Origin of the sequence: Pantoea allii, from assembly GCF_002307475.1 — a bacterium.
GTDB classification, from domain to species: Bacteria; Pseudomonadota; Gammaproteobacteria; order Enterobacterales; family Enterobacteriaceae; genus Pantoea; species Pantoea allii.
In genome coordinates, this window is the sequence record NZ_NTMH01000003.1 from 230,208 (window position 1) to 287,878 (window position 57,671).

At 52.8% G+C, this 57,671-nt stretch carries 49 protein-coding genes and 1 pseudogene (1 of these 50 only partly in view); 28 read left to right on the forward strand and 22 right to left on the reverse strand.

Annotated elements, in window-relative coordinates; all coding sequences use genetic code 11:
* Nucleotides 1-94: the 5' end (the start) of a low affinity potassium transporter Kup gene (gene kup / locus CMR03_RS01875; protein WP_096010583.1), read on the reverse strand. It extends 1,775 nt beyond the left edge of the window; the window shows 94 of its 1,869 coding nt (coding positions 1-94); the start codon lies at nt 92-94; the stop codon falls past the left edge of the window.
* Between the two features lie 886 nt (nt 95-980).
* Between kup and CMR03_RS01880 the strand changes: the two genes are divergently transcribed.
* Nucleotides 981-2,621 (forward strand): methyl-accepting chemotaxis protein, encoded by a 1,641-nt coding sequence (locus CMR03_RS01880; protein ID WP_096010710.1) that lies wholly within the window; start codon nt 981-983, stop codon nt 2,619-2,621.
* 124 nt (nt 2,622-2,745) lie between these two features.
* Here CMR03_RS01880 and CMR03_RS01885 read toward each other — a convergent pair whose 3' ends face one another.
* The 3 genes from CMR03_RS01885 to CMR03_RS01895 are packed head-to-tail and all read right to left on the reverse strand — an operon-like array spanning nt 2,746 to nt 4,548.
* The gene (locus tag CMR03_RS01885; RefSeq protein ID WP_063879669.1) at nt 2,746-3,393 is read right to left on the reverse strand and encodes an anti-sigma factor; all 648 of its coding nucleotides are present in this window, start codon (nt 3,391-3,393) and stop codon (nt 2,746-2,748) included.
* Nucleotides 3,390-3,944: an RNA polymerase sigma factor gene (locus tag CMR03_RS01890; protein ID WP_063879668.1), complete on the reverse strand. Its 555-nt coding sequence runs from the start codon at nt 3,942-3,944 to the stop codon at nt 3,390-3,392. Before CMR03_RS01890 ends, CMR03_RS01885 begins: the two co-directional genes overlap by 4 nt.
* A gap of 40 nt (nt 3,945-3,984) precedes the next feature.
* Nucleotides 3,985-4,548 (reverse strand): fasciclin domain-containing protein, encoded by a 564-nt coding sequence (locus CMR03_RS01895; protein WP_063879667.1) that lies wholly within the window; start codon nt 4,546-4,548, stop codon nt 3,985-3,987.
* A 429-nt stretch (nt 4,549-4,977) separates the two neighbouring features.
* On the opposite strand from CMR03_RS01895, the gene CMR03_RS01900 reads away from it, so the two are divergent.
* A complete protein-coding gene (locus CMR03_RS01900; protein WP_096010584.1) occupies nt 4,978-5,373 on the forward strand; it encodes a (R)-mandelonitrile lyase in 396 nt (131 codons plus the stop codon).
* Nucleotides 5,374-5,406: 33 nt separating this feature from the next.
* Here the strand turns inward: CMR03_RS01900 and CMR03_RS01905 are convergent, their stop codons facing one another.
* On the reverse strand, nt 5,407-6,315 hold the full coding sequence (locus CMR03_RS01905; RefSeq protein WP_096010585.1) for a LysR family transcriptional regulator: 909 nt from the start codon (nt 6,313-6,315) through the stop codon (nt 5,407-5,409).
* A 94-nt stretch (nt 6,316-6,409) separates the two neighbouring features.
* On the opposite strand from CMR03_RS01905, the gene CMR03_RS01910 reads away from it, so the two are divergent.
* The 4 genes from CMR03_RS01910 to CMR03_RS01925 are packed head-to-tail and all read left to right on the forward strand — an operon-like array spanning nt 6,410 to nt 10,810.
* Nucleotides 6,410-7,540 (forward strand): alanine racemase, encoded by a 1,131-nt coding sequence (locus CMR03_RS01910; protein ID WP_096010586.1) that lies wholly within the window; start codon nt 6,410-6,412, stop codon nt 7,538-7,540.
* Between the two features lie 34 nt (nt 7,541-7,574).
* Entirely contained in the window at nt 7,575-9,047 is a 1,473-nt protein-coding gene (locus tag CMR03_RS01915; protein WP_063879663.1) for an aldehyde dehydrogenase family protein, read from the forward strand.
* Between the two features lie 32 nt (nt 9,048-9,079).
* A complete protein-coding gene (locus CMR03_RS01920; protein ID WP_096010587.1) occupies nt 9,080-10,411 on the forward strand; it encodes an NAD(P)/FAD-dependent oxidoreductase in 1,332 nt (443 codons plus the stop codon).
* 9 nt (nt 10,412-10,420) lie between these two features.
* Nucleotides 10,421-10,810: a RidA family protein gene (locus CMR03_RS01925; RefSeq protein WP_096010588.1), complete on the forward strand. Its 390-nt coding sequence runs from the start codon at nt 10,421-10,423 to the stop codon at nt 10,808-10,810.
* 83 nt (nt 10,811-10,893) lie between these two features.
* On the opposite strand, the gene CMR03_RS01930 is transcribed toward CMR03_RS01925, so the two are convergent.
* A complete protein-coding gene (locus tag CMR03_RS01930) occupies nt 10,894-12,756 on the reverse strand; it encodes a M48 family metallopeptidase (protein ID WP_244181281.1) in 1,863 nt (620 codons plus the stop codon).
* 410 nt (nt 12,757-13,166) lie between these two features.
* A complete protein-coding gene (locus CMR03_RS01935; RefSeq protein WP_096010590.1) occupies nt 13,167-14,213 on the reverse strand; it encodes a GntR family transcriptional regulator in 1,047 nt (348 codons plus the stop codon).
* Nucleotides 14,214-14,508: 295 nt separating this feature from the next.
* Between CMR03_RS01935 and CMR03_RS01940 the strand changes: the two genes are divergently transcribed.
* The 11 genes from CMR03_RS01940 (at nt 14,509) to CMR03_RS01990 (ending at nt 24,007) form a co-directional block, all read left to right on the forward strand.
* A complete protein-coding gene (locus tag CMR03_RS01940; RefSeq protein ID WP_096010591.1) occupies nt 14,509-15,885 on the forward strand; it encodes an amidase family protein in 1,377 nt (458 codons plus the stop codon).
* Between the two features lie 20 nt (nt 15,886-15,905).
* Entirely contained in the window at nt 15,906-16,781 is an 876-nt protein-coding gene (locus CMR03_RS01945) for a polysaccharide deacetylase family protein (protein ID WP_063879658.1), read from the forward strand.
* 34 nt (nt 16,782-16,815) lie between these two features.
* The gene (locus CMR03_RS01950) at nt 16,816-18,186 is read left to right on the forward strand and encodes an MFS transporter (RefSeq protein ID WP_063879657.1); all 1,371 of its coding nucleotides are present in this window, start codon (nt 16,816-16,818) and stop codon (nt 18,184-18,186) included.
* 9 nt (nt 18,187-18,195) lie between these two features.
* Nucleotides 18,196-18,969: an SDR family NAD(P)-dependent oxidoreductase gene (locus CMR03_RS01955; protein WP_096010592.1), complete on the forward strand. Its 774-nt coding sequence runs from the start codon at nt 18,196-18,198 to the stop codon at nt 18,967-18,969.
* Between the two features lie 9 nt (nt 18,970-18,978).
* Nucleotides 18,979-19,725: an SDR family NAD(P)-dependent oxidoreductase gene (locus CMR03_RS01960; protein WP_063879655.1), complete on the forward strand. Its 747-nt coding sequence runs from the start codon at nt 18,979-18,981 to the stop codon at nt 19,723-19,725.
* A 10-nt stretch (nt 19,726-19,735) separates the two neighbouring features.
* The gene (locus CMR03_RS01965) at nt 19,736-20,020 is read left to right on the forward strand and encodes a hypothetical protein (protein ID WP_063879654.1); all 285 of its coding nucleotides are present in this window, start codon (nt 19,736-19,738) and stop codon (nt 20,018-20,020) included.
* A gap of 20 nt (nt 20,021-20,040) precedes the next feature.
* Entirely contained in the window at nt 20,041-21,057 is a 1,017-nt protein-coding gene (locus CMR03_RS01970) for a CobW family GTP-binding protein (RefSeq protein ID WP_096010593.1), read from the forward strand.
* Between the two features lie 4 nt (nt 21,058-21,061).
* Entirely contained in the window at nt 21,062-22,258 is a 1,197-nt protein-coding gene (locus CMR03_RS01975; protein ID WP_063879652.1) for an ABC transporter substrate-binding protein, read from the forward strand.
* Nucleotides 22,259-22,319: 61 nt separating this feature from the next.
* Entirely contained in the window at nt 22,320-22,760 is a 441-nt protein-coding gene (locus tag CMR03_RS01980) for an NUDIX hydrolase (protein ID WP_096010594.1), read from the forward strand.
* A gap of 265 nt (nt 22,761-23,025) precedes the next feature.
* Complete coding sequence (locus tag CMR03_RS01985) at nt 23,026-23,346, forward strand: hypothetical protein (protein ID WP_096010595.1); 321 nt, start codon at nt 23,026-23,028, stop codon at nt 23,344-23,346.
* 250 nt (nt 23,347-23,596) lie between these two features.
* A complete protein-coding gene (locus CMR03_RS01990) occupies nt 23,597-24,007 on the forward strand; it encodes a VOC family protein (protein WP_096010596.1) in 411 nt (136 codons plus the stop codon).
* Nucleotides 24,008-25,161: 1,154 nt separating this feature from the next.
* On the opposite strand, the gene CMR03_RS01995 is transcribed toward CMR03_RS01990, so the two are convergent.
* A complete protein-coding gene (locus tag CMR03_RS01995; RefSeq protein WP_063879649.1) occupies nt 25,162-25,902 on the reverse strand; it encodes a GntR family transcriptional regulator in 741 nt (246 codons plus the stop codon).
* Between the two features lie 98 nt (nt 25,903-26,000).
* Complete coding sequence (locus CMR03_RS02000; protein WP_096010597.1) at nt 26,001-27,104, reverse strand: sugar phosphate isomerase/epimerase family protein; 1,104 nt, start codon at nt 27,102-27,104, stop codon at nt 26,001-26,003.
* Nucleotides 27,105-27,613: 509 nt separating this feature from the next.
* Here CMR03_RS02000 and CMR03_RS02005 point away from each other — a divergent pair.
* From CMR03_RS02005 to CMR03_RS02030, 6 genes are read left to right on the forward strand one after another with little or no spacing between them, the layout of a single operon-like run.
* Complete coding sequence (locus CMR03_RS02005) at nt 27,614-28,720, forward strand: ABC transporter ATP-binding protein (RefSeq protein ID WP_096010598.1); 1,107 nt, start codon at nt 27,614-27,616, stop codon at nt 28,718-28,720.
* A gap of 20 nt (nt 28,721-28,740) precedes the next feature.
* A complete protein-coding gene (locus CMR03_RS02010) occupies nt 28,741-29,790 on the forward strand; it encodes an ABC transporter substrate-binding protein (RefSeq protein ID WP_096010599.1) in 1,050 nt (349 codons plus the stop codon).
* Nucleotides 29,791-29,799: 9 nt separating this feature from the next.
* Nucleotides 29,800-30,627, forward strand: a complete 828-nt coding sequence (locus CMR03_RS02015; RefSeq protein ID WP_096010600.1) for an ABC transporter permease — start codon at nt 29,800-29,802, stop codon at nt 30,625-30,627.
* Entirely contained in the window at nt 30,620-31,444 is an 825-nt protein-coding gene (locus CMR03_RS02020; RefSeq protein ID WP_063879644.1) for an ABC transporter permease, read from the forward strand. The genes CMR03_RS02015 and CMR03_RS02020 overlap by 8 nt, the downstream gene beginning before the upstream one ends.
* A gap of 16 nt (nt 31,445-31,460) precedes the next feature.
* Nucleotides 31,461-32,885: a M24 family metallopeptidase gene (locus CMR03_RS02025; protein ID WP_096010601.1), complete on the forward strand. Its 1,425-nt coding sequence runs from the start codon at nt 31,461-31,463 to the stop codon at nt 32,883-32,885.
* 1 nt (nt 32,886) lies between these two features.
* Nucleotides 32,887-33,534, forward strand: coding sequence for a flavin reductase family protein (locus CMR03_RS02030; protein WP_063879642.1), 648 nt, complete (start codon nt 32,887-32,889; stop codon nt 33,532-33,534).
* A gap of 232 nt (nt 33,535-33,766) precedes the next feature.
* On the opposite strand, the gene CMR03_RS02035 is transcribed toward CMR03_RS02030, so the two are convergent.
* The 4 genes from CMR03_RS02035 to CMR03_RS02050 form a co-directional block, all read right to left on the reverse strand.
* On the reverse strand, nt 33,767-34,303 hold the full coding sequence (locus CMR03_RS02035; protein ID WP_063879641.1) for a C40 family peptidase: 537 nt from the start codon (nt 34,301-34,303) through the stop codon (nt 33,767-33,769).
* A 254-nt stretch (nt 34,304-34,557) separates the two neighbouring features.
* The gene (locus CMR03_RS02040; protein ID WP_063879640.1) at nt 34,558-35,271 is read right to left on the reverse strand and encodes an MgtC/SapB family protein; all 714 of its coding nucleotides are present in this window, start codon (nt 35,269-35,271) and stop codon (nt 34,558-34,560) included.
* Between the two features lie 311 nt (nt 35,272-35,582).
* Entirely contained in the window at nt 35,583-37,910 is a 2,328-nt protein-coding gene (locus CMR03_RS02045; RefSeq protein ID WP_096010602.1) for an FdhF/YdeP family oxidoreductase, read from the reverse strand.
* 153 nt (nt 37,911-38,063) lie between these two features.
* Nucleotides 38,064-38,228, reverse strand: a complete 165-nt coding sequence (locus tag CMR03_RS02050) for a DUF2256 domain-containing protein (protein ID WP_096010603.1) — start codon at nt 38,226-38,228, stop codon at nt 38,064-38,066.
* Between the two features lie 190 nt (nt 38,229-38,418).
* Between CMR03_RS02050 and CMR03_RS02055 the strand changes: the two genes are divergently transcribed.
* From CMR03_RS02055 to CMR03_RS02065, 3 genes are all read left to right on the forward strand, one after another.
* Complete coding sequence (locus tag CMR03_RS02055; protein WP_096010604.1) at nt 38,419-39,720, forward strand: glycoside hydrolase family 10-like protein; 1,302 nt, start codon at nt 38,419-38,421, stop codon at nt 39,718-39,720.
* Nucleotides 39,717-40,154, forward strand: a complete 438-nt coding sequence (locus tag CMR03_RS02060) for a GNAT family N-acetyltransferase (RefSeq protein ID WP_096010605.1) — start codon at nt 39,717-39,719, stop codon at nt 40,152-40,154. The genes CMR03_RS02055 and CMR03_RS02060 overlap by 4 nt, the downstream gene beginning before the upstream one ends.
* Nucleotides 40,155-40,267: 113 nt before the next feature.
* Nucleotides 40,268-41,497: an MFS transporter gene (locus CMR03_RS02065; protein ID WP_096010606.1), complete on the forward strand. Its 1,230-nt coding sequence runs from the start codon at nt 40,268-40,270 to the stop codon at nt 41,495-41,497.
* 39 nt (nt 41,498-41,536) lie between these two features.
* On the opposite strand, the gene malT is transcribed toward CMR03_RS02065, so the two are convergent.
* The gene (gene malT, locus CMR03_RS02070) at nt 41,537-44,239 is read right to left on the reverse strand and encodes an HTH-type transcriptional regulator MalT (RefSeq protein ID WP_096010711.1); all 2,703 of its coding nucleotides are present in this window, start codon (nt 44,237-44,239) and stop codon (nt 41,537-41,539) included.
* 281 nt (nt 44,240-44,520) lie between these two features.
* On the opposite strand from malT, the gene malP reads away from it, so the two are divergent.
* Both malP and malQ read left to right on the forward strand, forming a co-directional pair.
* On the forward strand, nt 44,521-46,923 hold the full coding sequence (gene malP, locus CMR03_RS02075; RefSeq protein ID WP_096010607.1) for a maltodextrin phosphorylase: 2,403 nt from the start codon (nt 44,521-44,523) through the stop codon (nt 46,921-46,923).
* 8 nt (nt 46,924-46,931) lie between these two features.
* A pseudogene (gene malQ / locus CMR03_RS02080) lies at nt 46,932-49,012 on the forward strand (4-alpha-glucanotransferase).
* Between the two features lie 246 nt (nt 49,013-49,258).
* Here malQ and CMR03_RS02085 read toward each other — a convergent pair.
* The 8 genes from CMR03_RS02085 to CMR03_RS02120 all read right to left on the reverse strand — a co-directional run bounded on the left by CMR03_RS02085 (nt 49,259) and on the right by CMR03_RS02120 (nt 57,587).
* A complete protein-coding gene (locus CMR03_RS02085; protein WP_063879635.1) occupies nt 49,259-49,462 on the reverse strand; it encodes a hypothetical protein in 204 nt (67 codons plus the stop codon).
* A gap of 271 nt (nt 49,463-49,733) precedes the next feature.
* Entirely contained in the window at nt 49,734-51,269 is a 1,536-nt protein-coding gene (locus CMR03_RS02090; RefSeq protein WP_082875197.1) for a sensor domain-containing diguanylate cyclase, read from the reverse strand.
* A gap of 289 nt (nt 51,270-51,558) precedes the next feature.
* Nucleotides 51,559-52,293 (reverse strand): EAL domain-containing protein, encoded by a 735-nt coding sequence (locus tag CMR03_RS02095; protein WP_063879633.1) that lies wholly within the window; start codon nt 52,291-52,293, stop codon nt 51,559-51,561.
* Nucleotides 52,294-52,711: 418 nt separating this feature from the next.
* Entirely contained in the window at nt 52,712-53,032 is a 321-nt protein-coding gene (locus tag CMR03_RS02100) for a winged helix-turn-helix domain-containing protein (protein ID WP_063879632.1), read from the reverse strand.
* An 88-nt stretch (nt 53,033-53,120) separates the two neighbouring features.
* The gene (locus tag CMR03_RS02105; protein ID WP_096010608.1) at nt 53,121-54,062 is read right to left on the reverse strand and encodes a Csu type fimbrial protein; all 942 of its coding nucleotides are present in this window, start codon (nt 54,060-54,062) and stop codon (nt 53,121-53,123) included.
* On the reverse strand, nt 54,053-56,410 hold the full coding sequence (locus CMR03_RS02110; RefSeq protein ID WP_096010609.1) for a fimbria/pilus outer membrane usher protein: 2,358 nt from the start codon (nt 56,408-56,410) through the stop codon (nt 54,053-54,055). The genes CMR03_RS02105 and CMR03_RS02110 overlap by 10 nt, the downstream gene beginning before the upstream one ends.
* Entirely contained in the window at nt 56,370-57,077 is a 708-nt protein-coding gene (locus CMR03_RS02115) for a fimbrial biogenesis chaperone (RefSeq protein WP_096010610.1), read from the reverse strand. The genes CMR03_RS02110 and CMR03_RS02115 overlap by 41 nt, the downstream gene beginning before the upstream one ends.
* Nucleotides 57,078-57,095: 18 nt before the next feature.
* Nucleotides 57,096-57,587 carry a Csu type fimbrial protein gene (locus CMR03_RS02120; RefSeq protein WP_096010611.1) on the reverse strand — a complete coding sequence of 164 codons (492 nt, stop codon included), beginning with the start codon at nt 57,585-57,587 and terminating at the stop codon, nt 57,096-57,098.
* Nucleotides 57,588-57,671 lie beyond the last annotated feature (84 nt).

Consider the following 57,671-nt stretch of genomic DNA (forward strand, 5'->3'; position numbering starts at 1 on the left):
AGGTATAGAGCGGGCTGGTACCGATATCACCAAATACGATCCCCGCTGCCGCCAACATACCTGCAGGCAGGGACTGCTTTTCAGACTGCGCCATTTAATATCCTGTTTTGCTTCGCGTAATCACCAACGTCCGCCGGGTCATTATCCCGGTCAGAGGTGAGGATGAGATTACGCGGTTTAGCGTGCGTTAGGGAGTAGGTGGTGAAGTTATGAACTACATTTTTACAGGTTTGTGCCTTTTTTTTACGGCATTTTTACACGGTTGTCGATTAACTCATCACTTCTTTTGCGCCCTTGACCGGGTTATTCCGTCACAGCCTAAAACGGCCTGTAAAATAATGATGCACTAAGGCAAATTCCCGACGGCTTCACCACATCAGGGCCGCGCAATGCGCGAGATGAAGCAAGCCAGATAAGTTGCCAAACGGCACTACCAGGCTGACGCAGAACAGCGTCATCCTGACTGACACCCACTGTCTGCACGTAAACAACATCACAGGAGCAGATAACCGTTTTTTTGGAAGACGTGACACAAAAAATGAAAATATTTTAAAAATAGTCCTTACTAATGATTAATTCGCTCGTCATTTTATGCGGTTAATTTATTTCAAAGATGTTGGCAAAGATATCGTCCTTCTGCACGCCGTCAGGAACGATATTTAACTACCCTTAACCGAACTTTCATGCATTAACGTCACATGCTTTTTTTAAAAAGCGTATTCCGCCATCATCAATGATAAATTCCACTTTGCTCTATCCATTAATTATTTTTATTGTTTTTAGATAAGATAAGGTTGTCAATTTCTTTATGCATTCAACGCACTAATACTTTTTATCCCGATTATACCCGATATCTCCGTTATTCCCCGCAATGATCATTTGGCGCATTAATGCTTATTCTCGCGCTGTCGATACCTGAATAGCGAATGTCATTCAGTACGGTGTACAGACTGGCGAACCTATTATTCGGGGAAATTTACATGACTATTACTCAGCGGCTTTTCCTGACGTTTTCATTACTCTCAGCATCAATGATTGCTATGGTTGTGATCGTCATCATGGTATTAGGCGGCTTTCAGTCGCGCTTCCAGTACGTGCAAACCAACACACTGCCCTCGATTGTTGACCTGGATAAAATGGTTAACGGCAGTAACCGACTTAACGTAGCGCTCTATCGGCATCAAAGTGCAAAAGCCCTTGATAAACAGGCTGAATTTGAAAAGGAAATTTCCACGCGTATTGAAGCGCTTAAAGCACTGACTGAATTTTATCTCAAGAACGAAACCACTAACGATCAGGATACGAAGCTCAGTGAAAATGCCTTAGCGCTGATTAAACAAATGGAAGTGCGCCTGCCGGCTTTTCTGACAAATTCGCGGACACATAATGATACCGCCCTGGTGGATTTGCAGGGAAATAGCGGCGTCGGTCAGACTATTCGTGATTTAATTGAAAGTTATCAGAAACAACTCCAGCTCAATGTAGAGGTCGGCGCGGCATTTGAAAAAGAGAATAACCGGGTTTACCGGCAAACACTCTGGTCGTTAATTGCCGGTTCAGTCGCGATTATCCTGTTGCTCGGGGCTTTTTCCATCAGGACGATTCTGGGCATCCGTAAAAACCTTAACGGTATGCGAGCGGCTATGGAACGCGCCAGTGAGCGACTTGATCTTACGCTGCGTGCCGATGATTCGCGCAAGGATGAAATTGGTCTGACGGCTAAAGCCTTTAATCATCTTATCGGGAATGTCGCGAACTCGCTTTCATCGGTTGAACGGTCGGCCCATTCGGTCAGTTCAGCCTCCTCGCAAATTTCCGCGGGCAATGAAGATCTCTCTTCCCGCACCGAGCAGCAGGCGGCTTCGCTGGAACAAACGGCCGCCAGCATGTCAGAGCTGAGTGAAACCGTCCGTCAGACGGCAGAAAACACCCGACTTGCCAGTCAACTGTCGAAAAACGCCCGTGAAATTTCCGATGACAGCTCCACGAAAGTCCATACGATGCTCGGCACCATGACTGACATTAAACACAGCTCTGAAAAGATCACCGCCATAATCACCCTGATAGAAGGCGTGGCTTTCCAGACCAATATTCTGGCGCTCAATGCCGCCGTCGAAGCGGCGCGGGCAGGTGAGCAGGGTCGGGGATTCGCGGTCGTAGCCGGAGAAGTTCGCAATCTGGCGCAGCGATCTTCGGCTTCGGCGCGCGAAATTAAAGAGCTTATCGAATCCTCCATGCGTTATGTGCAAACCGGAGTGAATCAGGCGGAGCAGGTGGGTGAGAACATGGGGCGCATGAATGAGGCGATCCGTCAGGTGACCGATCTTGTGGATGAAATTGCCGTCGCGTCTCAGGAGCAGTCGCTCGGTATTGGTCAGGTGCATCAGGCGGTCAATCAGATGGATGATGTGACACAGCAGAATGCGGCGCTGGTGGAGGAAGCCTCGTCGGCCTCTCGTTCACTGATGGATCAGGCTACGGCCCTGAACGAACTTGTCGCAGCATTTGTGCTGGCGGAGCACGCGCCGGTTGTCCAGGCCAGCCCTGCCGCCATTTCTCCGGCCTTTGTTCAGGCTCGTGCGGCCTATGCTAAGCAGGAAGATAACTGGCAACGTTTTTAGTGGATGTCGCCCAGGGCGGTCGCACTGATAGTGACCACCCTGGGCGCGCTATAACGTTCGAAAGGGGCTTTTTTCACTCGAATATGCCCGGGGTCTGCATCACGAGTCGTATCGCATTTCGATATTATATTTTGCCACTGTAGAGCACCGGACCGGTGGGCTGACCTGTTGGTGAACCGCCCTCCGGTTCAAGGCTAATCGCGATAACCCCGTTTTTTACCGCATCACGTCCTGCGAGTTTAAGCTCGGTGGTGTCCCGCGCGTGGAGCAGTCCCAGAGAAACCGGCTGATGACCGGCAGGAATCAGCCACAGTTGCAGGCTGTTGTTGGCGGCTACCGTCGCGGGCTGCAACGGCGTGACGCGCAATTGTGTGAGCGTCTTGTCTGCACTGACGACCCATTGCCCCTGGTGCTGGGCGTCATTCATCACGGTAAGCGGCGTAAATTCCGGGGCCTTGATGGCCTGATAAGACACCAGCGTCAGGGCGGCAAGGGCGGCGGCAACCATCCAGCCAATATAGGCGCGAGCAGCGCGGGGCCTTTTCCTGGCCGGCAGACTTAACGCAATTTTCTTCCAGACATACGCTGGTGGCACCTGCGGCATGACGTGAAGATCCAGCCCGGACAGCAGGTTTTGCCAGTTGGCGACCTGTTCAGCGAGTCCAGGCTCGGTCTGCAGGCGCTTCTGAAAACGTAATCGCGCGCCACCGCGTAGCGTACCAAGCGCATATTCAGCAGAGAGTGCATCGTCACGTTGGTGTTGTTTATTCATAGTCCGACACACTCCCGAAGGTGCGCCATCGCCCGGCGGATCCAGCTTTTTACCGATCCGACCGGCTGCTGGAGCCAGTGAGCAATATCGCTGTGAGACATGCCCTGATAGTAGGCAAGCGTAATGCTCTGACGCTGCTCACTGCTGAGGTTTCCCAGACAGCGCTGTAAACGAGCGGCTTGTGCATCATCCTGTCTGTTATGCAGTTCGTCATGTTCAGCAACCAGAAGCGCATCATTATGCGCCTCTTCCGAACTGGCCATACGCGCCTGTCCGCTACGTAGCCAGTCAATACAGCGATTACGGACAATATGGGTCATCCAGGTCAACGGGGAGCTCAGCTCGGCATTATAGGTTTCCGCCTTGCTCCAGATGGTGATATAGCAATCATGCAGCACCTCCTCTGCCCAGGGGCGGTGCTGCAACATGCGCAACGCGATGGCAAACAGGTGTGGCGATGTCAGCCGGTAAAGGTGTTCAAATGCCCGGCGATCGCCGTCGACGACTGCCTTCATTAGTTTTACCTGCTCCACTGCCTGCACCTTGTCCATAAGCGTCCCGGATGATCTGTTTCCGTTCGAGTATAAATAATTACTTCGGCATTAATACGGTATCAATCACATCTATCACGCCATTTTTTTGGTTGACGTCATAGGTGCTGATATTGGCTACGTTGCCCTGACCGTCTTTCAGCTGGATGTTATGGGGCCCATTATTCATGATCCACAACGGCTGACCGTTAACGGTTTTCAACTCAGCATGACCGCCGCCTTGTTTAATTTTGGCTTCCAGCGCCTTCATATCATACTTACCTGCAACCACGTGATAGGTCAGTACGCTGGTCAGCATGGCCTTATTTTCTGGCTTCAACAGATTGTCCACGGTGCCAGCTGGCAGCTTAGCAAACGCCGCGTTAGTGGGGGCAAACACGGTAAAAGGGCCTTTACCTTCTAAGGTATCAACCAAACCGGCCGCTTTAACCGCCGCCACTAAGGTGGTGTGATCTTTGGAATTGACCGCGTTCTCAACAATATTTTTCTGAGGGAACATAGCCGCGCCGCCCACCATAACAGAATCCGAGGTCATAGCGGCCATGGATGCGGTGGTAAACAGCAATGCACTTGATACAACGGTAACAGCAATTAGCTTTTTCATCGTAAATCCTCATTAGAGCGTGGAGTAAGTGGCTTTCAATGAGATATACGAGAGCGGGATACAAACTGGATGCAGAAAAAAAATAATTTTTTTCAACGTGGCGCGTTGTTATCACACTCAGTCGCAAAGCCTGGCCTTTTCAACCGGCGTTCTCCTGCCCGTATGGGCGCGACAGGTCGGATGGTGGGCGACAGAAGACCTGCTCCCATCCGTTCTTCACGTTCCCGTATATGGCTCAGCGCCGAGGGGGAAAGACGCAGTATTGCAGCGGTACACATGAAACTTTTTTGCTACCGCCACGCAAAAAGCAATCAGCGCGTTAACCTTCTCTTTCAGCACCTGAGGTTTCGTCTGTGAAAAAGCGAGAAGGGTATTCCTGTTTTTCACGCATAAACTGTATCGATCCCATTCATCAGAGGTAAAGCCATCATGAAAATCATCAAAAATGCATCCGTTCCCTCAGCCAAAGGGCCTGAGGCGTATTTCACCGGTCAGGTCCGCATTGACGCCCCGTTCAGCACAACCTCACCAGCCCGGGTCGGGGGCGCTACCGTCACCTTTGAGCCAGGTGCCCGGACGGCATGGCACACGCATCCCCTGGGCCAGACGTTGATAGTCACCGCCGGTCAGGGCTGGATTCAGTGTGAAGGCGAAGAGAAGCACACAATCAATCAGGGCGATATGGTGTGGATACCGGAAGACGTCCGTCACTGGCACGGGGCAACTGCCAACACCGCTATGACACATATTGCGATTGCCGAATCCCTTAACGGCAGCCCAGTGACCTGGCTTGAGAAAGTCACAGAGGCAGAATTTTTATCCTGAGCCACCGCTGGCGGCAGGCGGATGAGAGAAAACCTACCAGGCTTCCCACTGCGGCGAGCTGAAGGTTTTTTTCATTAATTCGATAAAGCCCTGGGTGCGGGGAAGCCGTTTTTTCTCCTGCAGGCTGGTCAGGGCGACGATATCCGCCGCCGGCAGGGTGAACGCGGGCAGCAGGGGGATAAGTAACCCCTGGCGAAGCTCACTGCGGATATCCCAGGCCGAACGCACCATGATCCCTTTCCCGCCCAGCGCCCATTTTTTGATGATGCGGCCATCGTTGCTGGCCAGGCGCGGCGTAATTCTGACGATGGTTTCGTCACCGTTATGGGTAAATATCCAGCGCGTGACATCCTCGGCATTCTCCCTGATCACCAGACAGTGATGGCGATGAAGCGCATCAGGATGTGTCGGTGTGCCATAGTGTTGCAGGTAAGCGGGCGAGGCGCAGAGAATACGCGGATTGGCGGCGAGCCACGTGCTGTAAAGCGTTGAGTCACGCAGATGACCAATATAGATCACCACATCCCACTTATCGGCCTGCATCCAGTCGGGGTTATCGGAGAGCGTCAGATCGATACTGAGATCTTCGTGGCTGTCCGCGTAATCGGCCAGCAAGGGCGCAATATATTCAGAGCCAAAGCCCAGCGGAGCCAGCACTCTCAGCGTACCGCTGATACGGTTTCGCGTCTGGTCAATCACGTCCTGCAACTGGTCTATCTCATGCAAAATCACGCGCGCCCGCTCAAGCAAGGCTTCGCCTTCATCGGTCAGGATGATGCGTTTTGCCGGGCGCAGAATCAGCTTAACCCCAATTTTATTTTCAATGCTTTGCAGGCGCTGCGTCACCGAGGGCGGGGTGATATCCAGATAGCGCGCGGCAGCGGCAAGGGTTGGATGTGAGGCGATGACCTGAAAAAAACGTAAATCTTCACTGTTGATCATTAGGTTCAAACCTAATCATTAATTGGGCATGACCGCATTTTAAACAGATTTAAACGATGAGAGCATCAACTAAACCTCTACAGGAATGCCGACGATGCTCAATCACTTAACCCTGACGACACCTTATCTCCTGTTAGATAAAGTTAAGTTCGAACGCAATATCAATCGGTTATACCAGCGGATTGAAGGACAGCACTGTCAGATTCGCCCGCATCTCAAAACACTTCGTACCCTCCAGGCGGCACCCTGTTTGCTGCAGGATCTGTCTTCGCCTGCCACCGTTTCTACCCTGGCCGAAGCCGAGGCCTTTACCGCCGCCGGCTATAGCAATGTGCTTTACGCGGTGGGCATTGCGCCCGGTAAGTTACCCCGCGTTGCCGCCCTGCGCCGCAACGGGAAACAGGTGCATGTGTTGCTGGACAGCATGGCGCAGGCACAGGCCGTCAGCGACTACGGCTTACAACATCAGGTGATCTTTTCCGTGTTTATCGAGATTGACTGCGACGGCCATCGCGGGGGAATTCAACCTGCCGACGCGGCGCTGACGGCGATTGCCCGTCATTTGCACCAGGCCGGGATGGTGGTGGAAGGTGTGATGACGCACGCCGGTGAGTCTTACCACTGCCGGTCGCAGGAGGAGATTATCCTTGCCGCACAGGAAGAGTGTCAGGCTGCTGTCACGGCAGCAAATCATATTCGTGCCGCCGGGATTCCGTGTCCGGTGGTCAGCGTAGGCTCCACACCGACGGCGCATGCGGCCCATGATCTGCAGGGCGTGACTGAAGTCAGAGCCGGGGTGTTTTCCACCTTTGATCTCTTTATGCACAACCTGGGCGTTTGCACCCGCGACGATATCGCGCTTTCCGTCGTCACCACGGTGATCGGGCACAATCACGACAAAGGCTGGATCTTCGTCGATGCAGGCTGGATGGCCATGTCACGCGATCGCGGCACCGCCGCTCAGCACACCGATTACGGTTATGGGCTGGTGTGCGACGACGAAGGTTGCCCGTTGGGGCTGCTCCTGACGACCACGAATCAGGAACACGGGATTATTGCGCTGCCACATTACGGTGATTATTCGACGGCAGACTTCCCGCTCGGCACCGTGCTGCGCGTGCTGCCCAATCATGCCTGTGCGACCGCCGCGATGCATACGCATTACCAGGTGATCGACACCCGGAACGGCGAACATGAAGTCTGGCAACGGGTTGTGGGCTGGTAGCCGGGCGTTTTTTCATTCATTGTGCGAGGACATCATGTCAGATTTTGATCCAGATAAGGTCCGTCTTTCTACCGGCCACTTTATCAACGGCCAGTTCGTTTCTGCATCCGGTCGCACGCTGGGCATCAAACGTCCCTCTGATGGTCAGCATTATGCCGACATTAACGAGGCGGACGCCGCTACAGTAGCTGATGCGGTGACTATTGCGGACGAAAAGCGCATCAGCAGCGGCTGGTCGAGCTGTTCACCACGGGAACGGGGAGCGGCGATTTCCCGCTGGGCAGATTTAATCGACGGCGACAGAGATTACCTGGCGCAACTCGAAGCGGTCGGTTCCACGCGTCCGATCACGGACACCCGCAATATTGAAGTGCCGTTTACTGCGGCGGCCCTGCGCTTTTATGCAGAATGCGCAGATAAATACAGTGGCGATGTTTTTCCCACCCAGAGCAGCAGCCTGGGAATGCTGGTGCCGGAACCCTATGGGGTGATCGGTGCGATTACGCCATGGAATTTCCCGCTGTCGATGGCCTCATGGAAGTGCGGGCCGGCCCTGGCGGCAGGCAATGCGGTGGTGCTGAAACCTTCTGAGCTGACGCCGTTTTCTACCGCGCGCCTGGCTGAACTGGCGGTGCAGGCGGGCATTCCGGCAGGCGTGCTCAACGTGATTCAGGGCGGCGGGCAGGTCACGGGCAATGCGCTGGTCACGCATCCGCAGGTAAGAAAAGTGTCTTTTACGGGGTCCACTGCGACCGGCGCCGCAATCATGAGCCAGGCCGCGCTGCACGGCACCAAACCGGTGACGCTGGAGCTGGGTGGAAAAAGTCCCCAACTGGTGTTTGATGATGCAGGCGATGCCAACGAGATAGCCGAGCGTCTGTTTCTGGGTTTCACCGTGAATGCTGGCCAGGCCTGCGTCTCAGGCACGCGCCTGATCATCCAGAAAGGCATAGCAGAAGCGGTGATCGAAAAACTGATTGCCTTGTGCAAGAAACCTGTGCCCGGTATGACCTGGCAGGCTTCCACCCGTTACTGTCCGCTTATCGACCAGCGTCAGGGCGAAAAAGTGGCGGCAATTATCGCGCAGTCCGTCGCACAGGGGGCGAGCATTCTGGCGGGCGGTCAACGCTACGAAAACACCGCGCAGGGCTGGTTCTGGCAACCGACGCTCTTATCCGGTGTCAGTCAGGATAACGTCGCGAATCAGCAGGAGATCTTCGGACCAGTGCTGACCATTCAGACGTTTAGCGATGAAGAAGAAGCCCTTGCACTGGCGCAGCACAATGTCTTTGGCCTGTGTGCTGGCGTGCATACTCTGAACATGCCGCGTGCAATGCGGCTGATGAAAGCGCTGGATAGCGGCACGGTCTGGATTAATCGTTATCGTCGGACCTGGGACTTTATCATCCCGACCGGGGGCTTCCAGGGGTCCGGTTTTGGCAAGGATCTTGGCAGGCAGGCCTTTGAGTCCTGCCAGCGCTACAAAAGTGTATTAATCGATTTTTAATCAGCTAACACCTTCGCTGGAGAGCACAGACTATGCCCGCACCGCTCAGACTTGTTCAGGACAGTATCCATTTCCCCGATTCGGTGGATGTGGTGATTATCGGTGCAGGAATTGCAGGGGCAGCCACCTGCTGGGAACTGACGCAAAAAGGCTATCGGGTTGCCGTGATCGAAAAGGGCCTGGTCGGGGCAGAGCAGTCAAGCCGTAACTGGGGCTGGTGCCGTCAGCTTAACCGCGACGAACGGGAAATTCCGCTCATTATGCATGCCCTGCAACGCTGGCATGCGCTGAGTGACGAAACTGGCATGGACGTGGGGTTTCGTGCCAGCGGGCTGGTCTATGCCACGCGGACGGAAAAAGATATCCGCAACTGGGATAACTGGGGAAAAATGGCGAAGCAGTACGGTATTCGCAGTCGGATGCTCAGTGCCGCCGAGGCCAAAGCCATGACGCCGGGCAGTACCACCGCCTGGAATGGCGGGGTACATTCACCTGATGATGGTCACGCCGATCCGGCGTTAGCCGCGCCGGGGTTGATGGAAGCCGCCGTGAAAAAGGGCGCACTCCTGTTTCAGCGCTGTGCGGTGCGCGGTCTGGATATTTCGGCAGGGCGCGTCAGTGGGGTGATCACAGAACGCGGGCTGATAAAAACCGCCAGCGTAGTGTGCGCCGCCGGTGCCTGGACATCGCTGTTTTGTCGCCGTCACGGCATCGATCTACCGGCCGGTAACGTGATTGGGAGTGCGTTTCGTACCTGTCCCGTAGAGCAACTCATCACCATGCCTTTTTACACGGATGCTTTTGCCTGTCGTCCACGACTGGACGGCGGATATACCATTGCGCTGTCGGGAACCGGACGACTGGAACCGGGCTTTCAGGGATTACGCTATGCCCGCGAGTTTTTCCCGCTATACAAAGCTCGCCGCTTAAATCTTCAAACCAAAATCCGGCTGGCGTCCTTCTTAACAGGCCCAGAGTCGCGGGCGAGCTGGTCCATGGAGGGCATTTCACCCTTCGAGAAAACCCGTGTACTGGACCCGCAGGTCTCTGACGGCGTCGTCGAAAAGGGGCTGGCAGCCATCGGCAACGAGTTTCCGGCGCTGGCATCGCTTCGTGTCAGCCAGGCCTGGGGCGGCGTGATTGACTGTATGCCGGACGACATTCCGGTCATCTCAACCGTGCCGCAGCTTCCGGGACTTATCCTCTCGTCCGGCTACAGCGGTCATGGATTTGGCATTGGCCCCGGTGCGGGACGTTTGACGGCGGACCTGGTGACCGGAGACGCACCGATTGTCGATCCTGCCGCGTTCCGCTATTCCCGTTTCCGTGACGGGAGCAGCATGAAAAAGCCTGGTATGATGTAAGGAGGAAAGATGCAACCAGTGATACACGCGCACGATATCCACGACAAACCGCATCCGGGCCACTATTCACATTATGCTCTGGCGTCGGGGATGATGTTTATCTCCGGCCTGTTGCCGGTTACGTCAGCGGGCGAAATGCTCAGCACCGCGTCGTTTGCCGAGCAGGCTTTGCAGGTAATGGCTAACCTGGAGGCCTGCCTGCAGCAGGAAAGCCTGGACAAGCATCATCTGGTGATGGTGAGAGTCTATCTGGTCGATGTCGAACGTTGGGCGGAATTTAATACGTTGTATGCACAATGGCTTGGCGCGTGGAAACCCGCCAGAGCCATCGTGCCCGTTCCTGAACTTCACTACGGTGTGTTACTGGAGGTCGAAGCAACCGCGGCGACAGGCCGATAACGGGTTCGTGCTGAACCTGACCGGCAACCGCTGTTTGCAGGCGGGAAATAAAACCGTCGCCAGCACGCCAGCGACGGGTGAGGTTACGCCGTGCCCTGGCTGTTTTCGGCGAGTTCCTGTGCCTTCAGCGCCTGCACGGTCTGGTGACGATGCCAGTAATAGTTGAGTGAGTGCTTAACGTTCTCAATCTCTTTTTTCAGACCCGATAAGCGGATTTTGCTGCGCTTTTTGCCCTGCGCATTGGGCTGGACATGCTGCACATACAAAATATCTCTGCCGAACTGGCGGAGGACGTTGATGTTTTTGACATTATCCCATTCCAGCAGCCCGGCGGACTGTGGCTGCACAATGCCCTGCCAGGTAATGGTCAACTGCGAGCCATCCTTGAGCGTAAAGGGCACATCCGGGAAGTACTTTAAGACCAGCGCCGTTTCTTCTTCACCGGTTGGCTGATAGCGCCAGGCCAGGCTCTCTTCATGTTGCGACGTAAAGTCACGCTCATATTTCTGCCAGAGCTGTTGTTCAATCTGATCGGCTACGGGGATCAGATCGACCCAACTGTCTGCCGGTGAGGTCGCGGCGATAGCGGCATAATCTGCATCTTCCACAGAATAGTTAACGTTGCGCATCCTTTCAGACAGCGGGGGATGCGAATCAAACGGATGCGGTATGTTTTGTTCGCGCATCGCGCTGACAAAATCGGAAGAACTAACATGGTGAGGCAGACCGGCTGCGATCGCCTGACTGATGCCAGGTTCATTCTCATACAGCGTTTTATTCTCAAAAAGCTTACGCTCCACCTCATAGCGATAGCTGGCATAGGCTGAGATTTTGATCAGCGATTCGATAATCGCCGACGAGGAAACCAGCGTTGCCGCATTTCGGTCCGCGACAAATTCGCGTTCACGACTGTTGCGCTGCCAGGCCAGTTCAAAAAACAGCCGGTACAGATAGAGCGGATAGAAAACGATAAGCGTTGCCAGATTCTCACTCATCAAATGCGTGTACATATCAAACCGGTGCAGCTTCGGCCCCAGTAGTGCACCCGACGCGGTATCGCCTTCATGCAGGTGCGTCAGTTCATGCACCATGACGCCATCCGCTTGTGCGGTACTGAGCTGACGCAGCAGGGGAATACTCACATACAGTTTTCGGCCCTGCAGCGGCTGATCATTCACGCTCAGCGGGGCTTCTGTCACGTAGAAGTTGGTATCGATCCCGGCAATGATGTGATCCGGTGACGGGGTGCCGACCTTCGCGGCCAGCGCATCAACGCGCGCCCAGAGCGCAGGGGCGGCTTCACGGGTCACCACGTCGCCTTCAATGCTGTCCTCCGGCGGCAGCTTTTTAAAGATGCCTTTGATCATGTAATACATACCGGCTAAAACCAGCAGTGCGACCAGCAGCACCAGCTTTGGATAGTATTTTTGCGTGAAAAAGGCGGTGCCCCAGAACGACAGCCATACCAGCATCCCGCCCTGTACCAGCACCTGCAACGAGCACGCCAGCATCAGAAAAGGACGTGCGAGCCTGAGACTGAGTAACTGTCCTTGTCTGCTTTTAAAGGCCAGGGCGCTAAACACTAAAATCATCAGCAAAATGACGCCGCTGAAAACCATTGTCCACAAGGCGACTTTGCCGATGAGATAAAATTGCGACAGCTCAGAACCCGGGCCGCAGACGGCATTTTTATAGTCGAGCAGATCGTCGGCGACAGGGCCACAAACAGTGGATGGGGGATTAGCTTGCAGGAAACGCGTTAATTTCCCCACATTCTGATTTTGCGCACGCGCATCATCGATAAAGATTTGCGTATATTCTTTGTCGAGTTCGTTGCTGCCGTATTTGGCAAACGTCAACGTAATAGCAGGGGTTAAAAACAGCGTGAGCAAAAGCCATAAAAAGACCTTTGCATATCCTTTTTTCAATGCCGTTAATTTATTCACAATAATAAGCTCGCTAACTGTCGGTGGGAGGGACAAGCTGTTTATTATCTGGCGATACTGAAAAGGGTTCCCGACATATAAGGAAAATGGCGTGAGATCCGTCTCAGCAGGCTGCAGCTTTGTTAGTGTTATTGAAAAGCGAAGTTATTATAAGCTAACAATTACATTAAGTCTTCTTAACACAAGCGCTGTCAGGTGAAAGACGGACAGGTTACGCGCGGTGTATTCACGTGAAGGGCTTGCCGCAGGATTCATCGCTATATCGATAATGCGGCGCTACAGCCGCATTTTTACAGGCAACGCGATTTTGGGCTGATAATTTACGATTACACCCGACAATTGCGCAGATTATTTAACGCGGCAGCCGGAGCCAGGCCGGCCTGATGTTTATCTGGCTCTCAGTTTCATTTTTACTGGCGCTCCATAAATACCGGCAATTCAGGCACCGGTAATACCGACAACACTTTCAGACGCTGCAACGTCCTGACCTGCGCCCGCTCAAGATGGTCTCGCATACAGGCCGCCGCCAGCGCCCAGTTTCGTTTCAGCAAAAACTCATAAACCAGACCGTGTTCATCAAGCATTGCGCTGTCGACGGGAATTTTGAGCAGATCATAAAAAATGCGGGTGACAATAAACGGCGACTGATTTTGCCGCAAAATTTGCATCATCAGCTTATTTCCGGCGGGTTCAAGGCAGCGTATATGCAGATCTTCTTCCAACGTTTCGAGTTCAGCGGGGTTCAGCTGTTTGCCTCGGTACTTTTGGACGTTATCGAGTCGTTCATTAAGCCAGGCCACACTGAGCCGGTCGCCCGCTTTGCATAATGCCGCAGGTTCCAGGTTCGCTCTGATCTCAAAATGGTCGGCCAGCTCACGCGCAGTTAGCGGCCCTGTCAGCCATTGAGAATAGGGCTCTTTTTCCACCAGTCCTTTATCACGCAGGCGCATCAGGCTTTCACGTATTACCGCGCGGCTGGTGTTGTAATGTTTCGCGGCGCCCAGCTCATCAACCTGATAGCAGCCAAAGACCATGGCGGTAGAAAGAATACCTTGCAGGTTCTCCAGCACTTTTTCGCCCGTGCTGCGGGTATCAACCAGTTCATCGCGCTGTTCAAGGCCGAACAACTCCCGCGTCAGCGCAATGCGGAGAGGCTCCACTTCCTGATTATCACGTGCAACAATAAAGCCTCGCCCTTCAAAGCGGGCAATCCAGCCTTCTTCGTGCAGCATGCTTAACGCGCGCCGGACGGGAACACGACTGGTGCCAAACAGCTGCGCCAGGGGACCTTCCAGTAATACCAGCCCCTCAGGCACGCCATCCTGCTGAAAAACCTTCAGTAAAACCTGCCGGATACTCTCGTAACGCGCAGAACCTGCCTCGTCCATGTCAGTCCCATTTACCTTGTTTTGCATTGTGTCATCTTCAGTTCCCCGTCCTGCCAGCCACATTAGCATACCTGACACGACTCCCGATGCCTGCGCAGCGCAGCACTGATGCAGCACTGATACAGTGCACTGCGCCCAATAATGGATCATTTATAAATTAATACATTTAATGTTGGCGCGCCATTTATTCTGCTATGCCGTAATAAAAATTAAACAACGATAATTAAGTAGTTGAATAAACTCATTTTTTATTTTTAATGATCGACACGATCACAATTATGCAACTTAACAGTGCTTTTTTTGGCACCGTTATTGCTATCTTCAAATGTACATTGAAACGTAATATACATTTAAAGGTGATCGCGTGCAGGCCGAAAACGTTCGTCAGTTATTTATGGCTGGTCAGATTGATGCACTGGGCATCAGTGCACTCTATGCACAACAGCGTCTGTCACCGCTGGCGTTTACCGAGGCCTGCCTGAAGGCGGCAGAAAACGCCAACTCTGTCTTTATCGCCATAACCGCCGCGCGTGCCCGCGACGAGGCTGAAGCCTCAACTCTGCGCTGGCAGCAGTGCCGCCCACTGAGTCCGCTGGATGGCATTCCGGTGGCCTGGAAAGATCTGTTCGATATTCAGTCGAGCCAGACCACCGCCGGATCGGCCACGCGAAAAAATGTCCCTGTCGCACAGCAGGACGCGGCGCTGGTGGCCCAGTGCTCGGCTGCAGGCCTGGTGACGCTGGGTAAAACCAATCTCAGTGAGTTTGCCTTCTCCGGCCTGGGATTAAATCCCTATTTTGGCACGCCGGGCATCCGTACAAACACGCCGCACCTTTATGCGCCGGGCGGCTCCTCCAGCGGTGCCGGACGGGCAATCGCCGAAGGGCTGGCCTGCATTGCCTTTGGCACCGACACCGGCGGCTCAATACGCATTCCCGCCGCATTCAGCGGCACCATTGGCTATCGCGCCAGCCGCCACCGTTACGCGATGGACGGCGTATATCCTCTGGCGCAGTCGCTGGACACGGTCGGACCGCTTTGCCGAAGCGTGCGTGATGCCATCGCCCTGGATGACATCCTGTGCGGACGGGAAAAGATGCGTTTTCCCGCACCGCATTTTCGTTTCGATGACGCCTTACTGGCCGCATGCCAACCCGCGGTACGCGACAACGGTTATCGCCGGTTAGAGCAGCTGACGGCTGCCGGATTTGACATCGAGCGCGCGCCTCTGGCGGCCTTTAACCAGGCGCTGGCGTGGATTGAAGACAACGGCTGGCCGGGCGGACGTGAGGCCTGGCTGCTGCATCGCGAGCTGTTAGCCTCGCCTGACGCGGAGGTAATGGACCCGCGCGTACGCGACCGACTGCTTGCCGCCAGCCATCAGGACCCGGCGGTTCTCACGACCTTTCTTACCCAGCGTAAACAGTGGCAACAGGCGCTCGCCGCAGAGCTGGATGGCGCGGTGCTGATTACGCCCACCGTCGCCCATACCGCACCGGAACTTGCGCCGTTGATGCGTGACAGCACCTTGTTTGCCGACACTAATCTGGCCACGTTGCGGTTAACCATGCCGGGCAGCCTGTTGGACATGCCGGGTATCGCTTTTCCGACCGGAACCGATTCGGACGGGCTGCCTACCAGCCTGCTTTTTTCCCTTCCTGCTGGCGAAGATCGCCGGCTTCTTCATGCTGCCAGCACGGTAGCAGGCACGTTCACAGCAGACACGTCTGTCTGCGCTTAACTCCTCCAGAGGAATGAATCATGGCTAAAGAAATTTTGTGTGCATTTGGTGTGGATGTCGATGCGGTGGCGGGCTGGCTGGGCTCGTACGGGGGTGAAGACTCCCCGGACGATATCTCACGCGGCCTGTTTGCCGGCGAAGTAGGCGCACCGCGTTTGCTGAAAATGTTTGCCGAGCACCAGTTACGTACCACCTGGTTTATTCCCGGTCACTCGATTGAAACCTTTCCCGAGCAGATGAAAGCGGTGGTAGATGCGGGTCATGAAATTGGCGTGCACGGTTACAGCCATGAAAACCCCATCGCCATGACGCCTGCGCAGGAAGAAGCCGTGCTGGACCGCAGTATTGAGCTGGTCACCCAGCTGGCTGGCAAACGCCCGACAGGCTACGTTGCGCCCTGGTGGGAGTTCAGCAATGTAACCAATGAACTGCTGCTGAAAAAAGGCATTAAGTACGACCACAGCCTGATGCACAACGACTTTCATCCTTACTACGTTCGCGTTGGCGACAGCTGGACCAAAATTGATTACAGCCAGCATCCCGACAGCTGGATGAAACCGCTGGCGCGCGGTGAAGAGACCGATCTGGTGGAAATTCCCGCCAACTGGTATCTCGACGATCTGCCGCCAATGATGTTTATCAAAAAGTCGCCAAACAGCCACGGCTTCGTTAATCCTCGTCATCTGGAAGAGATCTGGCGCGACCAGTTTGACTGGGTCTACCGCGAAAATGACTACGCCGTGTTTACCATGACTATCCATCCCGACGTTTCAGGCCGCCCGCAGGTTCTGCTGATGCTGGAACGTTTGATCAAGTACATCCAAAGCCACCAGGGTGTGCGATTTGTCACTTTTGACGAAATCGCAGACGACTTCTTAGCGCGCAAACCGCGTTAAGTCTTTTTCCTTTATCTAGCAGAGCGATCGCGACATGAGCATCTACAAAAAAAAATCTGTAAATGGCTGGCAGCCGCAGCAGTTAACCATCAGGGATGTGAAGTTCGCCACATGGATTGCCTTCTTCGCCTGGATTTTTGCCGTCTACGACTTCATCCTTTTCGGCACGCTGCTGCCGGAAATCGGCGGACATTTTGGCTGGAGTGAAGTTGAGCAGTCAGAGATTGCCACCTGGGTGGCCTTTGGCGGGGCGGTAATCGCCCTGGCCATCGGCCCACTGGTTGACAGGCTGGGACGGCGCATGGGGATTGTGATCACGGTCGGAGGCGCCGCGCTGTGCTCGCTGCTGACCGCGATAGGCGGCTTATGGGGCAAGGGCGCGCTAACCGCCATCCGTTCCGTGGCCGGTCTGGGTTACGCAGAGCAGACGGTAAACGCGACCTATCTGTCCGAGCTGTACAGCGCACTGGACGATCCCAAGCTCAATAAACGCAAGGGCTTCGTTTACAGCCTGGTGCAGGGCGGCTGGCCCGTGGGTGCGCTGGTCGCGTCAGCGCTGACCGCCATCCTGTTGCCGATCATCGGCTGGCAGGGCAGCTTTATCTTTGCCGCCTGTCCTTCGTTAGTCATCGCATTGCTGGCACTCCGGCTCAAAGAAACGCCACAGTTTGAAGTGCAGAAAAAAATCAAAACGTTGCGCGAGCAGGGTAATGATAAGGATGCGCGTCAGGTGGCCGCGGATTATTTAGTGCCTTATGAAGATCAGCCTAAGTCAGGTTTTGCCTCGGCGTTTCGGGGAACGGCGCTGCGTTCTACGCTCGTGCTGGGCATTGCTATCCTGCTGAACTGGTTCGCGATTCAGATCTTCAGCGTTCTGGGCACCACGGTGATTACCAAAACCCATGCCGTGTCATTTAATAACTCGCTGCTGATCCTGATTCTCTCGAACCTGGTGGGCTACTGCGGTTATTTAGCACACGGCTGGCTCGGTGATCGCATTGGTCGCCGCAACACCATCGCCGGAGGCTGGATGCTGGGCGGTATTGCCTTTGCCGCCATGCTGTTCTGTCCGGACAACTTTGCCATCATCGTGGCCCTGTACAGCGTAGGGTTGTTCTTCCTGATCGGCCCCTATGCGGCGGCCCTGTTTTTTATCAGTGAAAGCTTCCCGACGGCCATCCGCGCCACCGCTGGCGCACTGATCATGGCGATGGGTCCCGTGGGCGCTATCGTGGCCGGTGTCGGTACCACCTCGGTGCTGAGCCAGGGCGGACACTGGCAGGAAGCCGCGCTGTGGTTCGGCGCAGTGCCGTGTTTTGTCTCGGGCATTATCATTCTGTTTGCCCGCCCGGTGACGCAACGGGATAGCCAGGTCGCTACCGCTTCTACCCAGCCTCAGGCTTAAGGACAGCACATGCAGAATGATAAGGGAACACCGGTTGCCGCCATCAGCGGCGCGGCCAGCGGCATTGGTCTGGCGCTGGCAACGCTGTATGCGCAACGCGGCGTGCGGGTGATTGCGGGTTACTACCCGCAGGACCCTCACGATCCGGCGCTGGCGTCCGCGCAGGTTGAAGCGGCGGGCGGCGATGCGCTCTGGTTGCCGCTCAATGTCGCTTCAACCGCCTCAGTCGATGCGTTTATCACCCAGGGTGTGCAGCACTTTGGTCGGCTTGACTACGTGGTCGCCAACGCCGGTATTCTGCGCCGCGCAGGGATTGATGAGATGAGCGATGCGCACTGGGATGAGATGCTGAATGTCGATCTGACAGGCGTGATGCGGCTGTTCCGCGCCGCCGCCGCGCATCTTCAGACCGGGGCCAGCCTGGTTGCCGTGTCATCGATTGCGGGCGGGGTTTATGGCTGGCAGGAACATGCGCACTACGCCGCCGCCAAAGCTGCCGTGCCGGGCATTTGCCGGTCACTGGCCGTCGAACTGGCAACGCGCGGCGTGCGCTGTAATGCGATTATCCCCGGCCTGATCGAAACGCCGCAGTCGCTGGACAAACAAAATTCGCTTGGCCCGGAAGGGCTGGCGAAGGCGGCTCGCGCGATTCCGCTGGGACGGGTTGGTCGGGCCGAGGAGGTGGCAAAGACGATTGCGTTTCTGACCAGCGAAGAAAGCAGTTATCTCACCGGGCAAAGCCTGATTGTCGATGGCGGCCTGACCGTTCGCTGGCCTGATTAAGGAGAGAGTATGCAGTTAGCAAACAAACGCTGTGTGATCAGTGGCGCGGCCAGCGGAATCGGGGCCGCCATTGCCACGCTGTTTGCCAGGGAGGGCGCGCAGCTGATACTGACTGACCGCGACGGCGACAAACTGGAGGCGATGGTCGCGCGCTGTGGCGCGCTGAACGCGCCGTGCTTTGGCGTGGTGGCCGATGTCGGTGAGGTGGACGGGGCGACGGCGGGCGTGGATGCCTGCCTCGAACGCTTCGGCGGGATTGATATTCTGGTTAATAATGCCGGGATGCTGACGCAGGCCCGCTGCACCGACATCACGCTGGCGATGTGGGAGCAGATGATGGCGGTCGATCTGCGCAGCGTCTTTCTGGCAACCCAGCGGGCGCTGCCTTCGATGCTGGCACAGCGTTGGGGAAGGGTAATCAACATTGCGTCACAGTTGGGCATCAAAGGCGGTGCCGAACTGAGCCATTACGCCGCCGCGAAGGCGGGCGTAATCGGCTTTACCAAATCGCTGGCGCTGGAGGTCTCTTCAGACAATGTGCTGGTGAACGCGATTGCGCCGGGACCGATCGAAACCCCGCTGATTGATGGCATCAATCAGGCATGGAAAACCGCCAAGGCCGCTGAGCTGCCGCTGGGGCGTTTTGGACGGGCAGAAGAGGTGGCACCGGTCGCGCTGCTACTCGCCAGCGAGCCGGGCGGCAATCTGTTTGTCGGTCAGACGCTGGGGCCTAATTCCGGCGATGTTATGCCCTAAGGAGCTGGTTATGTGTGGAATGTGTGGATTACTGGATAACGGCCCGCAGTGGAGCGACGCGCTGGAAAACGACTTGCCCCAGCGCCAGCTGCGTCTGAAGCAACTGGCGTTGCTTAACCGGGCACTCAAACCCTGGCGCCTGAGCTTAACGGGATTTCACACCAGTTGGGTGCTGTCCAGCCCGACCGGACAGCAGGTCATGGTCAGCTCGCTGGACCTGCTGTGGAAAGAAGCGGAGAAGATGACAAAACGCACCCTCGATCCGCTGGATGAAACCTGGCTGGCGGCGCTCTGATGGCCCAAAAAGGAGCGGCTATGAAACATGAAAAACTGCCGCTGCATATCCTGAGCGGTTTCCTGGGCAGTGGGAAAACCACGTTGCTGAAAGGCTGGCTGACGCATCAAAATCTCAACGATGTGGCGCTGCTGGTTAATGAGTTTGGTGAAGTTGGCATCGATCACCATCTGTTAAATGAAGTGGCACCGGATACGGTGCTGTTACCCAGCGGCTGCGTGTGTTGCCAGATTCGCGGTGAACTGAAAACGGCCCTGCTGGATCTGTATGAACGCCGTACCCGCGGCGAACTGCCGCCGTTTAGCCAGGTGATTCTCGAAACCACCGGTCTGGCCGATCCCGCGCCCATTCTGTCGACGTTACTGCACGATGCGCAACTCAAGCACCATTTCAGTCAGGGAACGCTGGTCACGTTGGTGGATGCCGAACACGCTCGCCTGCAGTCGGCCCATCAGCCGGAATGGTTAGCCCAGGTCAGTGCGGCCGATAAACTGTTGCTCAGCAAACGCGATCGTATTGATCACCACGAGATGATGGCGCTGCAGAGCTGGCTTGCCGGTTTAAACCCCATGGCGGAACTGAGTGACACAGCGCAGGCGCTAGCCGAACCTGAGGCGTTATTTGCGCTGCGCCTGGCAAAAGGCACGCACGCGCAGCGGTTTCGCTGGCTCGGTGCCGTGGGCAGCGCCGCGTACAGTCTGACCGGACAGGAGACGCATCATCACCCTTTGACACAAACCTGCGTGATCACGCTGGAAGACGAACTGAACTGGCCGGCGTTTGCTATCTGGCTGTCAATGCTGTTACATAGCCATGGACAATCGGTACTAAGAATGAAGGGCATTTTACGCTTCAGCGGCAGCAGTGCGCCGGTGGTGATCCACGGGGTTCAGCATACGTTACATCCGCCGGTACACATGAATGACTGGCCGGGGGATTTAGAAACATCGAAGCTGGTTTTTATTCTGCGCGGACTCGACGCAGAACGGCTGAAACAAGGGTTTAACCGCTTCCAGCAGGCGTTAAAGGATAAGTAAAACGATGAACTCTGCAGCCAAAGTCAACGATCAACTGACATTACGCGTACTCGGCACCTCCGTCACGCTGCTGGAAATGCTGCGCGTCAGGGCCGAAAAAGATCTGGGCATTCGTATCGAATACCTGCTGCACAGCGTGGAAGATGCGCAACGCATTGCCGTCATGCAGCCGGAGAGTTATGACCTGTACGATCAGTGGTTTCACAACATCGATTTTGTCTGGCCTGCCCGGGCCATCCAGCCGCTGGAAATCAAACGTCTCAAATACTGGGATGAAATTACCCCGCTGGCGAAAACCGGCAGGTTACGTCCGGATCTGCCGCTGGCCGATGGCAGCGTGCCTTCTGAACGGCTGTATGTGCAGCGCGATATGCATCTGGGCAGCCATGCCAGCGATCACATCAGTATGCTGCCGCTCACGCACAATGCAGACAGCTTTGCTTATCACGCCGACCGACTGCCCGCGGCGTTGCAGCAGCAGGAGGAGAGCTGGGGCTGGCTCCTGCATCCTTCGCTGACGGGGCAGGTGGCTTTACAGGAAGATGCGGCAATGGGCGGCATTGATGCCGCGCTTGCCATGCAGGGCGCTGGCCTGGCGCGTTTTGCCAACCCAGGTAATCTTACGCTTGAAGAGATTGATCTGCTGACTCAGCAACTGGCTCGCCTTAATCGCAATGGGCATTTCGCGGCATTCTGGGCCTCGCAGGACGAGGCATGCGACCTTATCGCCAACCAGCAGGTGGAAGTGCAGAGCCTCTGGGCGCCCATCTATTTCCGTCATCATTTTCATCAGCGCGGCTATAAAATGGCACGCCCGCGAGAAGGTTATCGCGCCTGGTATGGCGGCATGTCGCTTTCGCGCTGCGCGACCGGCAAAATCAAAGACGCGGCCTATGACTATTTAAACTGGTGGCAATCCGGCTGGCCGGGCGCTGTCATGGCGCGACAGGGTTACTATATTTCCAACGCGCAGCGCAGCCGGGCGCATCTGTCTGCGGCAGAATGGGACTTCTGGTATGGCGGTCAGCCGGCAAGCGAGGTGCTGCTGGATGCCTGGGGCGCACCGTTGATTCCGCAAGGTGAAGTGCGTGACGGAGGAAGCTACGAACAGCGCATGAGCCATATTGCCGTGTGGAACGCCGTGATGGATGAACACAACTATCTGACGCGTCGCTGGCAGGATTTTTTGCGCGCCAGTTGATGGACAAGGGCAGGCCAGAACGCACAAATGCGCTTCTGGCCCAATCAAAAAGGAAGATGACATGCGGACTCGTCGTTCGGCCCGATTACTGATCCTCAATGCTTCCCATGCCGTTTTGCTGTTTCGTTTCGTGCATAAACAGGAACAGGATGCGCTGGCAGGCAATGCCTACTGGGCGACGCCCGGCGGTGGCGTAGAGGAGGGTGAATCCTTCGAGCAGGCAGCGGTCAGAGAGCTTTATGAAGAAACCGGTATACGTCAGGAGAAGGTTGGTCCGTCCGTGGGTGAGCGCAGGTTTGAGATGACGCTGCCCTCAGGTGAATGTGTTCTGGCACACGAGCGTTTTTATGTTGTCACTGTCTCGGGTGACGAGATTAACACGCAGGGCTGGAGTGAAAATGAGAAGTCAGTTATTGCCAGCGCACGTTGGTGGACCATCAAGGCACTCAGTGAAACAGCCGACACGATTTATCCTGCCAATATCCTGCGTCTGCTACCCTGAAACAGACCTGAATAAAATGAGAACGGTTGTATAAAATATATTCAAAATAACCGTCATCGCCGCGCGGTTTGTATCAGGAAGAGCAGGGCGTGGTGATGGCAGCATCGAATTAACTTCGTTGAATACATAAATTATATTTCATATTTAATTAAAGCTTCCTGTCTACTCGCCGATAGTCATTCCACATACAATAATAGATTGATTGAGAATGATGATAAAAGGGAATTATTCACTGTTGGCAATGGCGCTGTTATTAAGTGGATAAATGGATAAACATCCTGCCAAAAAATACCCGGACGCAGTGAAAATTAGCCCATATACATGGAAGCTGATTTATAAAAACCTTGCCGGTGGCGATGATAACTATGAGCTTATCATGACGACAGCCTTATCCCGCGCAACGCAAGATAAAGATGGCAAGTCACTTTATACCAGTATTGTGTGCGGCAGTACGGCCAGCACGCCGCAATATACGTTGCCGCAATGGCGGGCGCATAGTTATGCCAAAGTGACTGAAGTCACGCAGCAAATATTAGATGACTGTATAACGCAGTTCACCAACAAATCGCCTTCCTACCTGCTTTAAATTAGTTAATTGGGTCTGCCTGAATTACCGTATTGTCAGGCTGCGGGGGAAACCGTCGCCGACGTTCATTAAGCAGATCCTTATTCTAAAATAATTGCGCTCTGTTATCGCTACATTAAAACTATAACGGGGCGTTAAAGCATTGCGTCTTAATTATGTTAAATTAAGTGCTATTTGATGCGCGATTTTTTGCATTAACAAATAATCTGTTTAATGCTGGTTCTCTCTACGCCTGCCCATTGAGGTGAAAGTGAACTTACTCAAGATCGACCACGTGCACATTTATGTACATGACCTGGATAAGGCAGAACACTGGTATCAGCAGGTACTGGGGTTTTCGCGCGATGAAACATTACTGTTCTGGTTTTCGCAAGGCGGTCCGCTGGTCCTGAAAAATAACGATGCCGCAATTTCGCTGTTTTTAAGAACGCATCAGTCGCCAGGTCATACCGTGGCATTTAGCCTGGATGCATCGTCTTTCAGTCAGTTACTGCACGTCCTGGTCACGCAATCAATACCTTACAGCGTCAGCGATCATTGGGTGTCGATGTCCGTCTATTTTTCCGATCCCGATGGAAATCAGATTGAGCTGACGTCTTATCAGTACAAGGAAGCGCGGGAAAATCTGGCGATGTTCGAGCAGAGCCTGCGGCAGGCTTAAACAAAACAGAGATAAAGTCGTTAACCGGGTCTGGTCAAAACGGCTTAATCAGGATAAAGAAGAAAAGGGCAGCGCTGTTCTTCATTGCACGCCCTGGCGGTGTAAGCTGCCAACGCATCACATCTCAACCTCAGGCACGACTGAAGATGAATGACGAAATTGTGATTACCGACGGGCTGATTTTTTCCTGATAATGATCTGTATGTCGACACCAGACAGCCAAAATTTCGTGATCGATTTGGGTGGATTCTGTGGGGAATGCGGCACCTGAGTACGCTAACTTTCACGTAGCAGCGTCAGTTTTTTACAGGCGTCAGTTTGCAGCTGAGCAGGCTTCAGCAACTGAGCCTGACAACATATCACGACGCGGCATGACGGAACTGAGCGTGAGTTCTGCCATGAGACGTTTTCGAAAAGCGAAGTGAGACGTGGATGACCGTCTTTATGGAAAGCACTGTGAGTTCTCGATGAAGACGTTTTCTAAAAACGAAATTGATGCGCGTTTGGGGTGATGAAAATAAGTCGCAGCACAAGAGATGTGGTCGTTGATCATCATTCAAATTGGGTTGTCTGATTAAATAGAAATGCAGCATAGCAGCACAGGTCTTTATGATGGTGGCCTGAAGACGGCATGAGAGAGGAACGTCATCAGACAAAAGCAGTGAGATGCAAAACGGGCTCAGATCCTGAAAAGCCGTAGCAGACATAAAAGACGTAAGATGAACCTGTCAAAGCCCACCATATTAAAGTGCGCATAATGTATATTATGTTAAATAAGATATCTAATTACGTACTCAGATGACTCCCCGGCATCACTGGCTCCTCACCTGCGCACTTTTATGTCTTGAAGCGCATTCCAAATCGATCGCGCTACGCGAAAACTGGCGCATAATCCCCCTGCGAGTTATTCAGAATTCACGTAGCGTTGCCAGTTTGAGTCTGGCCATTGCTACGTTTTTTCACAGTAACCTCGCCACGTTTACCCGACATGCGTTTTGTTGGTTCTGTCCGATCTGTTTTCACTGCCGCGCGTTACCGTGAAAAATCAGCCTGTTGCCAGGCCATGCTCAGTTCCAGCCCGGATAACGTCATTCTCGATTAAGCCCCAAACCAACATCAGACTGAGTGCGGTTGCCTCGGCGTCGACAAGTTTGTCAGGAAAAATTCTCCAGCACCGACATAAATGAGTGACGGTCGCCCTGACCTGCCGTTAAGCGGACGCGGCTTTCAATGTCCGACAGATGATGTTCCATCAAATGCTGAGCTTGTTTAAGGTCGTTATCCTTCAGTGCCTGAACAATCATGCGGTGATGGTCAGCACCACAATCGTCACTGTGCTTTTCTTCATATAACGCCATCACCAACGATAACCGTGCCACAACTTTCGACAACATCTCGGTTAGTACGGGATTGCCGGCCAACTCCGCCAAAACAAGATGGAACTTACCGGATAAAACGGTTTTGGATTTCTCATCGCCATGCTGATGGATGTGCTCTTCTTCGTCGGTTAACGCCGTCAGCGCATCCAGTTGGGCTGGCGTGGCTCGCCGTAAAACCATTTCGAGCAGCAGCCCTTCGATTTTACGCCGCGCTTCAAAAAGACTTTTTGCTTCTTCAATGCCCGGCTCAGCAACAAAGGTGCCACGGTTGCGCTTACGCTCCAGAAGGTGATCGCTTTCTAAAACGCCTAAAGCACCGCGAACCACAGTGCGGCTGACGCCAAAATGTTCGGCTATGGCTTCTTCCAGAATTTTGCTTCCCGGTTTGAGTGCACCTTCGCCAATGGCCGCCGCCAGGGTGGCACGGATGCGCTCAGAAACATCGTCATGACCTTCCCCACCTGTCAACGCTGTGCCAGAAACTGCCGCACCTGCCCGACTGCGCGTTTTTTTCATCTCTTGTTCCTTGTCAGGCAATAGCAGGCATCAAGCCGCTATCGCACTTGTTGAAAACCGGATTGTACTATCTCTGTAATAATTTCGCTGCGCAAACCTCAGCCAAGCACAATATTCAGTCGGGCACATACCGCACGGATATGCTCAGAGGATTGTTGAATAAAGCCAATCGCCTGTTCAAAACCGTAGGACTGATACTGATAGCTGGGATAGCCGTAGTTCGCTGTTTCATAAAACTCAAAGTCAGCCACTTCACCTGCCATTACCCGTTTTTCATACGCATTGAGCATCGCGAAGTACGCCTCAAGTTCTTCTGGCGTCAGGTCCGGATGACCTGCCCGCCAGACAGGATCGTCAATCTGGATGCATTGCCGTGGGTTTGCATCACGACGCTGATCGTCTGACGATCGGGCTATTTCCAGCGAGAGGTTTAGCTGAGGATTCACTTCCGCCAGTAAGGTAAGAATGGCGGTGAAATCCACTATCCCCGTGCCGCATGGCCGCGGCTGGAAATCAAGCCCGCCTTCCGCCCGACCAATATAGGCATCTTTAATGTGCGTCTGACGAATCCAGGGCGCAAGGCGGCGCGTTGCCCAGACCGGATGTTCCCCACGCTGCAACATGTTGGCGGTATCAAGCACCACGCCCAGACAATCTTCCCCGACCGCTTCAATCAGACGTAGAATCTCAAATGAGGTGATCTCATCATGGGTTTCTATGTTCATGTGTACGCCATTAGCGCGTGCCACCGGCGCCAGTTTGCGCAGCACTTTTTCTGTGGCGCTAAGCTGCTCATCCCAGGTGACATCTGTACGAAAGCGATCGACCGCCAGCCGACCGCGATAAGCCGGTTTGAAATTGCCAGGTGACACCCAAAGCTCTCGGCAGCCAATTTCTGCCCCCGATTCAATCATCCGCGTTAACCCTGCGATGATATCGCCGTCGCCAATGTCACGTAATTCGGGTGATTCAGCGCTGCAATAGGGATTAATTTTGCCTAATCCACTTTCGAGGTAAAGGCCTAAATCATCAGCCTTTTGCCGGATGTCTCGCAGTTCAGCGATATCGAGCTGTGGGCTCATATCCAGCAGCGTGCTGAAAAAAATGCCACTCAGCCCCAGATCCTTCACATGATCCAGGCTGGCGAGCGGACCTCGTTTTTTTGCCTCCGGCAGCTTTAACCCATCAATTCCCAATCTCATAGACGAACCCTTTAGATGTCATTGTAGGCTGTTGCGTGCAAGCCTCATGCCACTCAAGGTACAGCTATGGCTAACCCCCTGATGCAAATAACTAAAAAGTAAATTAAAAACATTCGCATATTTTTGCGAATTATTTTCCGATTAATTCTGTACGGAATTTTTTTCGTTACTCTTCTCTCAATCCCTTGCACAGCCTGCATTCTCGCGCGATTACCGCCTTTGCCGTTAACAAGCCCTGCTGCGGCGGTGGCATAAAATGACATCAGGCTGCACCAAATTAAGGAAGTTTCGCACTATAAAAGTGAATGCTGATCGATTATGTATGAATAAAAATTGAATAAAAGATATTCGCAAATATATACGAATAAGTTAATGAAAATAATTTACATTAATAATCAACGTATTGTGCTTTTTCGCCTCCCCCTGTATTTCAGGCTGGCACGCCACTTGCAAAATTCCTCACATCGACTTGATCGTTCCATTAAACGATGCCGTACCAGGGAAGCACTATGTCAACTATGCCTAAAACATCAGAACGTAAACGTCTTAGCGTTCATGGACTTACCCACAGTTACGGCAGCAGTAATGCTATCAGTGATATTTCGTTCACCATTGAGCCGGGTGAAATTGTGGCGCTGCTTGGGCCGAGCGGGTGCGGTAAATCGACCGTCTTGCGCGCCATTGCCGGACTGATTCAACCCAAAGCAGGCAAAATCGTGTTAGGTCATCAGGACCTTGCGCAAATGTCAGCGCGCTCCCGTGGTATTGGCATGGTGTTTCAGAACTACGCCTTATTCCCGCATCTGACCGTGGCTGAGAACATCGCCTATCCCTTGTCCTGTCAGCAGATGTCGCGCGCTGAGCGCAAAGCGCGCGTGAAAGAGATGCTGACGCTGGTGCGGCTGGAAGAGTACGGCAATCGCCTGCCGCGCGAATTATCGGGCGGACAGCAGCAGCGTGTTGCTGTTGCCCGCGCCATTGCCGGCCGCCCTTCTTTATTATTGCTTGATGAACCCTTTGGTGCGCTCGACCGCGCCCTGCGGTTTGATCTCCAGGTTGAGTTGCTGCACCTGCAAAAAACGTTGGGTATCACCACGCTGATCGTCACGCATGATCAAGAGGAAGCCCAGAGCCTGGCGAACCGGTTGGTGCTCATGAACAAGGGGAACGTCGAGCAGATTGATACGCCGATGGCGGTCTATGACCAGCCCAGCACGCTGTTTGTTAACACCTTTATCGGTCAAACCAACCAATTGCCGGGCACGGTGTTGCGCTTTGACAACGATACCACCTTAATTGGCCTGCCTGACGACATGACGCTGCGGCTGCCCAGGCGACTCAACTTTATTCTGGGCGCTAAGGTCATCATCACCTGCCGACCAGAAGACATCACCCTGATGCCGCACCCCAACGAAAACACGCAGCCGGTCACGCTGAGCGTGTCAGTTCCTTTGGGCCCGACGTTGCTCCACGAGATGACGCTTCCCTGTGGTGGCAGCCTGCGCGCGTCTGAAGTGCGTGGTACCGGTACCCCGCTTCTTCGCCCCGGCGCGCAGTTGTTCGCCGAGATCAATACCACACGCTGCCATGCCTTTCCGGCAGAACCGCAATCCTAAGCGCATAAGAAGGAAAAACTATGAAAGACGTTAACATCAGTCGTCGTCGGTTCGGTCAACTGATTGCCGGGGCGACGGCAGCCTCACTGCTGCCGCTTTCGTTACGGGCATTGGCAGCCAATACGCAATCAGCCGTGGTAGCCACCTTCCCTGGCAACTGGGAGGACGCTTATCGCACGGTATTAACACCGATGCTGCAGAAAGAAGGCATTGGCCTGACGATTGCGCCAGCGATGGCCCAGGACCAGCTCGCGAAAGTGATGGCCAGCCCTGGCAATCCGCCCTATGACGCACTGCTGATGTCTCCGGGGCAAACTGACGTTGCCCTGCAAAATAATTTGATTGAAAAAATCGATCCTTCACGACTGAAAAACTGGCACCTGCTCGATAAAAGTTTTCAGGGAGAATACGGGCCGACGGTGACCGTGGAAGTCAACGGCATTGCCTACAATCCCGATATGGTACCGAGGCCGGACGGCTATGCCGATCTGTTTGAGAATCCCAGGTTTAAAGGGCTGGTCTCCTGGACAGGGTTTGGCTCAAACACCGCCGTCATGGCCTATACCGAAATTGCCAAAATATACGGCAAAGGGCCAGATGATATGGATGCCGTGTTTCAACTGTTCCAGAAACACCCTGAGCAGCTAAAGAGCATCGTCGACAGCACCAATCACCAGATGACGCTGTTCCAGCAAGGTGAAATTGCGGTATTCATGTGCAGCACCAGTAACGTCGCGCGGCTGAAGAGCCTGGGCATGAATGCCGAATTTGTGCATCCTAAAACTGGCACACCGGCGGCACCGGTCAACATTCACCTGACCAAAGGCAGTAAAAACGCAGAGGCAGTTTATGCCTATATGGATGCCGCTATCTCACAAGCCGCTCAGGATCAGTTCAAGCTACCGCCAGCAGAAATGTTTCCCACCAACAACAATGTGGCGCTGACGCCTGCCATCTCGGCATACGTTACTCGCCAGGACCTGCCTTCGCTGGTTTATCCCGACTGGGCCGCGATCAACAAAAATCGCGATGCCTGGATACGCAAATTCGATACGATTGTTGCAGGATAAGGTGGCGTGATGAAACAGAGCGGCTTTCCGTATGTGGTGCCCATGTTGCTGCTGTCCGTGGTGTTTTTCGCAACGCCGCTCGCTGTTTTAGTCGGATTCAGCTTTATCACCAAAAGCGGTATCACGCTTGAGCATTACGCTCGCTTTTTTGGCGATGCGTTTAACTTCCGCGTGCTGCTTAATACCGCAAGACTGGGCATTGAAACCGTTATTGGGACGACTTTGCTGGGGATTCCCATCGCTCTGCTGTATTGGCACAGCGGTCGCACAGTGCGTCAGGCGATCATTTTCCTGACGCTGATACCGATGCTGACCAGCAACGTGGTGCGAACCTTTGCCTGGATTGTCATTCTGGGACGCCAGGGCCCTGTCAGTGATGCCCTTATGGCGCTGGGCATCACCGGCATGCCAACCAGCCTGATGTTTACCGAGCTGGGTCTGGTCCTGGCAATGTGCCAGATCGATCTGCCGTTAATTATCCTGCCGTTGATTGCGATTCTGACGCGGACTCCCTACGCACTCATGGAAGCCGCGCAGGTTTCAGGTGCAGGTCCGTGGCGAATTTTCGTCACCGTACTGCTGCCCTTAATGCTCCCGGGCTTACTGGCCGGCTGGATTCTGGTGTTCGCCAGCACCAGTAGTTCGTTTGTCACCCAGTCCGTGATCGGTGGCGCGCGCAATGTGTATGTTCCACAGCTGATTTATCGCGAAGTCGGCACGCTGTTTGACTGGCCATTGGCCTCTGCCATCGCCGTGGTGCTGCTGCTTTCTACTGGCTGCCTGCTGGTTGCCCTGACCATGATTTCACGCCACCGGAGACTGAGCGGCCATGCGTAATCATCGAGAAAACCCGGTGCCTGCTGCACTGTATAACCTGTTCGTCTATGGCTTTGGCACGCTTTGCGTTATCTATCTGGTTGCGCCCATTGTTATTGCCATCATGATGTCGTTTACCGCCGGTCAAACACTGAAGTATCCGCCCGAGGGATTTTCCCTGCGCTGGTACGAGGCCTTACTGGACCCCGTTCGTTCCGGAACGGAGCAGATCGCGGCCTGGAACTCCCTGAAAATTGCCGGGTTGGCGGTGTTGGGATCGCTGCTGTTCGCCGTGCCCGCCACCATTGGCATGACGCGAATGAAACGTAAAAGCGTCAATGCCATTGAGCCATTACTGCTGGCACCGCTGGTGCTGCCCAGCCTGGTCTACGGCCTGGCGGCCTTAATCGTTGCCAACTTTTTTGGCGTGACACCGTCACTTTGGTTAACGGTTACGGGCCACATCGTGGTGTTCGGCCCGCTGATGTATCGGGCAGCATCTGTGGTTGCGCAGGGAATGAATCCCTCTCTGGCTGAAGCCTCGACGGTAATGGGAGCGAGCTGGTTTATGACCCTACGCCGCGTCACCTTGCCGCTGCTGATGCCGGGCATCACCGCCGGGGCATTTCTGGTGTTTATCCAGTCTCTGGATAACGTCACGGTCACGTTGTTTCTTGCTGACGCTCGCACCACAGTCCTTCCCCTGCGCATGTTTGCACTGATTGAAGAGTCGCTGGATGTTCGCGTTGCGGCCATCTCCGGCATTCTGATTGCGATAACCCTGATGGGCATGTTGGTCGCGCGCCGTGTACTGGCACCGCGTCCGCAAAACCCGTAAATAAAAAGGATTCACTATGACTACTCATGCGACTGCCGCCGCAGGATATCGCATCGGCGCGTTATTGGCTGATTTCCAGCCTGACTTCACGTTTTCCGCCCCGCCGCCCTTGCCGCTGGAGGAGTTTGAAGAGCGGCTGCGTAAAATCCGTCGTCAGGCCGTAGAGGCCGGACACGATGCGCTGATCGTTCACGCAGGCAGCGTGGGCTGGTTTCATGCGTCAAATCCCTATCTTCGCTATATCTGCGACTGGATGCGCGAAGGTGTGCTGATCATCCCCACAGATAACAATAAGCCCTTGACGCTGCTGTCGTTTTTCACCCAGTCAGTGCTGCTTCCGCCAGCCGGTGAGCCCCTGTTGGTCGAGGACATCTGGCAGATTGGGCCAATAGGTCGTGAATATGCTGACCGTCCCGGCGACGCGGTGGTGAAAACGGCCGAAAAATGTGCCGCGATACTGCGTCAGTTGGGATTAGCGCGCGCGCAGATTGGCAAAATTGGCGATCGTACCAGCCTGACTTTCTGGGCGTCGCTGGAAATCCAGTTACCCGGCAGTCAATGGATTGCAGACAACGCCATTCTGGACCGACTGCAAAAAGTGCGCTCCGCGCGTGAAATCGAGATGTTCAGGGCGGCGGCACAGTTGATTAGCATCGGTACGCAAGCGGCTTACCATGTGGCGAAACCGGGTATCACCGATTATGAAATCTTTGCGGCCTTTACCGCCGCGCAAATGGCATTCGGTGGTGAGACCGGCGATGGCTATCAAATTGGTATCAATGCGTTTGGCACGCACTGCGGTAAACCTTACGGACATATTGTTCGCCCCGGTGACCTGATCAATTTGTATATCTCAAATGTCACCTGGCGCGGCTATACCGCCCAGACGGCGCGCATGATTGCCGTGGGCGATATCACCGCCCGCCAGGAGCTGGTGTTAAACGCCTGTACTGAAGGCGTTAAACGTGCGGAGCAACGCATTAAGCCGGGCGCGTTAATGCGCGATATCAACAATGCAGCCTTTGCGCCCATGATCGCGCAAGGACTGTTGACCTCACCCGAAGCCCGCAGCATGCCGTATAACTGGTCACCCATGCCGGACGGCGAAGCACGTTTAATTCCGCAACAGTATGTCCCGGATGCAGACTGGGAAGCACAGGGACGCAAACTCATGCATGTTTACCCTGCCACTCATGGCCCACATAACCCGAACCTGGGCCATTCAGTCGGCATGGCGGGCGGGCAAAACAGCTTCAACATTTCGTCTCACAATTACGATCGTCTGGAGGAAGGTATGGTGTTTGTGTTGCACACCCAATGGCTTGAGCCGTTATCGGCCGGTTGCAACATTGGGGATTGTTATGTGGTGACCCAGGACGGCTTCGAAAACCTTAGCCGCCATACGCCGCTTGAAACCCACCGTATTGCAGCCGGAGTTTGATATGAATTCGCACACCTGGTTTGATTTCGCGTCATTAGGCGAACGGGAACGCTACAAAATACTGATTGGTACGGTGATACCGCGCCCCGTAGCCCTGGTGACTACCGTTGATAAAAACGGGCACGCGAATGCCGGGCCGTTTAGCTTCTTCAACGTGTTAACTCACGATCCGGCCATTGTTGCTATCGGTGTCGAAAATTATGCCGATATGCGCTTTAAAGACACAGCCCGGAACATCCGTGAAACGGGCGAATTTACCGTGCATATTGTGGACCAGGCGCTGGTCGAACAAATGGAAGTTTGCGCGATTAAATTTGCGCCAGAGGTTGATGAACTGCGTGAAGCTGGCCTGGCTACCGTTCCGGGCAACAAGGTATGCAGCCCGCGCATTCTTGCCGCGCCAGCCGCGCTGGAATGCCGCCGACATACCACTTTGCAGGTCGGCCCCGCGCGCGAAATTATTCTTGGTGAAGTGGTCGGCGTCTATGTGCGTAGCGATGCGGTTAACCCGGAAAACCTGCACATCGATCAGCACCTTATGGACGCGATTGGTCGTATGGGTGGGAATACTTATTGCCGAACGCGCGATCAGTTTGATGTAAAAACGTTGACGCCCGAGCAATGGGCATCACGACAAACCATTAAATAACGCGTTGCAAACGAAGGCATCTGTGGAGCCGCAGGCGTAACGCGCGCCTTTACAGTAACCAATAGAAACTCCAACCTGCTACATAACGGCTGCGTCGCCCCGTTAAGCGTGGCTGCAACACATGGCACATTGAGGTTGGAGTGAGCGGAGATAAGCCACCATTCTGTCGTGAGACGCGTGGCTGATTTCCCCACTCATGCTTTGCTCGGGCAGAATGCCTGTGTTCAGCCCGTTAACTTGCCCGATTCAGCGTCACCTGTGCGCCATATTCACGTGTCAGACGGCGAGACTGATAGTAAACGGATTTCCAGTACGGATTATCGAGTGAAGAACGAATCACGCCTTTGCTGGCAGAGGCATGAATAAACTGATGGTCAGTATCGTAGAACCCAACATGCATACCACCGCCTATGCGGAAAAAGACCAAATCGCCCGGCTGCAAATGTTCCGGCGTGACGCGAACACCCATATGCAGGAGATCGGCGGTAGTCACGCGATCCATCGGCAGATTAAAGCGGTCATGCAAGGTGCGCCAGACGTAGCCCGAACAGTCGACGCCCGACAGTTGCGTTCCGCCCCATTGGTACGGTGTGTCATGCCAGGTATGCATTTGGTCATGCAGTGCAGCAACAATCGGGATTAAGTCAGGGTTTTGCGTTGAATCCGATGCGGAAGTGTCCTCGGGAGCGTCTGAGCGAGGATGATGACTGCAGCCGGACATCAGCAATATAAGGCCGGAAAGTAAAAAGAAAGATGTTCTACGCTTCATCGAGTGATCCGCACAGTAAAGATAAGAGGCCAGCAAAGTTAATAGCTTTATAACCTATTCATTCGCCTATAGAAATATCAAAGCTCCGCTTTACCTAACCTTACACTTTGAGCATCAGGTCATAGTTATATAGCGTAAAACCCCCCTTCTGAAAACAGATTTTATTGAACCCAAATAATAACGCTACGTTTAATCTGACTGGGTCGCTCTCCTGCTCATCGTTCAGAATTCACGTAGCGCTGCTTGTTTTTTCCCTACCCGTTTTCACCGGGATCAAGCCCGCACACCTGCCAGCGCACTGAACTGACACCTTTCTCCAGGCTGATACGGCTTACCAGACTTTCCAGCTGCCCGGTCATGCTGGGCTGCCCCATCACTTCGGCATTCACTTCCATGCGGTGCGGCGGGTCCAGATCTTCACTGTGAAGCGACTGCAGCCGCAAGCCGCTGTTGCCCAGGCTGTGCAGCATCAGGCTGCGCACCTGAACTTCATCCTGAGCCAGACAAACGATTTGCACTTTATAATGCTGTACCGCCTCGTCAGCCGACACGATCGACTGACGATTGATGCCCAGCGCCAGCTCGCGCAGCAGGATATTGGCGCACAGAATCACCATGCAGCCAATCGCCGCTTCGAGCAATAACCCCATGCTGCACAATACGCCCACGGCCGCTGTACACCATAAAGTGGCGGCGGTATTCAGGCCGCGCACATTTAACCCGTCGCGCATAATCACGCCACCGCCGAGAAAGCCGATGCCAGAAACCACATAGGCGGCTACGCGCGTGGCATCGGTGGCAATGCCCGGTACACATTGGGTCATCAGCACAAACAAACAGGCGCCGGTGCTGACCAGCGCGTTGGTGCGTAAGCCGGTCATGCGTTGACGCAGTTGACGTTCGCTGCCGATGAGCGCACCCAGAATCAGCGCAGCCGACACGCGCAGTAAAAAGATTTTCCAGTCCATGATAAACCTCTCTCCGCCACGCAGTATGCGCAGGACGGAAAAGTAAAGATGAATAAAATGGATTACAGCAGGCGCTGATGCACAGAGCGCATCACGTTGTGGAGGGATGATTGTAAAACCGCCATCTTAACGCGCAGTTAAGACAGCCAGAAGACTATCTTACTGCAGAAGCCAGGTGTAATCGTTCGGGACTTTTGTCCAAGGTTGATTGCCTCATGAGTAAAATTCGCGGCGATTATATAGCCATCTGAGCAGAGATTTCCACTCAGATGGCTGTTCGTTAAGGTTTGGTTTATGCCAGCAGAAAGCGATTAGCGCAGGGTCGCCGCGTCCGCTGGTACTTCTGACCGGGCGGGTTCCATCATCACCGGGGTGCTTTTATAGGAGGGAATACCGCTCTTTGTGTCGTAACTGTCCAGTGGGATCAGCACATTGGCCTCGGGATAATAGGCTGCGACAGAGCCGTCGGCCATGTCATGGACCGCGATGGTCAGATTATCGAGTCGACGATGGGTAGGTTTACCGTCCGGGTCCAGCGCAATGATGTTGACCTGATCGCCCATGCGAACCCCGTTTTTCTCCGCCTCATTTTCACTGATAAACAACACATCCCGGCGTCCTTTGATACCGCGATAGCGGTCGTCCAGGCCGTAAAGCGTGGTGTTGTACTGGTCGTGACTGCGTAACGTGGTCAGCACCAAATCATGGCATTTGAACGATCGCGGATCTTCGTTGATGCCGTCCATGAGCAGGAATTGTGCTTTACCTGACGGCGTATGCCAGACGCGTTCCGACGCGCCATTAGGTAAACGAAAACCGCCCGGCTGCTGGAGACGCTCATTAAAGTTGTCGAAGCCTGGCACCACCTTCTCAATGGCGTTACGGATGGTGCTGTAGTCAGCGATCATGCTGTCCCAGTCCACTACAGTGCCCGGCAGCGTGGCTTTTGCCAGACCCGCTACCAGCGCTGGCTCGGATTTCAGATGCGGTGAGGCGGGTTCAAGCGTACCGCGAGAGGCGTGAACCATCGACATGGAATCTTCAACGGTTACGCTCTGCGCACCGGATTGCTGCTGGTCAATCTCTGTGCGTCCCAACACCGGGAACAGATAGCTGTGTTTTGCCAGCAACAAATGAGAACGATTCAGTTTGGTGGCCATATGCACCACTAAATCCAGCTTGCGCATGGCAGGGAACGTCTCCTGCGGGTCGGACATGGCTTCGGCCAGGTTACCGCCCAGGCAAAGCAGGGCATTGATTTTTCCATCGCGAATCGCCTGCACGGCCTGAACTGCGCCGTGGCCGTGTTTGGCTGGGGGTTTAAAACCAAACACTTTTTCAATGCTGTTCAGCAGGCTTTCTGTGGGAATCTCAGTGATACCCACGGTACGATCGCCCTGCACGTTTGAGTGACCGCGCAAAGGGCAGATCCCCGCGCCCTTCTTGCCCATATTGCCGCGCAACAGCAGCAGATTGGCTATCTGCTGAACATTTTGCGTGCCGTATTGATGCTGGGTAATCCCCATGCCATAGCAAATGATTGTGCGTTCAGCATTGGCATAAAGATGGGCAATGTGCTGAATTTGCTCACGCTCCATACCCGAGATTTTGAGGATGTGCTCCCAGTCTGTCGCCGCCAAATCGGCTTTCAACGCGTCAATGCCCTGGGTATGTTCTTCAATAAAGGCGAGATCGAAGATGCCCGGATCGCCTTTCGCTCTGGCGTCCTCATCCATCGCTAACAGACATTTCATCACGCCTTTCAGCATCGCGGCATCGCCGCCTACCCGAATTTTGTAGTAGGTCGAGGCCAGTTCTGTTGAGCTCAGCGTCAGCATCTGGACCGGGCTTTGTGGTGCGGTAAAACGTTCCAGCCCGCGTTCGCGTAACGGGTTGATCGCCACAATTCTGGCTCCGCGCTTTGCCACTTCCTGTAAGGTTGCCAGCATACGTGGATGGTTGGTGCCGGGGTTATGGCCAATGCAGATCACCAAATCACAGTGGTCAAAATCATCCAGTTCCACCGTGCCTTTGCCTATGCCAATCGATTCAGGCAAGCCAACGCTGGTCGGCTCGTGGCACATGTTGGAACAGTCAGGAAAGTTGTTGGTTCCGAATTCACGGGCAAACAGCTGCCAGAGAAACGCGGCTTCATTGGAGGCGCGACCCGAGGTGTAAAACTCCACGCTGTCCGGATCGTTATAGCTGCGCAGCCGCTCGCCAATTTCGTTAAAGGCCGTTTCCCATTCAATGGGCTGATAGGTATCGCTGGCGGGATCGTACTTCATCGGATGCGTCAGCCTGCCCTCGCCTTCAAGCTCATGGGCGTTGCGCTGCCAAAGTTCGCTGACGGTATTCGCAGCAAAGAATTCAGGTGTGGTGCGTTTGCTGGTGGCTTCCCATGAAACCGCTTTTGCGCCGTTTTCACAGAATTCAAACGAGGAGGTGTGCTTGGGATCGGGCCAGGCGCAGCCCGGACAGTCAAACCCTTCGGGCTGGTTGACCTTGAACAACGCGATGACGTCCTGCTTGACCGCCATCTGTCCACGAATGGCGCCAGCCACCGCTTTCAGGGCACCCCAGCCGCCTGCGGCACCCTCATAGGAATGAATGCCCGATGTATTCTCTTGCTCTTTCATATTGCTCCACAATCACTGTTATTCGCTTTTCATTAAGCCTGGTACAGTAATTGCGATGGTGCGTGGGAACAGTGATGTAAATGTCAGGATAACCTTTGCTAAATGTTACATCGTTGCGTTTAGGCTGACTCATGGGCCGATTATGTGTCCTGATCAGGCTTGCAGCGTATTCCCGCGCCGTTGTCTTCGGCAGCGCTCGGAGCAATATTGCACCTCTTCCCAGCATTTCTCCCACTTTTTGCGCCAGGTCATCGGTTTCTGGCACTGTTTGCAATAGCGAACCGGCAATGACTGTTTATTGCCTTTACATGTTTTCATTTATCGCTCCTTTGCTCAGGTTACGCATTAGCATAAAAAGTATAGCCGCCGGGTAAGGCAAACTGCGTGACCTGATGCTGGTAGGGCTGATTGACTTTGCGGCAAATAGGATCAGAATAGCCTGCATCAAGGACTGCGCTACACGGAGTTTATCATCATCACCTTTCGCGACCTGTTCCGCTTCAACGCGGTGGTAAAAACTGGCCTGTTAGCCGCATCGGCCTTGCTGCTGGTCAGTTGTGCCTCTGAACCGCCTAAATCGCTGGTTACGCCCTTCCCGCCCGTCAGTAAACCGTCGCTGCCTTCACAACCGGTGCAACATCATGAACCGGTGCGCGGCGTCTGGCTGACGACGGTTTCACGGCTTGACTGGCCACCGATCGCCTCCGTGAATATCAGCAATGACAACGTGCGCGTCAGTCAGCAAAAAAAAGCGCTGACCGATAAGCTGGATAAGCTGAAAAGTCTGGGCATCAATACCGTGTTTTTTCAGGTTAAACCAGACGGCACGGCCCTGTGGAGATCAAAAATCCTGCCCTGGTCAGACATGATGACCGGAAAGATTGGTCAGGACCCGGGCTTCGATCCGCTGCAGTTTATGCTCGATGAGGCGCACAGGCGCGGTATGCGGGTACATGCCTGGTTTAATCCTTATCGCGTCTCGGTGAATACCAAACCTTCAACGGTGGGTGAGCTTAACCGCACGCTGTCACAGCAGCCAGCCAGCGTGTTTGTGCTGCATCGCGACTGGATTCGTACCTCGGGGGATCGCTATGTGCTCGACCCCGGCATTCCGGATGCCCGGGACTGGATAACCAGCATCGTGGCAGAAGTGGTCAAACGTTATGACATCGATGGCGTGCAGTTTGATGATTATTTCTATGCCGAATCACCGGGTTCTGCCTTGAATGACAGCCAGACCTTTATCAAATACGGTCAGGGTTATGCGTCTAAAGCGGACTGGCGCAGGCACAATACGCAGTTGTTAATCGAACAGGTTTCTCACACCATCAAGCAGCTCAAGCCGAATGTAGAATTTGGCGTCAGCCCGGCTGGCGTCTGGCGTAACCGCTCCCATGATGCGGCAGGCTCGGATACGCGCGGTGCGGCGGCTTATGATGAATCCTATGCGGATACGCGCCGTTGGGTGCAGGAAGGCTTGCTGGACTATATTGCGCCGCAGATTTACTGGCCCTTCTCGCGCAGCGCCGCCCGCTATGATGTGCTGGCAAACTGGTGGGCTAACGTGGTGAAGCCAACCAAAACCCGCCTGTATATCGGCATTGCCTTATACAAGGTTGGCGTGCCGGCTAAAAATGAGCCGGAGTGGACGATTAACGGTGGTGTGCCGGAGCTGAAAAGACAACTGGATCTTAACGATTCCATCCCGCAGATCGATGGCACTATTTTGTTCCGGGAAGATTACCTGAATCAGCCGCAAACCCAGCAGGCCGTTAACTACCTGCGCAGCCGTTGGGGCCAGACAAAGTGATCCATACCAGGATCGTCCCCGCATGCACACCGGCGCTGCAGGTGTTGACGGCCCGTCTGTCAGCCGAGCTGTTGGCAATCACCGGCGACGACGGGACGCATCACTTTACTCCCTCAGACGATGCGCTATGGATACTGGCCACCGATGATGCGGATAACCCTGTTGGCTGCGGCGCATTGCTGCATGTTTCCCCTGATATGGCCGAACTGAAACGCATGTTTTCCACCCGACAGCGTGCGGGAACCGGCGCGGCGCTGCTGGCAGCCATAGAGCAACTTGCCCGGCAGCGGGGCTATAAAGCGATTCGGCTTTCTACCCGCGTCATCAATACCCGGGCCGTGGCGTTTTATCAGCGTCAGGGTTATCAGGAAACCGACCGCTATGGCGTGTATGTGGACAGGCCCGCCTCGGTTTGCCTGAGTAAAACATTATGAGCATTAACAATTATTTTACTAATTTGCCATAAATAGCACTTTTGTCAGCACCGCTGTTTTTTCGTGGGGTAAGATACGTCAACTAACGTAAAGCCGCCTATACGGAAATCCTCATGTCTGATTACTCCAGCGACGTAAAATCAAACCCGCCGGGCCTGGCCCCGACCGTTGACGACAGCCAGAAGATTCTGGTGTCGATTCTTGGCGCGGTGGCGGTTTCCCACTGCTGTAACGATTTTATCCAGGCCATGCTGCCGTCGATTTATCCTTTGCTGAAATCCAATTTTTCTCTCAGCTATGCGCAGATTGGCCTGATTACGCTTATCTATCAGATGACCGCCTCGCTGTTGCAGCCCTGGATTGGCCTGTATACCGACAAACATCCTAAACCCTGGCTGCTGCCCTCTGGCATGGTGGCAACCCTGTTCGGCATCGGACTGCTGGCAATAGCCCCGCACTTCTCCGTGGTGTTGCTTGCTTCGGCGCTGATCGGCGTGGGTTCCGCAACCTTTCACCCTGAAGCCTCCCGTGTGGCACGCATGGCATCGGGCGGGCACTTTGGTACGGCGCAGTCCACCTTTCAGGTCGGTGGCTATATCGGCACGGCCTTTGCGCCTTTAGTGGCCGCGATGCTGATTATTCCGCATGGGCAGCTGGCGGTGGGCTGGCTGATGTTGATTGCGCTGTTTGCGGTCATTGTCCTTTCCGGCATCAGCCGCTGGACGGTTAAGCACGGCCATGCACACATGAAAAAACATAACGGTCAGGCAATGCGATCGCTGTCCCCGCGAGATGTGAAACTGGCGTTATCGGTGGTCGGTGTGCTGCTGCTGGCAAAATTTACCTACATTGCTTCTATTAGTAACTACTACATTTTCTATCTGGTTGAGCGTTTTCAGCTCCCGATCCCTCAGGCTCAGATCTACCTGTTTACCTTTCTGGCCGCCGTGGCGATCGGCACCCTGGTGGGAGGGCCGGTCGGCGATCGTATTGGTCGTAAGGCAGTGGTCTGGATCTCGTTTCTGGGCGTTATCCCGTTCTCGCTGCTGATGCCGCATGCCAATCTGTTCTGGACCGCCGTGCTGACCGTCTGTATCGGTCTGGTCTTTTCATCGGCGTTTGCCGCACTGGTGGTGTATGCGCAGGAAGTCCTGCCGGGCCGCACCGGCATGGTGGCCGGGATTATGTTTGGCACCATGTTTGGTATTGGCGGGATTGCGGCGGCGGCGCTGGGGAAATTTGCGGACTGGTACGGCATCACCACGGTGTACAACGCCTGTGGCTTTCTTCCACTATTGGGCTTTGCCACCTTACTGATGCCCGATACACGTCGCGTTAAATAACGGCACAGACAGGCAGCGTGCTGCTGCCTGTCGTCTTTCTCACACGTAGCCCATCATTTTCAGCATCGACTGCGCCTGGGTCATGGCTTCAGCCCGATGCGTAATCCCCAGCTTTTGATAAAGATTACGGATATGGGTTTTGATGGTGGTTGACGCCACCTCCAGCTCCGCCGCAATCTGCTCGTTGCTGTAACCCGAATAGATTAGCCCCAGCACCTGCCATTCGCGCTGTGTCAGTGGGCTGGTACGGATCAGCTCGGGCACGTCAGGATGATTCAGCAGGCGGCTGACAAACCCCTCGTCAAAATGGGCAAATTTATGACGGTGGTATTTATTGATCTCGTTAAGGATGCGCCGTGCCCGATGGTTATCCAGCTCATCCAGTGCATTCAGCTGCAGCACCTGGCGTAGCTGTTGCGCCATGGGTTCGCCCTGAACGACAAAATGGCTGATAAAGCCGGTGCTGCGAGCCAGCCTGAGCGCCTCCAACAGTGCGTGCTGCGCGTTGGCGCGCTGATCGTTTTCCCAGTAGATATGGTTCAGCAACAGTACATTACGGTTAAGATCGCTCATTAACTGCAAGGCACGTGCGTTTTCATTCAGCTCATCCAGAATCACTTCGGCCTGAGTGTAATGCCCCAGTAAAATTTGCGCCCGCGCGACGTTGCGCCACTGCCCCTGCAAAAAATGGTTATTGGCACAGGCCGGTTTGGGTGTCTGACGCAGCCACTCACTGGCGCTTTGCGTGTCTCCTGTCATTTGCCAGTACAACACCCGCACCTTATCGGCATTGGCGAGCCAGTCATTGTGCCAGCGTCCATTGTTAAGCAGGTTTTCCAGCCGGTTTAACAGGTTGCGGGCGTTGTCCAGGTTTCCCCGGGCAATCGCGCTCTGCACCAACAGTCCAAGGCACTGGATCTGCTGCTGAGGCTGATAACCCTGCAACACCTTCATGCCTTCACGTGCGGCCTGCTCGGCCTCATCCAGCCTGCCCCAGGCCCACATCAGCTGGGCACGGATACGCAGCAGAAACTCATGCAGCGGGAAGTGAGAAAGATGCTGCTCTTTCACCAACACAAAGGCGCGCTCCTGGGTTTCATAGGCGGTTTGCAAAAAGCCCTGGGCAAACAGGATTTCGCTTTGCTGGATCAGGCTCCAGAGCACATAGTGCCAGGCCTCATCCCGTCGCGCCATGTGCTCCGTCTGGCGCATGAGATCCAGCGAATTACTCAGCTCCCCTTTGCAATGCATGACCTCGCCATGCACGGATGTGGCGACAATACGGCTGTAATGGCGACGTTCAGGCAGGGCGTCCAGCGCCAGCATCGCCAGACGTTCGGCCTCATCAGCATTGCCGTCGTTTATCGCAACCTGCGCCCGTAACGCATTGAACTCACCGCGCAGCACCGCATCGATTTCACACTGGCTCTCCTCTTCAAACCGGGCCAGCAGGCTGTTAACCTCTGCGAAACGGTGCTGGCTTTGCATCAGCCAGGCCTGCAGCAGCACCAGGCTGGGATTCTCAAGTCGCATCGCCCAGGGCAGCGCATTGAGCGAGGACTCCAGTAAAGGCAGTTCGCTCTGATTAAACAGTGACCACGCGTGCTCGGTTAACACATCCCGCAGCATCTCCGCATCACCCGAGGCGCGCGCATGATGGATAGCCTCGCTGGGGAAGCCCTGCGCCATCCAGCTTGTCGCCGCCGCCCGATGCAGTGCCGGCAGCTCGGCGGCCAGTTCCCACTGACAGCGCTGTTGCAGGAAACTGCCAAACAGCGGGTGATAGCTAAACCACTGACCCGAGTCATCCATTCGTTGCAGAAACAGCCCCTGACGCTCAATCTCTTCCAGCCAGCGCTGACCGTTATCCTCACCTGTCACCTGGGTAATCAGCGCCGCATTGAGCGAACGCAATAGCGAACTTTTAAGCAGGAAATGGCGTGTCGTCAGACTGACGTTATCCAGAACTTCCTCGACCAGATAATCGGTTAAATGGCTGGCGTTAATACCAGACAGACGACGTGCCGAGTGTTGCGCGGCGCCTGCACCCTGCCGGGCCGACAGTGCAATAAGCTGTAGCGCGGTAGCCCAGCCCGCCACATCATCACACAGCCGCCCTGTCTCGTCGGAGGCCAGCGGCGCAGGCAGGCGGGCATCAAAAAACTGTTGGGCTTCGTGATGGGTGAAGGCCAGTTGCTGACTGCTTAGCTCCAGCAACTGCTCGCGAACACGCAGATTGGCGATGCCTAACTGCGGCAGATTGCGTGAGAGCACCACCAGGGTAATGTTTTCGGGCTGATGGCGTAAAAAGAAACGCATCGCATCATGAATCACAGGATTCGTAATGTGATGGTAATCATCGATAATCAGCCACAGCGGCTGATGCCAGGCCTGGAGTTCGTGAAAGATCTGGGTAAAGAGCGCATTCAGGTTAACGTACTGGCGCTTGTGGGCCAGCGCCTCGCTGCGGCTACAAGCGCCCTGCGTGGCCTGCTGAAGCGCAGCAATGAGATAGTCTGCAAAACGCTCCGTTTGATTGTCACTTTCATCAAGAGAATACCAGCCTAAATCGGCCTTATCTGCTGCCCACTGAGACAGTAATGTGGTTTTGCCGTAGCCCGCCGGACTGGTCACCAGTACCAGCCGATAATTACCCGCAGCCGATAATTTTCGTATCAGGCGGTCCCGTTTTACCGTGGTTTCATGGCGGACAGGACGGCTGAGTTTTGAGGGGATTAACATGAACGCACGCTTCTCCGTTAACGTCTGGCGCATCATTTTTTTACGCTTCGTAATTATTCCTCACACGTTCAGCTATCGCCTCTGATAAAGCAAGTGGACGCTTAAGTGGATCTTCACAAAAGCGAGTCTAATCACACTTAAGTTAAATTTTCAGGCTTGCCTTATCCTCTCCTCCCTTGCCCTCATCCTGACGGAACCTTTGCCGGGATGAGGAGCGGGCCTGCGCGCCAGGGCAGACTGAATGTCATCCCTTTTCTACTTTATCGACAGGACACCAGGCTATGACACAGCACCCTTTTGATCACGACCGTTTTACCGCTGCGCTGACGCGCCAGTGGCAGCATTTTGGCCTGCATGAGGCAGGTGACATGACCCCGCATCAGTGGTGGCAAGCCCTGAGTGGTGCGCTGGCAGAGATGCTGAACGCACTGCCCGCCCGGCCTGCATCCGGGGATCAGCGCCATGTGAACTATCTCTCCATGGAGTTTCTGACCGGACGCCTGACCGGCAACAACCTGCTGAATCTGGGTTGGTATGACGCTGTAAATGACGCATTAAAACGCTGGGATGTTTCGCTCAGTGAGGTGCTGGAGCGCGAGAGCGATCCGGCGCTGGGTAATGGCGGACTGGGCAGGCTGGCGGCCTGTTTTCTCGACGCAATGGCCACGGTGGGCCAGCCCGCAACGGGCTATGGTCTTAACTATCAATATGGTCTGTTTCGTCAGCGCTTTGTTGAGGGTGCACAGGACGAAATGCCCGATGACTGGCAGCGTGACCGTTATCCCTGGTTTACCCACAACGCTGCACTGACTGTTACGGTGGGATTAGGCGGTAAAGTGATTTCCGACCAGGGTTCTGTGCGCTGGCAGCCTGCGTTTCAACTGGAGGGCGAAGCCTGGGATCTGCCGGTCGTGGGCTTTGAAAATGGCCTCACTCAGCCCCTGCGGCTGTGGCAGGCTAAACATGCGCATCCTTTCGATCTCCAGAAATTTAACGCCGGTGATTTTTTACGGGCAGAAAAGCAAGGTATCGATGCCGAAAAACTGACCAAAGTGCTTTATCCCAACGACAATCATCTGGCGGGGAAAAAACTGCGTCTGATGCAGCAGTATTTTCAGTGCGCCTGTTCGCTGGCTGACATCCTTCGTCGTCACCGTCTGGCGGGACGCCGGATTGACACCTTAGCCGATCACGAAGTTATTCAGCTTAATGATACGCATCCTACGCTGGCGATCCCTGAACTCATGCGGCTGTTGCTGGATGAGCATCAGCTCAGCTGGCAGGACGCCTGGGATATTACCCAGCGTACCTTTGCCTATACCAACCACACGCTGATGCCGGAAGCCCTGGAATGTTGGGATACCGCCATCGTGCGCAGCCTGCTGCCAAGGCATATGGCGATTATTAACCGCATTAATGCCCAGCTTAAAGAGGCGGTAAATGCGCGCTGGCCGGAAAACGAGACGGTCTGGTCAAAACTGGCGATCGTGCACAACAAACAGCTGCGCATGGCCAATTTATGCGTGGTGAGCTGTTTTGCGGTGAATGGCGTGGCCGCCCTGCACTCACGGCTGGTAAAAGAAGATCTGTTCCCGGAATACGTTGCCCTGTGGCCGGAAAAATTCCATAACGTGACCAATGGCATTACCCCGCGCCGCTGGATGCATCAGTGCAATCCCCGGCTGGCGGCGCTTATCGGAAAAACGCTCAATAAACCCTGGCTTAACGATCTGGATGCCCTTCAGGGGCTGGAAAACCAGGTGGACAACCCCGCGTTTTGCGCTGAATACCGGGAGATTAAGCAGCAAAACAAAACGGATTTAGCCCGCTGGATTGCGCAACGCACCGGTATTGCGGTGAATCCCGAGGCGATGTTTGACGTGCAGATAAAGCGGCTGCACGAGTACAAACGTCAACATCTCAGCCTGCTGCATACCATCGCCTTGTGGCAAACCCTGGTGAGCGATCCTCAGGCAAACTGTTGTCCCCGCGTGGTGATATTTGGTGCAAAAGCGGCACCGGGCTATGCGCTGGCCAAAAATATTATCTTCGCCATCAACAAGGTTGCCGACGTCATCAACAACGATCCGCGCGTGGCCGATCGTCTCAAAGTGGTCTTTATTCCCGACTATAACGTCTCGGTTGCGGAACGGCTGATCCCTGCCGCAGACCTGTCAGAGCAGATTTCACTGGCAGGCAAAGAAGCCTCCGGTACCGGCAATATGAAGCTGGCCCTGAACGGGGCACTGACCATCGGCACGCTTGACGGCGCAAACGTGGAAATTTCTCAACAGGTCGGCGATGAGAATATCTTTATCTTTGGTCACACCGTGGAACAGGTCAACGCGCTCAAGGCGGCTGGCTACGCACCTGCACAGTGGCGTGAAAAAGATGCCCAGCTCGACCGGGCGCTGACCTCACTTGAAGATGGCACGTTCAGCGCAGGTGACCAACATGCTTTTGATCTGCTGATACACAGCCTGGGGGCCAGAAACGGCGATCCTTATCTGGTTCTGGCCGACTTCCGGCATTACCTCCACGCTCAGCAACGCGTTGAAGCGCTGTGGGCCGATAAAGCCGCCTGGACGCGCGCAACGATATTAAACACCGCACGCTGCGGTATGTTCAGCGCTGACCGGGCGATTCGCCACTATCAACAGCGCATCTGGCAGCGTCAACGATAAGGATCATCATGAAACCACTTCATTATCCTGCCGGGATCGGCAGGATAGCTACGGACTACATTGATGCACATGGCGCGGTCCGCCAGGTGTCTGCGTTAACGCGTCAGCGTTTACTGGCCGCTATGCAGCCGGGTTCGGCTTCGGAAATGATCGCGCCGGTGGCGGTTTTTACACAGGGCAAGCCCATCACGTTAACGCCCTCTCTGTCTGGCCCGGCTCGCTGGTGTCTGGCCCGGCTCGCTGGTGTCTGGAAAGCGAAGCGGGAGAGCGCTGGTCGGGGCACGCTGAACCGGGACAACCGTTAGCGCTTCCTGATCTGCCTGAAGGTTATCATCGTTTGACCGTCATCCTGGATGCGCAGCGCACGACATGCCAGATAATAGTGACACCGTCACGTTGCTATGAACCGGACGCGTTACGCCGTGGCGAGAAATGCTGGGGCACCTGTGTTCAGCTCTATTCTTTACGGTCGGCACAAAACTGGGGAATCGGCGATTTTGCCGACTTGCGTCACATGGTGAATGAAGTCGGCCTGCGCGGTGGTGCTTTTGTGGGCTTGAATCCGCTGCATGCCCTTTTCCCCGCCTTACCCGAGCAGGCCAGCCCCTACAGCCCCTCTTCCCGGCGCTGGCTTAACGTGCTCTACATCTGTGTTCCCGAAGTTGAGGACTTTAACCTGAGTGACGCCGCGCAGCGCTGGTGGCAGTCCGCGGATACGCAAAACACACTGCGGCAGGCGCGTCATACACAGTGGGTAGACTATGCTGCGGTGGCATCACTTAAGCTGAATGCCCTGCAATTTGCGTGGCAGCGGTTTATGCAGCGTGACAAAGACGATAGTCAGGTCGTGGCGTTTGACGACTTTGTGGTTCAGGGCGGAGAAAGCCTGCTACATCAGGGGTTGTTTGATGCCTTGCAGGCCCGGCTTATCAAGGAAGATCCGCTACGCCACGGCTGGCAAACGTGGCCCCTGGCCTACCAACAGCCGGACACGGCCGCCGTGGACGCGTTCAGAATTGATCACGGCGATGAGATTCGTTTCTATCTGTGGCTGCAGTGGCTGGCGGCGAGTCAATTTTCCGCCTGTTGGCGCGACAGTCAGCAGCATCCGATGGCACCTGGACTTTATCGCGACCTCGCGGTGGGCGTTGCCGCTGGCGGATCAGAAACCTGGAGTCAGCGGGCGCTGTATTGCCTGGATGCCAGCGTGGGCGCACCACCTGATATCCTGGGCCCGCTCGGGCAGAACTGGGGATTACCGCCAATGGACCCGCAGGGTTTATATGACCGGGCATATGAACCCTGGATTACGCTGCTGCGCGCGAACATGCGCGATTGCGGCGCGCTACGTATCGATCATGTCATGGCTCTGCTGCGATTATGGTGGATTCCGCAAGGGGAAACGGCTGCATCAGGTGCTTATGTCGCCTATCCGATCGACGATTTGCTGGCCATTCTGGCACTGGAAAGCCAACGTCATCGCTGCATGGTGATTGGCGAGGATTTAGGCACGGTGCCGGAGGCGATCGTCGATAAGCTCCACAATGCCGGGGTTTACTCGTATAAAGTGCTCTATTTTGAGCAAACCTCGCACAAGGGATTCCGCCCGCCTGCGGCGTGGCCGCGCCAGGCGATGGCCGTGGCAACCACGCATGATATGCCAACGCTACGTGGCTGGTGGCAACGCGATGATTTAACGCTGGGCAGCGAGTTAGGATTGTATCCTGATAAAACGGTGCTTGCCGGGCTGTATCATCAGCGCAGGGCGGCCCGACTGGCGCTCCTCCAGAGCCTGAAGCGCTACGGTTATCTGAAGGAGCGCGCGTACGTGCAGGTAAACAGTCCGCAGATGAGCCGGTTACTTAATCGGGTGGTCCATCACTATCTTGCGGACAGCACAAGCGCCCTGCTGGGTTTACAACCTGAAGACTGGCTGGACATGGCCTCACCGGTCAATGTTCCCGGTACGGTAGCCGCTTATCCAAACTGGCGGCGTAAGCTCAGTATCTCGCTGGAGGCGATGTTTGCGGATGCGCAGATTAACGCCTTACTGAACGAGATCACAAGGCGGCGCAACGGCAAAAAATAATCCACTCCCCTTACCGGTTTTATCATGGGCGTAAGGGGAAAGGATATCATCCTGAGTGATGATAAGGATTTGGTTACTCAGGCTTCGATCCCTGGCCTTATGACGACCTCCCTTACTCTTGCCCTTTATGCCTGCTTAGAGCAAGGTTACGTAAATCACGTCGCCAGTGCGGTTGCAACCTAACGACCCAGGACGCTGGTCATAACTGACAGATTGGATATCGCGTCGGTAGTCATCCTAACGCGCTTAAAGCATCGTGCTTCGGCTTACCTTGAGCCTTTCTTCCAGCAATTTACCTTCCAGCAAAGCCAACCTGTTTTCCAGGTAATCGACTTGCTGAAGAAGTAATTCATTTTCTTGTCTCAGGATTGAAAGCGTGTTGTGCCAGCGCGTTAACAGTTCCGTCTGCGCAATATGGACATTTTCTATTGCTGTAAGTAGCGTATTCATTACTTTTTTCCTTTCGTAATAACATTGCCTGATTTTTCTTGTACTCATTTAGTTTAAAGCGTCTCAATGCATCGGATTGTTAAATGATAACTTTCCAGTTATTGGCGATTACTGAAATTCAGGATAAAAACACGCTTAATTTAGGGGTTAGATTGACTAAATATTTACATGTGAAAGCATTTACCAACAAAAAATATTCATACTTAACATGAGAAGCATTTACCACAAGCTCACTCCCTCTCTGTAATTGTCATTTTTGCAGCACTTATCCTTAGCTTTCTGTCAGTCTGTTTTTCCCTAGCCTTTTCGAATAATATAACGCGTTATCAACCTTGCTGATTAAATCCTCTAACGACTCTCCCCGCCATTCACCAAAGCCACCACTAAAAGTAACACTCAGTCCCTTTTCCCGCCATGTGCGTAATTCAACGTTACGCCGCCAGTCATTCAGGAGTACGCAGGCCTCCTCGGGATTAAGATCTGGGAAGATAACCGCGAACTCTTCTCCACCATAGCGATAGATTGAAATGTTTTTAGTCGTCAATACATTCATACCTTCACGAACGACATTTCTTAAAACAATATCGCCAACCAGGTGTCCGTAGGTATCATTGATAGATTTAAAATTATCAATGTCAATCATGGCGAAAACAAACGGATGCTTTTCCGACATCAAAAGGGAAATCTCAGCATCAAAGGCGCGTCGGTTTTTACAGCTTGTCAGGGCATCATGTACCGATTCTTTTAACAGTGTACTTTCCCTTTCCTTAGAGCTGGCGATTGCTTTGCCGAGCATCGACTCAAGTTTCGGCTTTTTATTCACTCCACCTGTTTGGATGGCATTTATAATGCTGATAAGGACATTTCTTGATGCATAATTTAGATACAAACCAAAACCTATAATTAACATTATCAAGACGCAAAAGCTGAATCCCATGATAATAAAATACTGAGTGTGCATTTCATTAATATCATTTTCACTAACTTTGTAAACAACAATCCAGTCAGGATTGGTTAAGGAGTGAGTGTAATACCATGACATGGTGGCCTTATCGTAGAAGTGGCTTTCTGCTCTGGAGATTTTCTCCATAAGATCGTGGTTAAATCTTTTTTCCAGGATGATGCCTGTATCGGCATTCATTAAAATATCACCTTGCGGGTTGATGACAAACAACGCGCCCTGTACGGGTAATCTCATCTGCCGCAATGATGTACTGAGATAGGATAAATCCAGTTTGAACGCGAGCGTACCTTTGTCTTTGCCATCAATAGAAATAATCGGCTTATAGAGCAACACAGATAACTCATTAGTTATCGGATCTTTATAAACACCTGTATATTGACTCAGTGTTTTTCTGTCTGCTTTTCTTGTTAACCATGGTGATGTCTTTGATGATAGTTTTATACATTCGCCTGCTTCTGGGACATGTATATATTCCCCGTCCGTATCAACTAAAGTAATGGATGATACCGATGGCAACAGCTTCAGTAGCTGCATTAACTGGATCATACCCTGGTTATTTTCATTTTTGATTGCTCTACTAAGCGTGTCTTTTTGTGCATAATAACGCGCCGATTGCGTCAGGAAGTTTTCCGCCTCACGCAGTGCAACACCCGTATAATTAAGCGTTAAATTGTAAGTGACATCGCTGTTTCTTTTATGATTATCTCCAATAAGACTCTTTTTTTGTAAGAAAATGAGCGTGACTGCAACAATAACACTACAAAAAAGCAACCCTGATATACCAGTAACTATAGGGATATTAAAAGATAGTTGTTTGTTTTCTGAGGGCATAAGTATTTCCATTTAAAACCCGACGGCAAGAGTTAACAATTTAAACAGGAGAAAAATATCAGATAATATGAATTCATTTTACGCACATAAAAGCCGTCCACATGACGCTCTCTTTGAGAGTGCGGTGCCAGGCGAAAAGCGAGTCTGAACAGGCCCAGCAAGCCTTCTGTCAGGAGAAGTAAAATAAGTGCAATTATATCTCTCCACGCGACGTCGCTAAAAAATAGCTTTTTCCATTGTCGTTAATGCAATAACCCATCACAGGAAGCAGACAAGCTGGCGCTCAGCGTTAATTAAAAAATTATTCATGTTGGAATCGGGTGCACTTTATAATTTTTTCCTTCCAAAGGTAGCCTTGTGCAAACAGAACGTCTTGGTTTGATACCAAAGAGAGATCTTCTTCACTCTCAATACCTTCAATGATTACGGGAATATTGGTTAGGGTTTTCCGCAGAATTCTTATTTCTTCTTTTAGCCAGGGTTTATGCAGCTCTCTTCTGTCAATTTTCACACCATCTATGTGGCCCATGATAACGTTGAGGATAATCAAATCATCGATGTAAAAATCATCAAACCACACCTCAAAATTTAATTTTCGCAATTCATCTATACGACGAAACAAAACCACCCTTACTTCATTCGTTAAACGCTTAATGTTACTTGCGTTTGAAATCTCGAACGAAACGCCTTTGAATTGTGAGAAATAATTGAGGTCTTTGATGTTCATCCCCAGCAAACTTTCAATGGAGATGTTAAATAATAATTTCAACTCATCCGGAAGAGAAAGCTTTTTTATACATGCAAGCTGAAGTTTTAACAAAGACATCAGATGCGAAGGTTTCTGTAAGGCAAACCACTTTTCAGCGCTTGTCCCATCCGTTAATACACTCAGCACTTCATAACCCACTATTGAGCCATCTCTTAGATTAATCAGGGGTTCTAGCTTTAGTCCGCACACGGCACTTAACTGATTGTATTTTTTTTCTACACCTACGTTCGCGTTCAGAAAGGACTCCCTTTTAAATTGCATTTCCATAACAACCTCTTTTTTACAATTAAGCTATTTAATCTTTACCCTGTGCTGTCACTTATTCGGAAGGATTACTCTCCTGAAGATTCCGCAGAAACCACAACGTTAACATGCTATTACTGTCTGGTTTCTGCACACGTAGCACTCCTGTGATTATTGTTAAAATTATGCTGAATTAAATTATCAATTCACGTCATAAAAACCTCAGGAAATTTTCTCTTAAAAAATAATTTATGCAAGTTAATTTAGCAGATAAACACACTAAGCCCATGATTAAGTTATGTTACTACGTAGATGTCTTTAAAACATAGTTAAAAATTGATTGTTTTATGGCATGTGCAATAAGATGGCATATAACATAAAACTTACAATTAGTAGAAAATAACTACAAAACGTCTATTCATACGGCCGAACAAGCCGTCACTTACTCATTGGCGATATGAACATGTGAAGCTGATTCCATATCTATATAAAAACCATACCCCGGCACGGTCATGATAATTTTCCATGGCTGTTTGTCCTGAAAAACATAGCGTAAGGTATGAATTGCCTTAGTCAAACTGCCGGACGAAACACATCTTTTTGCCCATGCCTTTTTAATCAGTTGCTCTTTGGAAAAATAATGGCCGGGTTGACTCAGCATAACGGCAAGCAATTTTGATTCGTATTCACCCAAAATATACGTTTTATCTTTGGATATATTCTCAACTACGCCAGTTGACGGATAATATTTGTAGGTCATCATTACTGTCTCTTTTTAGATCGAAGCAATTTACAGGGCAGTATTAATATGCCGACATTATCTGTTTTTACTTTCTTAACGTGCACTTTCTTTAATAGGTTAAGGTCACGATAACCGTATCCTTATAGTCTCCTGCTTTTACCCACTCTTGCGACGGTATGTTTCCATACACCGTTAATGACATATTATTCCCTGTCGCTGAAAGTACCGTTTTTTTCATATCACTATCATTCCACGCAAGACTATGTCCTGAATCCTGATAGAGTTCATACACCACACAATCAGCGCCATTGCACATACGCCGGCTATTACCGTCATTATGTTGACCGGCTCCCAGTCCAACAGTAAAGCTGCTGTTGACCGGACAGCGCACCGTGATATTACCCGTGGCATTACCTGAAAGCTTATCGTTTGCCGCCGGGTTTTTTCTGCCAAACGCGATAGGATCTACACTCACCAGTTCACATCCTTCTTTGACATTCGCAGAGACCTCAAATGAATCTGGCACACCGTTATCGGTAACCGATGAGCAGGCCGGCAATCCTGCTAAAGTCGAATGATAGGCATACTTTAAGGTCAGGCTAACTCCGTAGTTATGATAATCGCCTGCTTTGAGTCCGGTCTGGCCAGCCGCTATTTTGGCCAGTAAATTAAATTCATAGGTAGTGTTACCCTCTCCCGAAGCAAGGTGAATTATTTTTTCTGCATATCCCGTATCCAAATCGGTACTGGGATCATCTGCTGGATAAACCATAAACTGTAGCGGCGTACTGGCAGGGTTAGTGTTCAATTCCAGTGGGCCGCCAGAGGTTAACCCAAGGCAAAGCCGTATATATTCAGCTTTGGGATCGTAATCATTACATTGGTATTCGAGCGTTGCATTGGTCTGAGCCGCCTCTCCACTGGTAACATCACCAAAATAAAAATGCGCTGGATTCAGACCCCAGCAGGAAGCCGCATGGCTTTTGGCGCTGAAAATGCCCAAAAAAATGCATACCGATAGTAGGATTAAACCTGTTTTTTTTATTGACATGTGATCTTGCTCCGGATAGAGGTTTTATTAAGCGCGTCTGACGCTGGCAACGTCATCTTGCATTTTTCGCCTGCCCAGTTAATTTCTGCATATCCCCCTGGCGGTGGATCTTCCAGGTAAACCTCACCCTCGTAACCGACAATAGTATTAAGGGTTCCATGAGTCGGGGTGTTTCCATCTTTATCACGTACCTGAACCTCTGCAGCAGCAGGTATCACACTGCCATCAGATGCAAAAACTGACAGTAATAGTGCGCGCGTCTGGTAGACATCGAATTTTGTGAAGACACCACTTTTGCTTCTGGGAATAGCCACCTGACGGGTATAGGCAGCCCGATAGTCTTCCGGTAAATCCAGAATATCGATATCGACACTATTGGGATGATTTGGCACCAGGTTTGTCAGGAATAATCGCCCACGGCTGTCTGTTTTCCCTGCCGGACGATGATCAAGCTGTACCGGCACGTTGGGCTGTCCATTCGTATCAACTAATAAGAAAGCCTCACCTAATTCTCGCGTGGCATACAGGCTTCCCATAAAAAAGCCTACCGATCCGGACATGGAAGCGTAGTATTCGTGCTGATTAGGATATTGGTTGGTTCCCAGGGCCATATCACTCCAGCTGTTACGACGCTGTAAGCTGGCATGTTGACTCGACATTTTTCCGCTACGGGCAGAGGCATTCCATCCCCAACCTGGCTGGTTTGATTCCAGCGAGCGACTCAGGCTCAACTGATTATTACGGCTATGAGAACCGGCGTTATGCCTGAGGCTCAGATAGTTTCGGTTGCTAAATAACGGTAATGAATAGCCTAAATAGAACGTCTTATCCCGCTCATTATTTAACGACTGTGAGAAAGTGGCGGTAATCGTTCCACTTTCGGAAAAAGATTTGGACCATGTTAAACCGACGTATTCAGAAGTTTGTTGCGAATAAGCCTGCCTGATCCAGCTGGTGCCCAGACTGCCTACATAAGGAATACTCAGGTTAACAAAGGCACTATCTTGTTGCCTGGGCAAAATATTATTTGCCAGGGCTGTAATATCGCGATACTGCTTGCCTCTTTGAGTATGATTAAGACCCACACTCAAATAACGATTATTCCATTGCCAACCTGCTCCCCATTGAATACCGCTGTCCTGCTGGTAACGTCCCCATGCAAGGTCAGCATGCATAATCCCCATCGAAGGAGAAAGCAGATAGTTCATTCCTGTGCCGATATTGTTTAAATGTTGGCCCTGTTCAGTGTGAGATTCCATTGTCAGCTGATTAGTGACACCAGAACGCCAGTCAGCAACGCCGATAAATTCACTTTGATAACTGAACGAACGTGAACCGTAATCTTTACGAACCCAACCAACATTCGCTTCCCAAAGGTTTAAGCCGCGAGTCAGAAGTTTGTTGGTGCCATACAGGTCAAGATTGACCATACGCTGCTGACCATTAATATCGGTAATCACCACCTGTGCGCTACTGTTGCCCGAGAGAATCGGTGCAGTATTCAGCGTGAACTGGCCTGGTGAGACCTGTTGGGATGCTGTTTTGATTCCCTGAATATAGAGATCCACCGTTGAGGGCATCGCAACGGTATCCGTTAAAATGTCCCTGGACGTGGTGTTCACACCTGGCTGCATCGTATAGTTATGGGCAATACTGATACCACCAAAACGGACACTGTTGCTCCACGAATTCCTGGCGGTATAGCTGTCACCTAATGTAAAGGAGAGCAATTTTTCCACATTATCTTTTCTCCAGTTAGTCATCAGCCTTGTTGTACCGGACTTATTGCTCAGTCTGTTCTTTTGATAAAACTTACTGTTGAACGAAGATGAAAATGTGCCCTCTCCCATTCCAAAGGTTCGTAACTCAGAGAATGCGGTGAGCTGTTCATTACCTTCGTTACGGCTGGCAAAAAGACTATAATTTACAGCTGCACCACTTATCGAAGATGAATACTGGTCTTCACTCAGAAAACGCGCATTGCTGTTCGTTTTTATATTTTGTTTGTTTTTCAACCGCGACGGATCTGCGGTAATCAACAGCGTCTGATTAAGATCATCATAAATATAACTAAACCCATTCACCGATTTCAGTTCAATATAGTCGCCAGAGGCTGGCATATCATCCATACGGACATTGAGTTTTTCAGCATCGATCGCCATAATACTCAGCTTTTCATTTTGCTTAATCACCTCATAATAACCGTCAATGGGAAAACCATTAACACTGACGCTGAGATAGAGTGACTCGGCATTGGTCGCAGCGCTGACAACGTCAGCGCTGAGTAAAAGCGCGATTAATAGCGTCTTACTTTTTAATGTCAATCGTGGTAAAAGTGGATTCATCATTGATATTTGCAATTAATTTCACACTGTTATTTAGCCCATTAGGTAGTTTCCAGGACATTTCACTCGCGGGCAAAACATAACCCATCAATCCCCGATTAACTACACGCTGGTCATGACCTGAAGCAAGAGAGACATTGCTTAGTTTAATACTTTCGGAACCACTATTTTTAATGACAAGGTAATTAAGGTTATTTCTTTTGCTAATCGAGGTGGTAATTTTTGCTTTATCAATTTTGACAGTTTTACAAGAGGTAAAAACAGGCACGGAATATCTCAACAAAAAATTAACGTTCGAGCGACTATCTGATGAAGTTCTGTCAGGTAACTCATCAACAATCAACCGATAGGTTCCTGCTTTTTTTTCTTTAGGAATGATGATGCGGATCAGTTGTTCCTTCCCCGCAGGAATTTTAGCCATGGGAGGACTGCTGATGACATCACTCGCTGGCGTTAACACATCTTTGTTATCTATTTGCTGCCATTTATAAAGACGTATTTGCGTACTAATTGGGGATGCCCCCGTGTTTCTGATATAAACAGGTCTTGCTCGTTCCTGATTGCAAAAATTTACCGTTGACGGATACATTTGCAAACTGGCCGCATATGAACCAGTGATATGCGTCCATCCGGTTAAAATACACAGAGCGGAAAAGAGTAAAGGTTTCATATACGGCCTCTGTTACTGTTAATAAGTGAGCTGTAGCATGACGGTATCGCTGTATTCGCCCGCTGAAACATCGTGGAGTTCGGTGTCCAGGAGTGCGCCATAAATATCGACAGACTGAACCTCGCCATTGCCAATATTGGACGAGCTCGCAACGGCGGCTTCATCAGGCGCCGCCTGAGCGAGTGCCTGCGTCATGGCTGCATCTAAATACAAGGCATATTTAACTGGGTGCGCATCGGGGTCTGACGTATTTTTTAATTCATAGCTATGAGTAACATCTGACGTTAGCAAATAGGGCGTGCCAGTCGTACAGGTCACATGTGCTTTCGTATTAGCCTTAATGTTTTCATCAACAATAACGTGGTTACCAAATTCCAGAGGATCGACCGTCAGTACACAGGATTCCTCTACAGTCAGCGTCACGTCCATATTGGCTGTTTTAGTGCCGGCATTTGCCATACCAGACAGCAACATTAATACAGCAGCAGTTGCGGTGATTTCTTTTAACATGTTGGTTCGAACTCCCTACTCTTTTATCTCTGATGGGTAGCATGGATATCGGGCTACCGGGTGATTAAAAATTCATGCCATTAC

Bases quoted from the DNA above. Each gene is read 5' to 3' on its own strand.
- CMR03_RS01880 (WP_096010710.1), top strand. From the start codon at position 981: ATGACTATTACTCAGCGGCTTTTCCTGACGTTTTCATTACTCTCAGCA.
- CMR03_RS01885 (WP_063879669.1), bottom strand. From the start codon at position 3,393: ATGAATAAACAACACCAACGTGACGATGCACTCTCTGCTGAATATGCG.
- CMR03_RS01890 (WP_063879668.1), bottom strand. From the start codon at position 3,944: ATGGACAAGGTGCAGGCAGTGGAGCAGGTAAAACTAATGAAGGCAGTC.
- CMR03_RS01895 (WP_063879667.1), bottom strand. From the start codon at position 4,548: ATGAAAAAGCTAATTGCTGTTACCGTTGTATCAAGTGCATTGCTGTTT.
- CMR03_RS01900 (WP_096010584.1), top strand. From the start codon at position 4,978: ATGAAAATCATCAAAAATGCATCCGTTCCCTCAGCCAAAGGGCCTGAG.
- CMR03_RS01905 (WP_096010585.1), bottom strand. From the start codon at position 6,315: ATGATCAACAGTGAAGATTTACGTTTTTTTCAGGTCATCGCCTCACAT.
- CMR03_RS01910 (WP_096010586.1), top strand. From the start codon at position 6,410: ATGCTCAATCACTTAACCCTGACGACACCTTATCTCCTGTTAGATAAA.
- CMR03_RS01915 (WP_063879663.1), top strand. From the start codon at position 7,575: ATGTCAGATTTTGATCCAGATAAGGTCCGTCTTTCTACCGGCCACTTT.
- CMR03_RS01920 (WP_096010587.1), top strand. From the start codon at position 9,080: ATGCCCGCACCGCTCAGACTTGTTCAGGACAGTATCCATTTCCCCGAT.
- CMR03_RS01925 (WP_096010588.1), top strand. From the start codon at position 10,421: ATGCAACCAGTGATACACGCGCACGATATCCACGACAAACCGCATCCG.
- CMR03_RS01935 (WP_096010590.1), bottom strand. From the start codon at position 14,213: ATGCTAATGTGGCTGGCAGGACGGGGAACTGAAGATGACACAATGCAA.
- CMR03_RS01945 (WP_063879658.1), top strand. From the start codon at position 15,906: ATGGCTAAAGAAATTTTGTGTGCATTTGGTGTGGATGTCGATGCGGTG.
- CMR03_RS01950 (WP_063879657.1), top strand. From the start codon at position 16,816: ATGAGCATCTACAAAAAAAAATCTGTAAATGGCTGGCAGCCGCAGCAG.
- CMR03_RS01955 (WP_096010592.1), top strand. From the start codon at position 18,196: ATGCAGAATGATAAGGGAACACCGGTTGCCGCCATCAGCGGCGCGGCC.
- CMR03_RS01960 (WP_063879655.1), top strand. From the start codon at position 18,979: ATGCAGTTAGCAAACAAACGCTGTGTGATCAGTGGCGCGGCCAGCGGA.
- CMR03_RS01965 (WP_063879654.1), top strand. From the start codon at position 19,736: ATGTGTGGAATGTGTGGATTACTGGATAACGGCCCGCAGTGGAGCGAC.
- CMR03_RS01970 (WP_096010593.1), top strand. From the start codon at position 20,041: ATGAAACATGAAAAACTGCCGCTGCATATCCTGAGCGGTTTCCTGGGC.
- CMR03_RS01975 (WP_063879652.1), top strand. From the start codon at position 21,062: ATGAACTCTGCAGCCAAAGTCAACGATCAACTGACATTACGCGTACTC.
- CMR03_RS01980 (WP_096010594.1), top strand. From the start codon at position 22,320: ATGCGGACTCGTCGTTCGGCCCGATTACTGATCCTCAATGCTTCCCAT.
- CMR03_RS01985 (WP_096010595.1), top strand. From the start codon at position 23,026: ATGGATAAACATCCTGCCAAAAAATACCCGGACGCAGTGAAAATTAGC.
- CMR03_RS01995 (WP_063879649.1), bottom strand. From the start codon at position 25,902: ATGAAAAAAACGCGCAGTCGGGCAGGTGCGGCAGTTTCTGGCACAGCG.
- CMR03_RS02000 (WP_096010597.1), bottom strand. From the start codon at position 27,104: ATGAGATTGGGAATTGATGGGTTAAAGCTGCCGGAGGCAAAAAAACGA.
- CMR03_RS02005 (WP_096010598.1), top strand. From the start codon at position 27,614: ATGTCAACTATGCCTAAAACATCAGAACGTAAACGTCTTAGCGTTCAT.
- CMR03_RS02010 (WP_096010599.1), top strand. From the start codon at position 28,741: ATGAAAGACGTTAACATCAGTCGTCGTCGGTTCGGTCAACTGATTGCC.
- CMR03_RS02015 (WP_096010600.1), top strand. From the start codon at position 29,800: ATGAAACAGAGCGGCTTTCCGTATGTGGTGCCCATGTTGCTGCTGTCC.
- CMR03_RS02020 (WP_063879644.1), top strand. From the start codon at position 30,620: ATGCGTAATCATCGAGAAAACCCGGTGCCTGCTGCACTGTATAACCTG.
- CMR03_RS02025 (WP_096010601.1), top strand. From the start codon at position 31,461: ATGACTACTCATGCGACTGCCGCCGCAGGATATCGCATCGGCGCGTTA.
- CMR03_RS02030 (WP_063879642.1), top strand. From the start codon at position 32,887: ATGAATTCGCACACCTGGTTTGATTTCGCGTCATTAGGCGAACGGGAA.
- CMR03_RS02035 (WP_063879641.1), bottom strand. From the start codon at position 34,303: ATGAAGCGTAGAACATCTTTCTTTTTACTTTCCGGCCTTATATTGCTG.
- CMR03_RS02040 (WP_063879640.1), bottom strand. From the start codon at position 35,271: ATGGACTGGAAAATCTTTTTACTGCGCGTGTCGGCTGCGCTGATTCTG.
- CMR03_RS02045 (WP_096010602.1), bottom strand. From the start codon at position 37,910: ATGAAAGAGCAAGAGAATACATCGGGCATTCATTCCTATGAGGGTGCC.
- CMR03_RS02050 (WP_096010603.1), bottom strand. From the start codon at position 38,228: ATGAAAACATGTAAAGGCAATAAACAGTCATTGCCGGTTCGCTATTGC.
- CMR03_RS02065 (WP_096010606.1), top strand. From the start codon at position 40,268: ATGTCTGATTACTCCAGCGACGTAAAATCAAACCCGCCGGGCCTGGCC.
- malT (WP_096010711.1), bottom strand. From the start codon at position 44,239: ATGTTAATCCCCTCAAAACTCAGCCGTCCTGTCCGCCATGAAACCACG.
- malP (WP_096010607.1), top strand. From the start codon at position 44,521: ATGACACAGCACCCTTTTGATCACGACCGTTTTACCGCTGCGCTGACG.
- CMR03_RS02085 (WP_063879635.1), bottom strand. From the start codon at position 49,462: ATGAATACGCTACTTACAGCAATAGAAAATGTCCATATTGCGCAGACG.
- CMR03_RS02090 (WP_082875197.1), bottom strand. From the start codon at position 51,269: ATGGAAATACTTATGCCCTCAGAAAACAAACAACTATCTTTTAATATC.
- CMR03_RS02095 (WP_063879633.1), bottom strand. From the start codon at position 52,293: ATGGAAATGCAATTTAAAAGGGAGTCCTTTCTGAACGCGAACGTAGGT.
- CMR03_RS02100 (WP_063879632.1), bottom strand. From the start codon at position 53,032: ATGATGACCTACAAATATTATCCGTCAACTGGCGTAGTTGAGAATATA.
- CMR03_RS02105 (WP_096010608.1), bottom strand. From the start codon at position 54,062: ATGTCAATAAAAAAAACAGGTTTAATCCTACTATCGGTATGCATTTTT.
- CMR03_RS02110 (WP_096010609.1), bottom strand. From the start codon at position 56,410: ATGATGAATCCACTTTTACCACGATTGACATTAAAAAGTAAGACGCTA.
- CMR03_RS02115 (WP_096010610.1), bottom strand. From the start codon at position 57,077: ATGAAACCTTTACTCTTTTCCGCTCTGTGTATTTTAACCGGATGGACG.
- CMR03_RS02120 (WP_096010611.1), bottom strand. From the start codon at position 57,587: ATGTTAAAAGAAATCACCGCAACTGCTGCTGTATTAATGTTGCTGTCT.